Origin of the sequence: Pseudomonas lini (genome assembly GCF_030812475.1) — a bacterium.
GTDB lineage: Bacteria > Pseudomonadota > Gammaproteobacteria > Pseudomonadales > Pseudomonadaceae > Aquipseudomonas > Aquipseudomonas lini_A.
This window is the reverse complement of record NZ_JAUSSR010000013.1, coordinates 169788-227458: the sequence shown is the minus strand read 5'-3', so window position 1 is coordinate 227458 and position 57671 is coordinate 169788. Positions and strand designations below refer to the sequence as shown.

Genomic DNA, 57671 nt, shown 5'->3' with positions numbered 1-57671 from the left:
CAAGCCCACCTCAAGGAAGACCGATGCTCCGACTGCCCTGGCCGTACCTGACACTACTCACCGCCGGCTACGTCCTCGCACTCACCCATGGCCAACTCTCCCTGCAGGCAGCCCTCCCCCTCACCCTGCTCCTGCTCGCCGGCATCGCCGTCCAACCACAAACCCCCCCCTACGCCCGCTACCTCGGCCACACCCTTTTCATCATCCTGGCCTTCGCCCTGGCCCTCCACTACCTGCCAGGCTTCCACAACGCTCAAGTCATCCCCCCACAACGCTTCAGCGAAAACGCAATCCCCTTCTCGATGTACCTGAACCTCGACAAGCCCCTCATCGGCTTCTGGCTCATCCTCGCCTGCCCCTGGATCATCGCCCAACGCTCACTCACCCAAACCCTCAAAACCAGCGCCATAGCCCTGAGCCTGACCGCCCTGCTCACCCTCGCCAGCGCCTGCCTGCTCGGCATCATCGAATGGTCACCCAAATGGCCCGACGTCGCCCGACTCTGGCTCCTGAACAACTTGCTACTAGTCACCCTGGTCGAAGAAGCCCTGTTCCGCGGCTATATACAAGGCGGCCTCACCCAACGACTCAAACACCTGCCCTACGGCGACCACCTCGCCCTGATCCTCGCCGCGCTACTGTTCGGCCTGGCCCACTGGGGTGCCGGTTGGCAATGGGTTTTCCTGGCGACCCTGGCAGGAGTCGGCTACGGCCTGGCCTACCGCTTCGGCGGATTGGCCGCCGCAGTCGCCACGCACTTTGGCTTGAATCTGCTGCACTTTGGCCTGTTCACCTATCCAATGCTGGCCTAATGGCATTGCCGAGAAAGGTAAACGCTTGTATGAGAGAAAGTCACAGCCGAGCCTTGACCCTCCCCCCCTACGCCACTACAGTGCACGCTTTTGAAATGGCCCCGGCAGCAGTAATGCACCGGAGAAGGCCGTACTGTTGCGCTGGAAAGGAATTCCATCCCCCTCCTCCTGCTGCCTGTGCGGTCATCACACACGATATCGCAACCTGCGCAGCCCCCTATGTTCAATAAAATTCTTGTCGTTTGCATCGGCAATATCTGCCGCAGCCCCACCGTCGAAGCCCTGCTTAAAAGCAGACTGGCTCATCGCGGCATCGAGGTCAGTTCGGCCGGCCTCGGCGCGCTTGTAGACAAACCCATGGACAGCACCGCGCGGGAAGTCCTGCGCGAAAATGGCGTCGATCTACCAGACCACAAAGCCCGACAACTGACTCGCGAACATTTGCAACAAGCCGATGTGATCCTCGCCATGGAAAAACGCCATGTGGAAAGCATCGTCGAAATGGCTCCGGAGGTACGCGGTAAGACGTTCCTGCTGGGCAAGTGGCAGAACAATCAGGAAATTTCCGATCCCTACCGCCAGCAGAAAGTAGCCTTCGAACACGTTTTCCAGTTGATGACGCAAGGCGTCGACAGCTGGTCGAAAAAATTATAATCACCTCTTGTAAAAGTATCCCGCATGCCAAGCCAAAACAGCCTACCTATCCAGGAACACCGCGACGACGATAGCGATATCGATCTGCTCGCGCTACTCGGCACCTTGATCGATAGCAAGTGGATCATCATCAGCATCACCGCGCTGTTTTGCGCGATTGGTGTTGCAGTCGCCCTATTGTCAACGCCGATCTACCAGGCGAACGCACTCGTTCAGGTTGAAGAGAAGAAGGGCGGAATGGCTGCCTTAGGCGGCATGGGTGAAATGAGCGAAATGTTCGGCGGGACCTCCCCGGCGGTGACAGAAATCGAGCTGCTCAAATCTCGGGCAGTGCTGGGTAAGGCAGTTGAGAACCTCAAGCTCGATACCATAATCCAACCGAACTATTTTCCGCTGATTGGCCATTTTTTGAGCCGGCGTTTTCAGCCAACCAGCCCAAACCAACCGGCCTCCCCATTTTTTGGCTTGAACAGCTATACATGGGGCGGAGAAAAACTCGACATTTTTCAGCTGGCAGTACCGGAAGCTTACCTCGGTAAAACGTTAACACTACGCGCCGAAGGTAATGGAGCCTTTACCCTGCTCAATGACGACGAAGAAGTGCTCTTGAAAGGTCAAGTTGGCGAGAAGCTTGAGCAAAATGGCTTTAGGCTGCAAATCGCCACTCTGGATGCCAACGTCGGCGCGCTATTCAGTGTCACGAAACAGCGTCGCCTCAATGCTATTCTACAGTATCAGGACGATGTATCGGCCAGTGAGCGGGGCAAAGAGTCTGGTATTATCGCGCTGTCACTCGAAAACGAGAATCCAGCCCTAGCCAAGAAAGTGTTGGATGAAATTACACGTCTTTACGTATTACAGAACGTCCAACGCAACTCCGCCGAGGCCGCGCAAAGCCTTCAATTCCTGCGCACCCAGTTACCCGATGTGCGCAAGCAGCTAGAAAAAGCTGAAGGTCAGCTCAATGCGTATCAGACTAGCGCTCGCTCGGTGGACATCACACTCGAAACCAAAGCCGTTCTCGATCAGATCGTGGCCTTGGAAACCCTCATCTCCGAGTTGAAGCTCAAGCAAGCGGAAATGGAAAATCGCTTCACGCGTCAGCACCCGGCGTACCAAGCGTTGATAACCCAGATGAGCCAGCTCGACCAACAAAAACGCACGCTGGAAAAGAAGATCAAAAACCTGCCGGAAACTCAGCAGGAACTGCTTCGCCTTGCCCGCGACATGCAAGTCACCACTGAGATCTATACCCAACTGCTGAACAAAACCCAGGAGCTGGACATTGTCCGCGCGGGTACGGTGGGCAACGTCCGTATCATTGACTCGGCGGATGCGAACATCGATAAACCAGTCAAACCGAAAAAACCGCTGATCGTGCTAATCGCCACCCTGCTCGGAGGATTAATTGCAGTAGCGTACGTACTGGTCCGCAAAGCGTTGAACCGCGGCATTGAAGACCCAGAAGCCATCGAACAATTAGGTATCCCTGTTTACGCTTCGATCCCCCTCAGTAAGGGACAGTCCCTTCTTGAAAGCAACGTTAAGGGCAATGGCCGCAGCAGTACCGGCTCTCTGCTGCTGGCGGTGAACAACCCCGCAGATCTTGCTGTGGAATCGTTACGCAGCCTACGTACAAGCCTTCACTTCGCGACCATGGAGGCAAAAAACAACATCCTAATGATCTCCGGCCCGAGCCCGGCCGTGGGCAAATCCTTCGTCTCGTGCAACTTGGCGGCAATCATCGCTCAGACCGGGCAGAAGGTGCTGCTAGTCGATGCAGATATGCGCAAGGGCTATCTGAACAAACTTTTCCGCATTGGCGTCAGCAGTGGCTTGTCTGACCTGTTGGCCGGCAAAATCGACTTGAACACTGCGACTCACGCGACCGAAGTGGACAACCTGCACGTCATCACCCGCGGGCAGATTCCACCGAATCCGTCGGAATTGTTGATGCACAGCAACTTCACCCAGTTCCTGGAAAACGTCAGCAGCCAGTATGACCTAGTGATCATCGATACTCCGCCGATCCTAGCAGTTACCGATGCGGCCCTAGTCGGTCGCCAAGCGGGTACAAGCCTGATCGTTACCCGTTTTGGCGTTAACGCCGCCAAGGAAATCATGGTGACGAAACGCCGCTTCGAACAGAACGGCATCGTCGTTAAAGGCGCTATTTTCAACGCAGTAGAACGCAAAGCGTCTGCGTATGGATATGGTAACTACAGCTACTACCAGTACGAATACGCTTCAGACAAATAACACCAGAATTTCAGGGCAGCGCCACTGCCCTGATCGCCCCATGAGAGCCTCCGCATGTTCCCCCAGCACCCGCCACCCCGCTGGTACCTGATCCAGTGCAAACCACGACAAGACTCTCGCGCCGAGGAAAACCTGACGCGCCAAGCCTTCAAGTGCTACCGCCCTGCCCATTACGTCGAACGCATCCAGCGCGGCCGTCGCGTTAATTCGGTGGAGTCGTTGTTCCCTGGCTACTTGTTCATCCAGCTCGATCAACTTAATGATAATTGGCACCCCATCCGCTCAACCCGAGGAGTGAACCAATTAGTGACGTTCGGCAAACAGCCTATTGCTGTAGCAGACGAACTCATCGACCAACTTAAACAACGACTCAACGAAAAACCGCCAGAACCCGGAAAGCTTGAACGTGGAGACCGCGTGCGAATCAACAGCGGCAGCTACAAAGAACTCGAGGCCATCTTCCTCTCCCGCGACGGCGCCGAGCGCATCGTAATCCTCCTAAACCTATTGCACCGCGAACACACGCTCAGCATCCCGATCAGCGCCGTTGAAAAATTCTAATCCCACGTCCCGACCTCTAAAGCAAAAACAACCAATCCCCATCAACCATCCTCGTCACTATCCGCCTCGCCACCACACCCTCCCCATCTGTAGGAGCCGAGCATGGTCGCGATAGCGATCGACCTTACGCCACATCTCCCGCTCCCTCCAAAAAAATGATCTGCCTAAGCGCCTCGCCCCAGCCACTTCAGCTAACTATTAGTGTACGTGCCATAGCAAACTGCCACCACAGTTAATCACCTCAAGCAAAAAACCAGGTCTGTACCGCTAGAAACCTCGAACACCAATAAAAAACCCCAGACTCCCCAGTCATTCCTCTCACTAAATCCGTGACCCACTGCTCAAAACATACAGTCTTGGATGTAGGATCTTTCTATAAAGACTGTATTTGCCTTCACTTTTCCTACCAAATCAGTAAAATGCGTCGTCGGCTGAGAAAAAAACTCATTTCGGCAGGATGCCATTGCACAGACCTCGCGCTGTGCAGCAGTCAAGGAAAGACTTATCTCCTCTGCGCGCCACTAACCGAGCAAAGACTCGGCCCTGCCTGATTTACTTTCTCCTTAAAAATTGCCAACGCTTGTGCATACGGCTCAGGTCGCATCCACGGCGCACGTTCTCAGGAAACCAACGGTGAATCCTGGGGCGGTAGCGTGCCCAAAACCATGATATTGGCCAAGGCAAGGGCATCCTCCAGCTATGGATACGGTGAACACCTCGGCAACGACCGGTTTGTGCCTCAGGCCTAATCAGTAACTCCAGCTATACGGATTTAATGCCTCCCACTGCGGGCAAAGCCTGGAAGGCTATGTCCATTCCAACGCGAGGGACCTTATCTTGATTCGCAAGCGTAGCACCACGATGCCAGCTGGCCGCAGCCTCACTTTCTGGGCCCAATGGCTTGCGGCAACCTCCATTCTCATCCTGCTGCTTTGCGCATTGGCAGTGATGAAAACAGGGGAAGTCGATACCCAATACCGCATGCTGAGCGCGTTCATGCTGCTTGGCTCGGTACCGGCTTATTCCATGATGCAGGTCTACCACAAGTATCATGGTTACGTGGTCGGACTTGGCCGTCTGCTTGCCGGATGGCTAGTGTTGCTCTCAGGACTTATGGTCATAGCCTTCATCACCAAGACCAGCGAGATGTTCTCTCGCGAAGTGATCCTGACGTGGATCTTCGCTGGTTTCGCAGCGCAAGCCTGCCTGTATCTACCACTGCATAACCTCGCCAGACGCTACCAACATAAACTTCAGGCTGCTCGCACCTCGCTGATCGTCGGCACGGGCGAGCTGGCCCTCGATCTCGCGGATAAACTAACCCTAGAAAAAAAAGAACCATTGATAGGCCTTGTTGCGGCGGACGATCTGCCATTACCAAGCGACAGCATGTACCCCATCCTGGGCAGTCTTGCCCACTTACGCGATCTGATCGCTACCCATCGCATTCGCCGGCTTTACATAGCATTGCCACTGACCGAAGCCGAAAAGATCGAAGAACTCTATATCGATTTGCTGGACTCCAGTGTCGACGTGATTTGGATTCCCGACCTTCGGAGTCTAATCCTGCTCAACCACTCGGTATCGGAAATCGAAGGACTTCCTGCGATCCACCTCAATGAGAGTCCGTTAACCTCCTACCCTACCGCGGCTCTCTCTAAAGCCGTGCTGGATCGTACAGTCGCACTGATCGCCATCATTCTGCTCAGTCCAGTACTCCTTGGCACCGCCATCGCAGTAAAGCTGTCATCACCTGGTCCCGTTCTATTCAAGCAAAAACGCCACGGCTGGAACGGCAAAATCATTAAGGTGTGGAAATTTCGGTCCATGCGCATACACGATGACCAAGAAGTGAAACAGGCCAGTCGTGACGACCCCCGCATCACCCGCGTTGGTCAGTTCATACGCCGCACCTCTATCGACGAATTGCCACAGCTGTTCAATGCCCTGCAAGGTCGCATGTCGCTAGTGGGCCCACGTCCCCACGCCGTGGCCCACAACGATTACTACACTGGTAAAATCGATGCCTATATGGCTCGACATCGAATTAAACCTGGTATTACCGGCCTGGCACAGATCAGCGGTTACCGGGGTGAGACGGAAACCATCGACAAAATGGAAAAACGTGTAGAACTGGATCTCGCATATATCAATAACTGGTCACTCTGGCTGGATATCAAAATTCTAATCAAAACACCGTTTACGCTACTATCCAAAGATATTTACTAATTCCTTTCTAGGACTCTTTGGAAGCTCACAAACTTCGGCAACACGCTTTATCATGAACATTTTATACCAATTTGCTTAGTCCGCTTCTTGCGTACCATTGCACAGTGATCCAAAACCTGACGCAAACCGTTCGGTCCTCGCACTCACCCAATACACCTGTTTTAATTTCTAAATAAAACTGACTCAACCAAGGAACTAGTTGAATGTTCACCAACAAAACCATCCTCATCACTGGCGGCACCGGCTCTTTCGGCAACACTTTCGTACCGATGACTCTGGCCAAATACAATCCGAAGAAGATTATTATCTTCTCCCGTGACGAGATGAAGCAGTGGGATATGGCGAAGAAGTTCGAGGGCGACTCCCGCGTGCGCTTCTTCATCGGTGACGTACGCGACAAGGATCGTCTGTACCGAGCACTGGATGGTGTCGATTATGTCGTTCATGCTGCCGCGACCAAGATTGTTCCGACCGCTGAATACAACCCATTCGAATGTGTAAAAACCAACATTAATGGCGCCATGAACTTGATTGACGCGTGCATCGACAAAGGCGTCAAAGGTGTGGTTGCACTTTCTACCGACAAAGCGAGCAGCCCTATCAACCTGTATGGGGCGACGAAGCTGGCATCGGACAAACTGTTCGTTGCCGGCAACTCCTATGCTGGTGGCCATGACACTCGTTTTTCCGTAGTACGCTATGGCAACGTCATGGGCTCGCGTGGCTCGGTAATTCCGTTCTTCATGTCGATCAAGGACAAGGGCGTGTTGCCTATCACCGATGACCGCATGACCCGCTTCATGATCTCTCTCGAAGAAGGCGTGGAGCTGGTTTGGCATGCCTTTGAAGATATGGAAGGCGGCGAAATTTACGTTAAAAAAATCCCGTCGATGAAGGTTACAGACCTAGCTCGCGTGGTTGCACCTGAGGCACAACAGGAAGTGGTCGGCATTCGTCCAGGCGAGAAGCTCCATGAGCAAATGATCAGCGCAGAAGACGCCTATTACACATACGAATATCCAGAACACTTCAAAATTCTGCCGACCATCAACGGTTGGGCTACTTGCGCTAAACGCATCAAAGATGGCCAAAAAGTGCCTGAAGGTTTCGTCTACGCGAGCGACAACAACAGCGAATGGATGAGTGATGAAATGCTGGCAACTTGGATCGACCGTAACTACGAAAACATCGGGAGCATCTAATCCATGATCCCGTACGGTCGCCAGGACATCACTCAATCGGACATCGATGCCGTTCTGGAAGTATTACAGTCACCTCATCTCACTCAAGGTCCGATGGTGCCGCGCTTTGAGCAGGCAGTGCTCAGCCACGTTGGTGCACAGCATGCGCTTGCCGTTAACAGTGCTACCTCAGCGCTGCATATTGCTTGCCTGGCCCTGGGTCTCGGCGCAGGAGATTGGCTGTGGACGACTCCGGTCACATTCGTAGCGTCGGCTAACTGCGGGCTATATTGCGGCGCTCAGATCGACTTCGTTGATATCGACCCACGTACCTACAACCTTTGCCCAAAGTCGCTGGAGCGTAAACTCGAGCAGGCAGAACGCGAAGGCAAGCTACCCAAAATAGTGGTGCCTGTGCATCTGTGTGGCCAGCCTTGCGACATGCTGGCAATTCATGCTCTAGCTCAGCGATACGGCTTCAAGATCATCGAAGACGCTTCCCATGCCATTGGTGGTAAATACAAAGGCGAGCCAATCGGTAACTGCCGCTACAGCGACATCACTGTCTTCAGCTTCCACCCGGTAAAAATCATTACCACTGCTGAAGGTGGCATGGCGCTGACCAATGACGCTGCTTTGGCCCAGCGTATGGACCTGTTGCGCAGTCATGGCATTACCCGCGATCCCGCGCTGATGACCAAGGAATTGGAAGGCCCTTGGTACTACCAGCAAGTCGATCTTGGCTACAACTACCGCATGACTGACCTTCAAGGCGCACTGGGCGCAAGCCAGGTAACGCGCTTGGAGCAATACGTTGCACGTCGCCATGAATTAGCCCAGCGATATGACGATCTTTTGTCAGATCTGCCGATTACTACACCCTGGCAGCACCCGGACAGCTACTCCGGTTTGCATTTATATGTGGTCCGTCTGCAACTTGACAAAATCCGCAAAAGCCATCGCGAAGTATTTGAAGCGCTACGCGAGCAAGGAATTTTGGTCAACCTGCACTACATCCCGGTGCACACTCAACCATATTACGAGAAAATGGGCTTTAAGGCAGGTCAGTTCCCTGAAGCAGAGCGTTACTACAGGGAGGCTATCAGCATCCCTATGTATCCTACCATGACAGAATCGCTGCAAAATCAAGTGGTCGAAGCATTGCACAATGCTCTAGGAGAATTAGATGATTGTCTCTCCATCACATGAAACACTAAATAAACTCATCCGTCACCAGCTCCATAATTTATTTATTTTAACTGACCCTGAAGACGAGATTCTAACAAGGTCGTTAACCACAACTTTGGCCAAGACTGAAAGATGTTTCCGTCAGTCAACCAACAAATACTACAGAAAAGATGAAGAAATATTTTTTTCGATTTACCACTCTGGGCAGTACTGCATCTTCCTATACTTGTTATCCCGCCAAGTATTTCTAGACAATCCAAAGCACCGAGAGTTGGCTGATAAAATTTACTACCTGAATAAAACCCTTAATGGGTTAGATCTATACTACGAGATAAGCATGCCCGAAGCCTTCCATTTGGATCACCCAGTAGGTAGTGTGATGGGGCGGGCAACATACGGAAACAACTTTACTTTCGCCCAACTTTGCACTGTGGGTAACAATAAAGGTTTTTTCCCAGAAATTGGTGAAAATGTACAAATGTTCTCGGGAGCAAAAATCTTAGGACGCTGTAAGATCGGCGATAATGTAGTGGTTTCCGCAAACACCTATATAAAAGATACCGATATCCCCGCCAACTCCTTAGTATTTGGTAGCTCACCCAATCTAGTGATAAAGCCGAAGAACAGCCGACCATGAAGATTTGTGTAATACCCGCTCGTGGTGGCAGTAAGCGCATACCGCGCAAAAATATTAAGCAGTTCTGCGGCAAGCCAATGATCGCTTGGTCCATCGAAGCTGCGCTGCAAAGCGCCTGCTTTGATCGGATAATCGTGTCCACCGACGATGTTGAAATTTCAGAAGTGGCACGCCAGTACGGCGCCGTCGTACCTTTCATGCGCCCGAATGAGCTATCGGATGATCATACCGGCACTATCCCGGTAATTAGCCATGCTATCAAATGGTTGCAACGCGAAGGACATCAAATCGATCAGGTCTGCTGCTTGTATGCTACTGCACCCTTCGTCAGGCCTGAGGATATCCGTCGCGGTCTCGACACGCTCACCGAAACAGGTTGCTTCTATGCCTTTTCTGTTACTAGTTACGCTTTCCCTATCCAGCGAGCCATTCGTGTCGACGCGACAAGCCGAGTCGAAATGTTCAGTTCGGAACACTTCAATACTCGCTCGCAGGATCTTGAAGAGGCTTGGCATGATGCTGGCCAATTTTATTGGGGCCAGACCGATGCATGGGTGAGTAACAAGATGATTTTCAGTCCAGATTCTGCGGCTGTCAGGCTTGAACGCCATCGGGTGCAGGATATCGATACTCCTGAGGACTGGCTGCGTGCCGAATGGATGTTCAAGGCCATGCGAGCCCAGACAAACTAATGACTTCAGAAATGAAAGTGATTTTCCGAGCAGACGCCTCATTGCAAATTGGAACAGGCCATGTGATGCGCTGCCTTACTCTGGCGGATGCCTTAACGGCCAACGGTGCCGAATGCACTTTTATTTGCCGCGAACATGTAGGCAACTTGATCGAGCATATTAAGCATAAAGGCTATCGCGTTTATACCTTACCGTATGCATCATTTGAACAAACGAATTTGCCTATAGGGCATAAGGAGCCAACCAACCGGTCTTTGGCTCATGCCGCCTGGCTAGGTGCTACGCAAAAGCAAGACGCCGCAGAATGTACAAAAGTCGTCGAGGAAATGCAGCCCGACTGGTTGGTCGTTGACCACTACGGGTTAGATGCAGAATGGGAAACAGCTCTCCAATGCCACTACCGCAAGCTGATGGTGATTGACGATCTGGCCGATCGACCGCACATTAGCGATCTACTCCTGGATCAAACGTTCGGTCGCAGCCCACAGGCTTACCAGCAATGGGTACCCTCCGGCTGTACCGTTCTTTGTGGTTCGCAATACGCCTTATTGCGCCCCGAATTCTCCACCCTGCGTCCATATAGCCTAAAGCGGCGTGCAAACCACCAGCTAGAACACCTGCTTATCACAATGGGTGGAGTCGACAAAGATAATGCAACAGGACAAATACTACGGGCGCTGAAAGCGAGTGAACTGCCTACCGAATGCCGCATCACTGTGGTCATGGGCGCCAATGCGCCTTGGCTTAAAGAAGTTCGCCAAGAAGCTTTGCAGATGCCATGGCCAATTGAAGTTTTGGTGGATGTCAGAGATATGGCTCAACTGATGGCCGATAGCGATATAGCGATTGGTGCTGCAGGAAGTACATCCTGGGAACGATGCTGCCTAGGCCTGCCCACAATTATGGTCGTCCTGGCGGAAAACCAGAAGACTGCTGCAATTTTACTCGAACAAGCCCAAGCGGTATTGAGCTTGAGTATTGGCGTGGACCTCGCTTCAGAATTACAAAGAATAATTGAAAAAATTAATCTCGAAAAAAAGCTGTTGAAAGCATTAAGCGTTAAGGCTAATCGCATCACTGACGGTACGGGGTGTCAACTCGTGGTTAGCAAACTCGAAAGCTGATCGGCAATTAGGGAAAGAAAAATGCAATCATTTGGAAAACTTCGAAACATAGAGCCGGAAGAACTCGAATTAATGCGGTCTTGGCGCAACGCTCCAAATGTTCGTGCCAACATGTACACTCGTCACGAAATCAGCGCTGAAGAACACTTGGCATGGTGGTCACGCGTTCAGCAACGTACAGATCAGAAATACTTCATGTACGAAATGGCTGAAACTCCCCTTGGTATTATCGGCTTCATGGGGATAGACGGCGAGAGCAGAAACTCATCATGGGCATTCTACGCTTCTCCAGACGCCCCAAAAGGAACTGGGAGTAGGATGGAATTTTTAGCGTTAGAATACGCCTTTGAACAAATTAATCTAAATAAACTTCATTGCGAAGTTCTCGCGTTCAACTCACCCGTTATAAAGATGCACCAGAAATTTGGATTTCAGATTGAAGGCATTCTTCGCGAGCACCATAAACTTGATGATGCGTTCGTCGACATTTACAGACTTGGACTGCTCTCACGCGAATGGGCAGAACACCGCACCAACATGTTTGATAAAATCCAAAAATTTACTAAGGGGTAATGCATGAAACCGATTATTTCAATTGCAGGAAGAGAAATTGGTGCGAACCAAGCCCCTTACATTATCGCCGAACTCTCTGCCAATCATAACGGCAAGCTCGAAACCGCATTGAAGATTATCGAAGAAGCGAAAAAGGCTGGAGCTGACGCCATTAAGCTACAGACCTATACCGCTGACACTATCACTCTTGACTGCGATTCGGAGGAATTCCAAATTCATGGAGGTTTGTGGGATGGCAAGACCCTCTACCAGCTTTATAAAGAAGCACATATGCCATGGGATTGGCATGCACCGCTATTTCAACATGCGCGCAAACTCGGTATTACCATTTTTAGTTCGCCGTTTGATAATACAGCCGTGGACTTGCTAGAGAGCCTCAACGCTCCAGCATACAAAATCGCCTCTTTCGAAGCTGTTGATCTTCCGCTGATAAAATACGTTGCCAGCACCGGTAAACCGATGATCATTTCCACCGGCATGGCAGACGCTGAAGAAATTCAGGAGGCCATTGACGCTGCACGTGAAGGTGGCTGCAAGGAACTGGCCATTCTCCATTGTGTCAGCGGCTACCCTGCGCCCTCCGAAGACTATAACCTGCGTATTATCCCCGATATGATGGATCGATTTGGATTAATTACAGGCTTGTCCGACCATACCTTGGACAATACTACGGCCATCGCTAGCGTAGTTCTCGGCGCCTCCATTATTGAGAAACACTTCACCCTCGACCGCAGTGGTGGTGGCCCGGATGACAGCTTTTCGCTAGAGCCTGCAGAATTGGCAGCATTATGCCGGGACAGCAGAACAGCTTGGGCTGCATTGGGCAAAATAGATTATGGACGAAAATCAAGCGAACAAGCTAATGCTAAGTTCCGCCGCTCACTTTACTTTGTTAAGGATTTAAAAGCCGGTGAAACAATAACTACGGACGCAGTGCGCAGTGTAAGACCCGGGTTTGGCCTTGAGCCAAAGTACCTTGAAAGTATTATTGGCAAACGAACACGCACAGATATAAAACGTAACAAGCCAGTAAACATGAGCGACTGCCTGTAGTAAAACCACTTTATTAAATTTTACAATAACGATATTACTTCGATGGCCTACTTCCCCGAGCTTTAATTTTAATAGGTTTAATGCGATGAGTGTACTCGAAAAAATCATTTCTAGATTTTATCCTCCAAAAAATCTCGCTTTCCACCTACAGCGACAAGTAATGAGGCCATCTACGAGGAAAAAGCTAGCCAAACTGGCAACGAACATGCTTCCTGCACTACCCAAAGAAATCAGCACTGGCTATACCGATGAAGTTAATAATCTAGAACAGCATGGGTACGTTATGTTGAGTGATTTGGTTCAACAGAACCAAATTGAAGACATCCTCGGTCATCTTTCAGACAAAAATGTATATGATCGATGGAAACCTAAAGCAGGTCATTTTAATGCTGACGTCCCGCCCAATGACTGTCATACAGCACTTTATGACGATATAGATGTACTAAATTGCCCCCATGCACTTAGTTGGGCAAATGATCCTAGGGTGTTGTCAATAGTTGGTCAAGCTCTCGGGGCCAAACCAACCTTGTCGAGTTTGGCTATCTGGTGGTCCTATCCTGGCCATGACACTCCACAACAGGCCGAAAACTTCCATAGAGATGTAGATGATCTACATTTCATCAAGTTATTTATATACCTCACGGATGTTGATGAAAATTGCGGCCCTCACAACTTTGTACCAGGAAGCCAACGTCATGATGGATTTCGAAAGATTCGACGCTACGAAGATCACGAGGTAATATCAACATTCGGCTCCGAAGGCATTAAAATATTCACAGGAGCGAAGGGTACTTCGTTTCTTGAGAATACATTTGGGCTACATAAGGGTCAGCTACCTTCAAAGAATAGAAGACTTTTATTTCAAGCTCAGTATTCTTTGCACCCAATAGGTATATATACATACAACCCCCTCCCCCGCACACGAAATGACAATCTTAAACCAGACCAATACATCAACAGATTATTTATAAAATCATGAAAAGTAAAGCTCGTAACATCGCCGAGAAATTTTTCACCTTTCAAGTTATACGCAGAATCATTCGTTGCATATTGTGGTTGATGGATATGCTTGGTCGCGCATGGAGCTTCGCTCGAGTAAGGGCAATAATATCCGTGCCTGCGGGCAGCAGTTGTCATTGGAGGACGGTGTACAAATACCCAAGCAACATACACATATCAGGTCCAATTATGATAAACCCAGACTGTGTACTGGGAGCAAAGGCTTTAATTTGCATTGGTAGCGGAGTTAGACTATCACAAGGCGTTCATATCGAAACCGCATCTCTTGATCTCAACAGCGGCCTACCATATAAGCACATAGCAAAACCAATCTTTATTGAGGATGGTGTCTGGCTGGGCGCACATGTAATCGTGCTTGGCGGAGTCCGCATTGGAGCAAATGCAATTATTGGCGCCGGGGTTGTAGTAAGTAAGGATGTCCCCGCAGGGGCTATCATTGTAGGTGCTGGAACGCGAACCATTGAACGCAAGGCAACATATAGCCAATGAAAATTGCATTTATAGAAAATAGGTATAAAACGTATTTTTGGGACGCTGTGGCAACCGAAATGCTCCGATTAGGTCACGAAGTGATCTGGGTTGTACAAAATCCATTATTTGTACCTAACACTGGTCGTTCGTATGTAATTCCGTTTCCAAATTCTGCTCAGAAATCGACGATACAGTCGTCAGAACTGGAATTCGTACGTCGTGCTGATCGCAACATTAACTATTTTGGAGGAAACGACCGGCATTACAAATATTATCAGCAAGAGATCGATAAATGGCTAGACTCAGAGCTACCAGACCTGATAATAGGTGAAAGTACTTTGTTCCATGAGTTAATGGTCATTGCTTGGTGTCAACGCCATTCACGCCCATTTCTGCATCCATCAATGCCTGGTTATCCGGGTGGCCGTTACAGCATGTACACCGGGAATACCAAAGTCCCCGTAGGTAAAAATCCAAATATTCCAACAGATGAGGATTGTCTTAAGCTTGCCGAAGCTATACGTAAGCGCGAGCGTATTCCAGACTACATGCAGCCATTAGCATTGAAGGATCCCTCTCGGACACTTTCTAGGCCAGGCACCTTTGGAAATAAACTTGCTATTATGCGTGGTTACTTACGCGGCGAGCGCTTTAATACTCCTTCGCCGTGGCGTAAATGGATACTCGACAATCAAGTCCGCTCGCGGATTAATGAGTGGAAGCAATTAGCCAATAAAAGACCTACTACTTTGTTAAAAAGTCGCGTCTTGCTGTATCCTCTGCAAATGCAACCAGAAGCCAATATAGATGTGTGGGGCCAAACCTATCAAAATCAAGCAAAATTAGTCACAGAACTAGCCGATTCCTTGCCTGAAGGATGGCACCTTCGCGTCAAAGCAAATCCAAAAGCAAAATATGAATTAAGCAAAGAATTACTAAAAGTCCTTTCTAATCATCCAAAAGTATATCCAGTCCCATTAGAAATGAGCATGGCTGATGTGATGAGTGAGACAGATTTAGTCTGTACCGTTACCGGAACGGTAGCGGTGGAATGCTTTCTTTCTGGAAAGCCTTTGGTTCAATTAGGTCCAGGTATTGTGAACGATGGTCCTGGCTGTACACAGATGTGTTCTCCTGGTCAAATAGCCGGAGTTGCAAAAATAGTAGAACAGGGAAACTTTCCGATAGCCAGCGACATGCAGCGTGTAACACTTGTACGTCTGTTATACGCAACGACGTTCCCAGGCAAAATTTCAGACCCTATGAATCTTCCAGCAGTTTTAGATGGGGACAATGTTACCAAAGTAGCTGCGACTTTAGTTGAGGTAGGTCACTCATGCGTTTGAAGCGACGTTTGGCAAGCATATTATCCCTATTACTTCCACCTTGCACAGCTAAAAACTGGCTACTGCGCTGCTTAGGTTGGCAAATTGGTCAGCGGTGTAGGATTGGATTTTCTTGGGTGAATGCCAATCGAATTCGTTTGGATGATCGAGCGCGAGTTGGCCATGGAAATCTTATTATCATTGATGCATTAATTATGTGCGAGGATAGCTATATAGGCCACTTAAACCAATTAACTGGACCCTTCTGGACAATACTTCGTAACAATGCAGGCATCGGAAATCAGAACAAAAGCACTAGAGCACGTCGAGGAGTGACCTGGGGACGCTCGATGCTTAAAGTTGGTACATGGTCAAAAATAACATCTAAACATATTATTGACTGCACCCGCAGTGTAGTGATAGATGATTACACGACCATCGCAGGTCAAGGCAGCCAGATCTGGACACATGGCTATTTACATTCCCCTCATGGTTTGGATCGATTTCGTATTGATGGTAAAGTTCGTATTGGAAGCAATGTATATATAGGATCTTCTTGCGTGATAAACGCAGGAATACACGTAGGAAATGCCATAACCATTGGCTCCATGTCGTGTGTCTCTGCATCATTGAAGACCCCGGGGCTTTACGTCAATCAACCCCTACGTTTGGTATCTCTAGATTATCAGAAGGCCTTGAATCGCCATCCCAAAGTAAAGGTGCGCGGTTTAGTGGAACACGTTGTTAATAAGCGCATAGGCTCCGGACAGTGACAGCGTTGCTAAGTCGCATCTCGCGCCACGGACTTTTATTTATACTTGCCAAGTCTGCAGTGCTGATTGCCCCGCTGTTGGCTGCAGCCCGACTAGGTGATGTCCAATACGGCACAGTTGAGTGGTGGCTCTCACTATCCACAGCGCTAGGCCCAATGATCGGTTTTGGGGCTCATGCAGTTCTTGCCTATGGAAGTTTAGGTGGCCCTGCTAAAAGACATACACGAACAGCAGCGGTATTTGTTTTACAAACGAGCTGGGGGTTAGTCCTTCTTTCAGTACTACTTCCGCTTTTCGGTGTAAGTTGGGATAATTCATTCATAGGCCCGGTTTGCCTTCAGTGTGCGTTAGTATCATTGCAATTAGCGTTGTCCGCACGACTGAAAGGACTAGGCTATGGTGCTTGGGCATCACTAGTCGAAAGCTCACTTTATATAACCTTGCTGGGCAGTTTGCTATTAGCAAACCTAGGTTGTGGATTTGTAACAAGTTACATGGGTTTAATGCTCTTCTTTTTCTTAGTGCTTAGTGCGGGCTTGGTGAAACTTATACCGCTTCCGGCAATCTCGCGGTGGCCAAGGCGTAATTATAGAGCATATTTAAGGGCTGGATTAAAGTTTGTAACAGGAGGCGTTTTAGTAGGGTTGTTTATGGCGGCACCTCGCGGATTGTTAGGGTTTATTGCCGAACCTAGTTCGGTCGCAGAATTTGCTATCATATTTCGCTGGCTCTCCATTGCAATTGTTGCTCACCAATTTATTAATACGGTATTCTTTCGACAGCTATTTGGTGAACTTAATTGGAGTAAACGTGATCGTCAATTGGCACTTACTATAGCATTAGTATCCTTAATTTCATCTTGTATTGCGTTTGCGCTTACTATGGGAGTTGGCGAAGACACTGGTATCCCCCTACCAAACCCAGAGCAATATCATTTAGTTTGGTTAATGGCGGCAGCAATGGTTTTGTGGTCCACGACAGCGTCTTTAGAAGGATGCTTATATCGTGAAGGTGAAACATTGACCCAAGCAAGAGCCGCCATGGTTGGGTTGGTCTCATTTGGACTGTTCGCTGCAACGTTGCTAGCTATAAGTGTTGAAACTACGCTTGCCCTTACATGTGCCTGGCTTTTAGGATTTGTGACAACCATTTGCTACCAAGTGTACTTCCTAGAACTTTCTGGTATAAAGCTATCGATTTTTCGCATTACGGCGGCGGTCGCCGTAATTGGCCTATCTATAATAACCACCCTATGAAACCAAATAAATGCAATCAATTTCGGCAAACTTAAAATTTTACAACCCACTTCAAGCCGTGCTTTTATCAGCACTATCTTATCTTATTTTATTTGTAATGGCGCCGATCGATTTTGTCTTTCCTGGTAATTTCGAGGTATTAGTTATTTCTGTCGTGTTCCTTTTAGCGCTTTGTGGCGGAATGATTTTTGGTGCCCGTCGCTGGCAATCGCTAAACCGAACAATTCAATTTGATACTTTTCGATTATCCCGATTCTTAAAAATAATGACAGTGTTGAGCCTAGCAGGCTTATCACTACGAATTTTTGAACGGACATTTCTCCGAGCTGGAGGCGCTATTACGAGCGATTTCACTTTAAATCGTGAGCTTTTTGCGCAAGGTGGAAATGGCGGAGTCGCATTTGCCAGCTCAATCCTAGCCCCTTTATCAATGTTCTTACCATTCTTTGTCTTACTTCTCAGAAAAAATGGTGAACGTAAACGCGTTCATTATTTCATGCTTTTCATCTCAATTTGTTATCCTCTATTCGATTTGCTTCTTATGGGATCACGCAGTACGCTCGTGATATACGTGGGATTGCTCATAGCATCACTTGCTACGCTCGGCATGTTGAAAGTCAGCATACGTGGCTTATTCCTATCTACTCTCGGACTGATCGGACTAGTTTGGCTTGCCGGTTATATTTTTTGGATACGCACATCGCAGATGGGGCTTGACCCAATAAGCTCTATGCATCTATCCGCATATGCTAGATTTGCCCCGGCGAGTAACGGCGTTATAACTGAACTCTACACATCTGGTGTAGCTGGAGTCGGTGGATTTCTCTTTGCATTTACTCATTTCTGCCAATATCTTTTGCATGGACTTTATGAGTTTTTTTATATCGCCGCGAATGTAACAGAAATCCAAACTTTTGGCGTTCAGACGTTTTATATTCCTGCAAAAATAGCCATGTCGATATTTGGCGCTGGTAGCACCGAGGACTTGATCAGTTCAGGAGTCCTCCGACCAGGAGTATATACAACGTTGTTCGGCCCTATTTTATATGACTTCGGCTTATACGGCGGAGTAATTGCCTGCATCGTCATCGGTTATTTGTCAGGTAGCGTGGTTAGAAGTGTACGCAATGGAAACGTATCGCTTCTCCCACTTTATCTATTGATAACTGGCTTTCTTCCCCTTGCCTTCGTTGTCAACTTATTTACTTCAGGAACAGGGCAATTCTTATTAATTGACATCCTAATTATAATGTTAATTTTGAATCTAAAGCGATACTCGCTGAAAACAAATTTAGTTAAGCTGACGTAGTTCAAGCTATACATAATATTCGTTACATACCAACGGTGAGTTAGAATGACGGACTGACAAAGCGACACAGATAGACGCAGCGTGTCTCTCAGCCATATTTCTCATAACTATACAGCCCAAAATTAGTCTGCCCAGCAGCTTGACAACCAAATTATCTAATATTTCATTGGCAAAAAAGGCAAAAAATGAAAGTCGCAATCATTCATGACTGGTTAGTTACCTTCGCAGGCGCAGAGCGAGTGCTCGCCGAGATTATTAATATCTGGCCTGAAGCTGATTTGTTTTCTGTTATCGACTTTCTAACGCCAAAAGACCGACTAAAAATCAACGGTAAATTTGCAACAACAACTTTAATTCAAAAGCTACCGAAAGCCAAAAAAAGATATCAAAGCTATTTACCTTTAATGCCATTTGCCATAGAACAATTGGATGTTTCCAACTACGACGTAATAATTAGCAGCAGCCATGCTATTGCAAAAGGAGTACTAACAGGCCCAGACCAACTCCATATATGCTATTGTCATTCGCCGATACGTTACGCTTGGGACATGCAAAATCAATATTTAAAAGAGGCAAGTCTCGACAAAGGAATAAAAAACTGGATCGCTCGCAAGCTTCTGTTCAATATTCGAAACTGGGATCATCGCACTTCCAATAGCGTAGACTATTTCGTATCCAACAGTGACTACATTGGCCGCCGAATAAAAAAAGTATATCGACGAGAATCCGATACCATTTACCCGAACGTTTCAGTGAGCGATTTTTCGCTAACTAAAGAAAAGGAAGACTTTTACCTGACGGCCTCTCGGATGGTACCTTACAAAAAAATGGATCTGATAGTTCGAGCTTTTGCAGAAATGCCAGATTTGAAATTGATCGTGATTGGGGAAGGCCCTCAATTTGAGAAAGTCAAACTAGCAGCAACCAGTAACGTAACAATACTGGGCTACCAAGAATTTGATGTTCTGCGTGATCACATGCAAAGAGCGAAGGCTTTTGTTTTTGCTGCCGAAGAAGATTTTGGTATCATTCCTGTCGAAGCACAAGCATGTGGCACGCCTGTAATTGCGTTTGGAAAAGGTGGCGCTCTAGAGACCGTAATAGATGGCAAAACTGGTATTTTCTTTGGCGAGCAAAACGAGCAATCTATAAAGGAAGCTGTCAGGAGGTTTGAAAGCGATTTCGAATTTAACCCTGTAGCTATTCGTCAACATGCTGAGCGCTTTTCAACTGAGCGTTTCAGGGCCGAGTTCAAAGCATTTGTGGATAATAAATGCGCGGATTTTTTTGAGTTCAGGAAGAGCAAATAAGTGAACCGTCAAATCACACCAATTATTATTGCCGGCGGCAATGGATCCCGTCTCTGGCCGTTATCGCGCCAACTCAATCCTAAACAATTTCTACAGTTGGCAGATCCTGATTTTTCCATGCTTCAGGCAACTGTCAAACGTCTAGAAGGATTGGAAACAGCGGAGCCAAGGCTTATCTGTAACGAACAGCACCGCTTCCTTGCCGCTGAGCAAATGCGATTGCTGGGAATGGAAAATGCCAACATATTACTTGAGCCAGTAGGACGCAATACGGCACCCGCCATTGCTTTGGCAGCTTTGCAGGCTTGTCAAGAAAGCGAAGATTCTATTCTACTAATCTTAGCGGCGGACCACATAATTCAGGACATTGGTGCATTCCAAGCAAGTATCCAAATAGCATTACCTCTAGCGGAAGCAGGCAAATTAGTTGCTTTCGGAATCGTCCCTACCCATCCAGAAACCGGCTACGGCTACATTGAAAAAGGCGACAATGTTGGATCGGGTGGATATACGGTCACCCGCTACGTTGAAAAGCCTGACGGGCTAACTGCGCAAGGATATCTATCGAGTGGCAATTACTTCTGGAACAGCGGAATGTTTATGTTTCGTGCAAGTCGTTACCTTGAAGAATTGGAGCGTTTCCGGCCAGACATTTTCGCGGCTTGTAGCAAAGCATTAGCTGGCGCTTCTCAAGACATGCACTTCACGCGTGTCGACCACACAGCCTTCGTAGCATGCCCCACGGACTCCATTGATTATGCGGTGATGGAAAAGACTGAGGATGCGGTTATGGTTCCACTGGATGCAGGGTGGAGCGATATTGGTTCCTGGTCCGCGCTGTGGGATGTGAGTCAAAAAGATGGTCAAGGCAATGTTTTTAAAGGCGATGTAATTGATAATAATTCACATAATAACTATATACACGCGGACAGCCGATTAGTTGCTGCTGTCGGAGTGGAAGACCTAATAATAATAGAAACCAAGGATGCCATACTGGTCGCGCATAAAAAGCATGTGCAAGATGTGAAAAAAATAGTTGAGCAGCTGACTAATGACACTCGTAGCGAGCATATTAATCACCGCGAAGTATACCGTCCTTGGGGAGTATATGACTCGATCGACAACGGTCATCGATATCAAGTTAAACGTATTACCGTAAAACCAGGTGCTAAGTTATCAGTACAGATGCACCATCATCGCGCGGAACACTGGATCGTGGTCAGCGGTACTGCCAAAGTGACTAATGGGGACGATACGTACCTTGTCACTGAAAATCAGTCAACCTACATACCTATTGGGAAGGTTCACTCGTTAGAAAACCCAGGCGTTATTCCATTAGAGCTGATCGAAGTCCAATCGGGATCGTATTTGGGGGAGGATGACATCGTGCGTTTTTCTGACAAGTATGGTAGGACGTAACGGCTTCGTCACATTAGCGATCCTGTGATGGAGGCTCTCCAAATCACATGAGAAAGTCGATATTGAAATATTCAAGCAGACCTAGCTTGCAAAACAGACACCTAATGCAATACCCTTAAACCAACCCTCAGGGAATACCTTTTCAAGGAGCAAAAACATGAAAAAGCTACTGGCCTTTGCCCTCGCAACCTCCGTCAGCCTGCCTTTGATGGCTGCTGAAACCGCCCCTGCGAAAGCAACATCTACCACCGCAGCAGCCCCGGGCGCCACCTCAGATTTGTCTCTTTCAACCCCAATCGCCGGCGGAGTCACTGTAGGCACTGGCTTAGCCATTGGTGCAGGTCTTGTCGCCATCGGCGTTGCCGCGTCCAACAGCGGTGGAGGTGGCGGTAATGACGGCACTCCGGGCGCTACCGGCACCACCGGCACCACCGGCACCACCGGCACTTCACAGTAAAAGCCTCCCGCTTAAAGTTCGATACGCTAACCTCCCAGTCCTGCTGGGAGGTTTTGTTTTGCCTATTCCCTTCGAGCAATTTCGACAATGAATCGCGCGCTTCCCTTGGCCATGCTGGTTGGCCTGACCCTGCAAGGCTGCATATTCTCCCCTGGTCAGCACATGGACACAGGCAATTTGGTACGTGAAGGTTCACCCGAAAGCAGCCGAATCGAGCTGGTGCCAATTACACCCAAGCTGGTGGCCATTGAAGCCGCCGCTGACCATTCAAATGTGATTGCCCCTGAACTAACGAGCTACCAGCCCGCAGAGTATCGGATTGGTCCAGGAGACTTGGTTTACATCACAGTGTGGGACCACCCGGAGCTGACCGCACCATCCGGCCCACAGCAGCAAATCGAAGCCAACGGTAGACTGGTTCGTCCCGATGGTACGCTTTTCTACCCATATGTAGGAACTATCGAGGCCGCTGGCAAAACCATCGAAGATCTTCGTTCCATTATTGCTTCACGCTTGGCCAAAGTTGTCGCTGAACCCCAAGTGGATGTGAGCATCCTACGCTTCGTCAGCCAAAAGGTGATTCTCTCTGGCGCATTTGGCAGGACCGGCCAGTTGCCTATTACCAATACGCCTCTAAGTTTGTTGGATGCGGTGGGTCAGGGCGCGGTATTAGCCGGATCCGCCGATATCTCCGGACTAGTACTTAAGCGAGCTGGTCGCGAATACATCATAGACCTAGATACACTTAATCGTAAAAATTCGAACCTACACAATCTCTACATGAAGGACGGCGACCAGCTGCACCTGCCTTACAACGATCAGAAAAAAGTCTATTTGCTGGGTGAAGTCGTCTCGACTCGTGCCCTTGTTTTCAAGGGCAGCAACATGAATCTAACCGATGCCCTGGGCAGTGTTGGCGGCTTACGCCAAGAAACGTCCAGTGGCAAAGAGGTTTATGTGATCCGTGGTGTAGAGAATCTGGCGGATGAACCAGTTAAGGTGTTCCAAATTGACCTAAAGTCGCCTTCGGCCTTCGCCCTTGCTCAACACTTCAAATTGCAACCGCAGGATGTTGTCTATGTCGGCCCGGCAGACGTGACCCGCTGGAACCGCTTCATCAGCCAGGTATTCCCGACCGCCAACTTGTTGAGTACAGGTGTCGGCATTCAGGATGACTTGGACAACAATTAAGAACTGGAATTCTTGTGAAATTTCTGCGACTGGCCACCCTATCGGTGGCCTCCTTGCTGGTGAGCGCCTGCAATCCATTGATGACCGCGTCCCTGGATACGCTCAAGGCCGCTTTCGAAGGACCTGAGCCACTGGTACTCACCCGCCAACAGGTGGATGCGACGCCGTACTACCAGATCACCATTGCCGCCCCTACGGGTGAAGCCGTGATGGCGTTGGTACGTCAGCAGGACGGTGTAAGTTTCTGGATGGCTTCGACCCGTCAGATCTTGATGCTGGAGGATGGCCTGGCCATCCGCAGTGTCGGTTTCAACGACAATCTCGACGGTACTCGCTTCGACGGTGAGTCCCCCTTCAAGACCGGTCTGCACCGCATCGCCAATGGCCTGCAAACCCGTCGTCAGGTGGACTTTACCGCCGGTTATCGCATGGGTGTGATCCTCACCAGCCGCTTCGAGAAGAAAGGCCTGGAAACCGTACATATCCTCGACCGCGACGTGGAGCTATTGCGCGTGGACGAGGAGATCGCAATGGACGGCCTGGACTTTACCGCGCGGAACCAGTACTGGGTCGACCCTGCCGACGGCTTCATCATGGCCAGCGTGCAGCACCTGACCCCCGAATTGCCCCTACGCATTGTTCAAGTGCGCCCGAATAAGCCGGTAGTGCAATGATTCTTCGTTCTTCCTGGCTGCTTTGCTGCAGCCTGTTCATCACGTTTGCCGTAAATGCTGACTCGCTGGTCACTGTGCAGGGCGATGCCACCAAACCTGGTCGTTACTCGTTCCAAGAAGGCAATCGCTTGCATGACGTCTTGCTGCCAGCTCAGGTCAACCCGAAGGCTTATCTGCTGGGTGCTGCGTGGTTGCATACCCCGCTGCGCAACGCACAGGAACGTCTCAAGTTGGGCGTGCTCTTCGATCTTGCAACCGTGCGAAGCAACGCGCTACAGGATGATCAAACCGAGTTGGCCGCGCTCGCCGCACGTCTCAGCGACAAAGTGCAAGCCATGCCGGTGACTGGCCGTAGGGTGGCTCAGCTTGATCCGGTGCGGGTTGAACTGAACCGTGGTGACAATCCCTACCTGAGCGCTGGTGATGTTCTGCTCTACCCTATCCGTCCTCGCACGGTAAAGGTTGTGGGTGCCGTGCTTGGTGAATGTGAGCTGGCGCACCAGCCTTTACAGCCGGCCATCAGTTATCTGAAAAGCTGTCCGCGTGACCCTGGCGCCGACGCTGATCTGCTCTTTGTCATCCAGCCGGATGGACGCGTTTTCCAGGAAGGCATCGCGCTCTGGAACGAAACTAAATTCGTACCACCGGCGCCGGGAGCACGCATTTATGTGCCGTTACGCAGCAGCGCTCAGGGCGACCCAACGCCTGATCTGAATACTGAACTTGCCGCTTTCATCGCCACCCAGCCATTGCTGGAGGTGAAGCCATGAAATATCACTTCATCCCTTGTCTATTGCTCGGTTGCTGCACATGGGCGGTTGCGGAGCCACGCTACACCCAAAGCGATTTTGGTGGTGTAGGTCTGTTGCAAACTCCCAGCGCGCGAATGGCACCGGCTGGAGAGCTGTCTTTGACTGCCAGTCGCACCGATCCTTACAGCCGTTACAGCGTGTCCTTTCAGCCCTTCAACTGGTTGGAAGGGTCCTTCCGCTATACCTCGATCAGCAACCGCGACTATGGTGCAGAAGCTCTGAGTGGAAGTCAGAGCTATAAGGATAAGGCGATTGATGCAAAGGTCCGCCTGTTTGAGGAAAGCCATTGGATACCGCAGGTTGCACTTGGTGCCCGAGACATCGGCGGTACTGGCTTGTTCTCCAGCGAATATTTCGTGGGCAGCAAACGCCTTGGCAATTTCGACTTGAGCTTGGGTTTGGCCTGGGGCTATATCGGTAATCGTGGAGATATCGACAATCCCTTGGGCTGGCTTGATGACAAATTCGATGAACGACCAGTTTCAACCAACAGCCAAGCGGGTGACTTTAACGGAAACACGTACTTTCGCGGCTCCCCTTCCTTCTTCGGCGGCGTGACCTATCAAACCCCCTGGGATCCGTTGTCACTGAAATTCGAATACGAAGGCAACGACTACCAGCATGAGCCCCAGAACAACAACCAAGTTCAGGACTCCCCGATCAACCTCGGACTAGTTTTTAAAGCCAATGACTCGGTCGACCTTCACGCAGCCTGGGAGCGCGGCAACACCGCTATGTTCGGTATTACGTTGCACACCAACTTCGCCACTCGCAAAGCTCCAACCAAAAGCTTTGATCCGAAGCCCGAGCCGGTGCCGGATGTCAAACCAACAACCGCTCCTACCGACGTTCAATGGGCTGGGGTCGCCAAGCGTTTGCAGAACAACGCTGGCTATACCGTTTCGCGTATCACCCAGCGCGATTCCGAGCTGATCGTCTACGGTGAACAGGGCCGCTATTTCCACACCCCGAAAGCGGTCGGCCGGGCTTCGCGCATACTCGACAATAGCGTCAACGACAAAATCGACTGGTTCACCTTGGTGGACACGCGCTACAGCCTGCCAGTCCAGGAAGTCAGCCTGCCTCGCGACACGTTCCGTGAAGTGGTCCAAGAAGACCGTCCGGTGGAAGATCTGCGCCGGGTCACCGAGCAGAACGTCCCTGTGCCGCACCAGGAAAAGACCCTGTTTGCGCAGAAGCCGAATCCATTCACCTATGGCCTGGGCCTTGGCTACAAACAGAACGTCGGCGGCCCCGACGGGTTCCTGTTGTACCAGTTCAGTGCGGACCTTACCGCTGAGTATCGTTTCCGGCCTGACTTGTGGTGGAGCGGCACCCTGAGTGCAAACCTAGCCAACAACTTCGACAAGTTCAAGTACGACGCACCAAGCGGCCTGCCTCGCGTGCGTACGGACCTGCGTCAGTACATGACGACGTCGGACGTCACGATGCCTACCTTCCAAGTCAACAAAGTCAAACAGCTGGACCAAGACTTCTATGGCATGCTCTACGGCGGATATCTGGAGTCGATGTACGCTGGCGTCGGCGGTGAAGCGCTGTATCGTCCGATGGGCGAGCGCTGGGCAGTGGGTGTGGACATGAACTGGGTCAAGCAGCGCGATTACAATCAAGGCTTCGGAATGCGTGATTACAGTACGATCACCGGGAATGCCACGCTCTATTACCGCAGTTCGTTCCAGGACATCCTTGGCGCGCTCAGTGTCGGGCGTTACTTGGCCAAGGATTTGGGTGTCACTCTGGACCTATCCCGCGAGTTCAGCAACGGCGTGCGGTTCGGTGGTTGGGTGACGCTCACCGACGCGACCAAGGAAGAATATGGCGAGGGTAGTTTCGGCAAGGGCATTTACTTCTCAATTCCGTTCGATGAATTGATGTCCAGCTCCACCACTCGGCGGGCGTCGCTGGCCTGGACACCGCTGACCCGAGACGGTGGTGCTGCCTTGGCTCGCAGTTATTCGCTGTACTCTTTGACGGAGCGCCGTAACATAGACCTCTTCCATAACAACTTCTACAAGGTCACCGAATGAGGCAGCGGATTCTGCGTGTCCTGCCAAAAATGGCGTTTATCGTGATCCTGTTGGTGTTGTGTTTCGCCGGCATGCGTAGCGAGCCGGTGCCTCAGGTGTTCGAAAATCAGGACAAGCTGCATCACTGGGCCGGTTTTTTTTGTCTAACGATGAGCGCTTTTTTGGCGTTCCCCCAGACTCGGCTGATCTGGCTGCTGGTTTTGCCGCTGGTGGGTTCGATGTTGATCGAGCTGGAGCAGAGCTTGATGCCATTACGCACTGCGTCCCTGGGCGACATGGTGGCTAATGCGCTGGGGGTTTTGTGTGGGATGGTGGTTATTTTTACCTGGCGGGGATATCAGGCGATGAAACTAGAAGCACGCTCCCCTATGGATATCGTAGAACGTTAAACAACTTCTTGGTTGCGAACTGGGAAAGGCTGGCCGTGTTTTCGAACGATCGTGGCTAGGCTCACCGCACGGACGACGTGGTCAGTGAGTCGTAGGATGTTTGGCATCTTTCCTCGGGTCTGGCATGGTGGTCGTGCAATGTGCTTGCACCGCCGATCGCTTCCCGCGTAGTGAACCCAGTTCGGCCTTTTTTAGCGATAACGCTAAATAACCGACGGTGCCTGCCGATAGTCAAGACAATGCCCCAACGCCGGGGATTTGAATAAGTAGTGGTGGGTTAAAGGTTATGAAAGAGATCTATCTTCTGATCGAGCATGGTATGGATCAAGGCGAGGTTTATGTACTCGGCTGGTTCGACGATAAAAAGTTGGCTGGCGAAGTGGCCGAGGAAAAGGAGTGGGAGGCCTACCGCGCAAGCTTGAAAGCGGAGCACCATTGGTCAACTCAAAAACCTTTGGCTCCAGACCAAACGAAATATCGTAGGTTTTGGATCAAAGAGATTTCCAAATTTGATCGAGCTACAATTCCTAGGTCATCCGCAGTCCATTGACGATCTGACCAGGCTCATCAGGCTCATCAGGCTGACGGAACTACGCCAGCACCCCGCATGCTAGTGGCCGATATAAGCCTAGATTTCGTCCGCATCAGGTGTGATTTGCCAGATCACTGGCTGCTGGTCAGATCACACGATACAGCTTCCTTGAGGGGGAACTGGTCGTAGTGACATCTGCCTCATAACTGACCGTGGAAATATTTTTACATGAAGGCCGTCAGTTAGTTTGCATCGGGACGTTGAAAAAAATCTTCTGCCTGATTCGACCACGCCGAAAATAGGGAGGCACCACCAATCAAGGACTTAAATTATCAAGAAATGCCTGTTCCCAGCAGCCGGTTATGGCACTCGCTTCCTCCCAGCAACCAAAGCCATGCCCAAGGAAATGCTGTCGGTGGTAAACAAGCCACTGATCCAGTACGGCGTCGAAGAAGCACTGGACGCCGGTTTGACCGAAATCTCCATCGTCACCGGTCGCGGTAAGAGCGCCCTGGAAGACCACTTCGACATCAGCTACGAGCTGGAAAACCAGATCAAGGGCACCGACAAGGAAAAGTACCTGGTCGGCATCCGCAAGCTGCTCGACAACTGCTCGTTCTCCTACACGCGCCAGACCGAAATGAAAGGCCTGGGCCACGCGATCCTGACCGGCCGCCCACTGATCGGCGACGAAGCTTTCGCCGTGGTCCTGGCGGATGACTTGTGCATCAACCTCGACGGTGACGGCGTACTGACCCAGATGGTCAAACTGTACGAGCAGTTCCGCTGCTCGATCGTCGCCATCCAGGAAGTCGATCCGCAGGAAACCCACAAGTACGGCGTGATTGCCGGCGAAATGATCCGCGACGACATCTACCGCGTCCACAGCATGGTCGAGAAGCCAAAGCCTGAAGATGCACCGTCGAACCTTGCGATCATTGGTCGCTACATCCTGACCCCGGATATTTTCGACCTGATCGCAGATACCGAACCAGGCAAGGGCGGCGAAATCCAGATCACCGACGCCCTGATGAAGCAGGCGCAAAACGGCTGTGTCATGGCCTACAAGTTCAAGGGCAAGCGTTTCGACTGCGGTGGCGCCGAGGGCTACATCGACGCGACCAACTTCTGCTTCGAGAACTTCTACAAGACGGGCAAGGCTTACTGATAGCCTGACTGGGTTGTATTGAAAAGCCACCTTTGCAGGTGGCTTTTTTATGGGCGCTCAAGATTGAAGCCGCCGCGAAACCTTTGCATCGGGTGCAAGAACCTAAACCCAAAGCCCATGTCTCATGAGGGTGGAATTCAATCGCCTGGAGGCATCATGTTTATAAAAAAGAAAAATCTGATGGTCGTTGCTGTTTGCGCCCTGATGCTTGCGGGGACAACCATGCTTCCGGGTGAATTATCGCTCGTCTCCTCTGCCGAGGCTGCAGGCGGTGGCAATGGCGGCGGTGGTGGTGGTAATGGCGGCGGTGGTGGCAATGGCGGCGGTAATGGCGGTGGCAACGGCGGTGGAAATGGGGGCGGTCACGGTGGCGGTACTGGCGGTGGCGCCGGTCATTCCGCTGGCTCGGTTGGCAATGGCAAGGGCCTAAGCAGCGATCACGCCGGGAAAGCGGTTCGGGATAGAGGCGACAGCGGCCAGCATTACGGCAGTACGCGCAATGATGCCAATGGCCATGGTTCGGTGACATCCGACGTGGCGCATGACAGAGATACTCGGGGGTTGTCCAAGGCGACTGCGATCTCTCGCACCACGCCAGGCGATAGCAATACCAAAGGCCTGCGTAATGCGGGCGACTCAAGCAGCAAGAACGACCGCTGATAATTGGCTCGACTCGCCGGTGCCAATGCCGGTCAGTTGAGCCATTTGAGTGATCGATACCCTGATTGGGTGGAGGCAACGGGCTCGCGCCCGTTAGCCCTCCCCTACTACGGACGTGCGGTTTGGCGCATCTGGTGGTTGAAAACCTTCGGTTCGGGGCCGCCAATCTCTACCTGACATCATGGGCCTTGAAGGGTTTCGGGTAAGCGCTTCGTTGGCACATTCAAACAATCCCCACGAACCCACTGACCGCATTTCTCCGCTGCCGACATTCAGGGCACCCCACGCAAACCTTGCAGCCTGTTCATCATCAACCCCGAGCCTCCACGTAACGTTCAGCCGGCTCCATTATTAGCCAGATAATTAACCGCCTTGCCCAGCACGCTTTGTGGCGTCACCTGCGACTGCGTTTTATCCAGCCAGCTTTTCAACTGCCCCAGGATCGGCAGGCTCATTTCCTGACGAATGATAAATCGCGGCTCATCGCTGACGTCCTTGAGTTCACGCTCGATGCCATACAGCTCATTGATCATCAGTTTGATTCCGATCGGCGCGACTCAATGGGCGTAAACCGTACGCTTATTTGAAAGATGTACTCACGCGCAGCCGACGCAGCGCGCAAGTGAGATCGGCCATCTACTGTCGCATCAGCGCAAACACCGCTCACTCACGCAAGCTGCGCTGGACAGACGCTGTCAACGGACTGGCGACCCTTGACCCATAGCCCAAACTGTTTCATTACCTCGACAACAGGCTCTAATCGGCGTCCGTCAGCGGTGAGTTCGTATTCGACCGTGACGGGCACGGTGGGAAATACTGTACGTTTTACGAGCCCTGCTTCCTCAAGAGCGCGTAAATCGAGGGTTAGCATTCGTTGCGAAATTGCGGGAATGTCTCGCCTCAGCGCATTGAAGCGCTTCGGCCCATCGAGCAGGTAGGATGCAAGAAGCAGGCGCCAGCGGCCACCGAGCAATCGCATCGCTTCTTCTACCGAGCAGCCGGATATGTTGTCTTTCACGGTCAAAATCTCTGATGAGTGTAGGTATATTTTTTGTACCTATACTACAAAATAGTGCCTTCTTCCTATTTTATACCTGACATCTAGAATGAGCTGAAGCGGTCTCTCCGTTGGAATTGACTGCGCTCACCCATGATCTGGAGTCTGTAAATTGAAGCTGTACTACATCCCCGCGTCTTGCTCCCTTTCGCCCCACATCGTCCTGAATGAACTTGGTCTCAAGGCCACGCTGATTAAAGTCGATCACAAGAAGCACCTCACCGAATCGGGTGACGATTACTTCAAGGTCAACAGCTTCGGCTATGTACCCGCACTCGAGCTGGACGACGGCACTCTCCTGCGGGAGGGCCCAGCCATCGTGCAGTATTTGGGCGACCTGAAGCCGGAGCTTGGACTTGTTCCCACTCATGGCACCCTTGGTCGATATCGACTTCAAGAATGGCTGAGCTTCCTGACGTCTGAGGTTCACAAGGGGTACATTCCGCTGTTGTATCCAACGCTCGCGGGTCAATACTTGGACACTGCCAAGCCCAAGCTGGAGAAGCGCTTCGCCTGGATTAACGAACAATTGGCTACCCGCCCATACCTCATGGGTGATTCCTTCACTGTGGCTGACGCTTATCTGTTCGCATTAACCGGTTGGGGCCAGGCCGCCTGGCTGACGAGCTATTACAAGACGGACATCCACTTCGATCATTTGCATAACCTTCGTGCCTGGTATGACCGGGTTAAAGTTCGTCCTGCGGTTCAGAAAGCGTTGCGCGAAGAAGGTCTTGTGTGAAGGGTGGTGCTTGCCAATTTTAAATGTCCTGGCATCTGAATGAGTTTGATCTGAATGACGCCTCTCGGTTGAGCCGAGGCGTGGCCTGAAGCTTTTCTTCGCCGTAGTTTGCCTATTAAACGTGGCACCTGAGCTGGTGGTGAATCAGGCGCTGGATCGGCTTGATCCTCCCTGCTAAAACGCGGGACATGCAGGAGCGAGAGTTTCAGATTTTTTGTGTGCGGGCCGGTAACGGCCTGCCGTTAGGCAGGCCTTCATCTCACCAGGTTGCCATGCAGTACCCGATCCCGGGCTGGACCTTCAATCCGCCGCGACACGCTCCACATCGATGGGGGCGGGACTCGACTCAGGCGCTTCGCCAACCTGCAGGTCATCCAGCAGTGCCTTCCACAGCGACACGCACATCCCTATCATCACCACCAGGAACGGCGCGGCGACGATGATGGCCGCGGTCTGCAGTCCTGCCAGGCCGCCCATCACCAGCAGCACCGAAGCCGCGGCTCCGGCCAGCGTACCCCACAGCACCACCAGCCAGCGCGGCGGCTCCAGATTGCCGCGGGCGCACAGCATGCCCATGACGATGGAGCCGGCATCGGCCCCTGAAATGAAGAACACGCCGACCAGCATCATGGCCGCAAACGAAGTCAGCGTCGCGGCGGGATACTGAGCCAGCAGGGCGAAGAGCGCCACCGCCGGTCCCTGGTCTTTCACTACAGCGGCGATGCCGCCGACGCCGGCCAACTCCGAGTACAGGGCTGCGCCTCCCATGATCGAGAACCACAACATCGTCACGCCGCTGGGGATGAAGATGACGCAGATGACGAACTCGCGAATGGTGCGGCCGCGGGAAATTCGTGCGATGAAGGTGCCCACGAACGGCGCCCAGGAGATCCACCAGGCCCAGTAGAAGATGGTCCAGCCGGCGAGCCACTTGCCATCACTGAAGGCGGCGGTGCGAAACGACATCGGCACCAGCTCGCGGAGGTATTCGCCTACCGACGCGACCAGTGTGTTCATGATGAACACGCTGGGGCCCACTGCCGCCAGGAACAGCAACAGCAGCACTGCAACCACCATGTTGACGTTGCTCAGGAACTGCACCCCCTTGCCCACGCCGGAGACCGCGGAGAGGATGAAGAGCACCGTCATCCCCGCGATGATCGTCAACGCAATGCCGTTCGATTCTCCGGTGTGCCACAGGTAGTTCAGGCCGCTGTTGATCTGCTGCGCGCCCAGGCCGAGTGAAGTGGCGGTGCCGAACAGAGTAGCCAGGACCGCCAGCACGTCGATCGACTTGCCCAGCGGCCCGCGCACGCCTTTTTCCCCAATCAGCGGCGTAAAGGCGCTGGATATCAGGTTTGGCAGGCCCTTGCGGAACGAGAAGTAGGCAATGACCAGACCGACAATGGCGTAGATCGCCCAAGGGTGAAACGCCCAGTGGAAGTAGGCGTACTCCATGGCCAGCTTGGCGGCTTCCCTGGAATTCGGCTGCGCCAGTCCGTGCGGTGGCGTCGCAAAGTGGGTGATCGGCTCGGCCACACCCCAGAACATCAGCCCGATGCCCATGCCGACACTGAACATCATCGCGATCCAGGATAAAGTGCTGAACTCGGGTCGCTCCCCGTCCTTGCCCAGCCTGATTCGGCCGAAGCGACTGAAGGCCAGGAACAGCGCGAAGCCCAGGAAGAACACGGTGGAGACGACAAAGCTCCAACCGAACTCGTCGATGATGGTGTTCAGCAGCGCCTGCAGCGTCGTCGCCATGGCCTTGGGCGAGAGCGCCCCCCAGGCGACGAACGAAGCTGAAATCAAGGCAGCCGCCCAGAAAACCACCTTGTCGATGGGTGATTCATGTATTTTTTGCATACTCCCTCCAGATGTGGGACCCGCCGCGCGGCGGGCGATGGCTGTTGCCCCTCGATGGTGGCTCGCCAGGTAATCTGCAGGTAGCTCGTGGACGATGCGCGGTAGCCCAAATGCGACAGAGGTATCAGCGGTACCGAGCGTTTGGAATGAAGAACAATCAGGCCTTGGTCACACTGGCGTGAAAGCTGGCCCGTATCGCTTTTGCCTTGAAAGCGCCGGGTTGGGCACACTTTCGAATGACCTGGGCCTTGAAGGATCTGGAATAGGAACGGCGTGTTGGCTGCATGACATACCCGCTTAAAAGGCTAGAACTGGTGCCCACTTAAATTGAGTGCACACCCTGTCCAAGCATTGCGGGGGTTGGGTAGATGACTTGACCGGACGCATGCGACTGGTCTGCACTTGAGGCATGCAGGCAAGTCAGCAAAAGGTTGAGCCGCATAGTTACGGAACCTCAATCCTTCGGAGAATCGCGACAGCTAAACCAGGAGTAATCTAGGCTTCACCGAACAGTCTCCAACTGACGTTTTCCACTTGAACCGTGATTCGGTCGGCGAACAAGAAACGGGTTTGGTACCTCGTGACCTCCTGGGTTGGCATCATCTCGCCCTGTTTGAAACGGCGGATAAGGGTTCCCTCGGAGCGTGCTCGACTCTGGTAGAACGGTTCGGCTTTCCAGTAGCCGGCCTGTGGGCAAGCTTGGCCGCTCTCGCAGGTTGGCCAGGGGTATGTGGCCTGGATGAAGGCGGGTGAGTCTGGCGTTGGCCGACCGGTAGCAGGGTCGAGGCTCTTGGCCTTGGCCAACTGATGGATCAGTGCCTCGGTGGGCTTTTGCGGCGGGACGTTGGAAAGGCGTGCTTCGAGCCATTGGAGTTTGCCGTCCCAGGCGGGTAGTTTGGCTGGGGGCAAAGGGACGATTTCGTTGATTTCGGGGACCGTAGGATTGGCGTAGGAATAGTTTGCGAGCACCCTCCAGATTTTCTCGTAACGCGCGGCGCGCTCGAGGTCTTCCTGTTGGCCGAGGTAATACGACTGATTGGAAGGTGCAGGGTTAAGAAACCCTTTCGACAGGCGCGAGGCCGAGGTGCTTTCGCCTGCAGCAACGCCCATCTGTAATACTTCGATGGCTTCGTTGTATTTCTCTTCATCTCTCAAATAAATCGACAACATTGCCGCAGCTCTGCCATGCCCCTGTTCTGCAGCGCATTTGCGCATCTGCCGAGCAACGGCAGGAGCAATCTTTTTGGGCGCCAACTTGTCAGCCACATAGTATTGCGCCTCGGCGCTGCCTTGATCCGCAGCCTTGCGGTAGTAACGCAGTGCCATTTCCGTATCTTGCTTCAGTCCGGCTGATCCGTTCTTCAGAAAGGTTCCCGCGAAGAAATAACCCGTGGCAACACCTGCCTCAATCAGTTGCTCACTCATGCGCAATTGCTCCTCGCCACGGACATTGAAGTGCCCACGCATGGCCCCGTTCTGCAGGTTGATGTTGGCCTTGTAGTTTCCGTTTTCGCTGGCAATACGGTACAGCCGCTCGATCTCGGCATCGACGGTTTTGTCTTGTTTGAGCTGATTGTTTTTTTGTAGCCAGCGAGCATATTGAAACAGCGTATTGGCATCGGTTGGCGACTCTGGAATCGTCTCGTGCATGCAGCTGAATGCCAAGTTGGCTTTAATCTCAGTGAGCGGATTCAAGGATTTGTCCTTCATAGTGTTATCAACATCGCCGTCAAGATCGCAAGCGGCTAGAAGTAGGCATGAGAGCAAAAGGACGCGACGCATCAGTCCATGTCCTTCAGGTCCGTTTTGTCGTAATAAAACTCGACAAGGGATGCACTGGGTGCGTCTTCGTCTTCTTGGAGTTTTTTGTTGTCATTGATGATTACCTGCCAGGCATCAAACGCCTCAGCCGGATCATCCTGCGTCCCCCTCTTGTCCGTATGCAGATCCCACAACCGCCTGCGCAATGCCCGCGTCACACTCGCCCACTCATGAGCAATATTCAGTTCGCTGTCGACCTGCATGCTGCGAGTGTTGATATTGGCCGAGCCATGGGTGGTGAACACGTCATTCACGATCATCAACTTGGAGTGGATGTATACCGGCATCCATTTTTTACCTGCGGGCGAGTCGGGGGCGACAAGCGAGCACACATGGACCTTAAGCCCGGGGATTTCCAAGTCCGCACCAACGGCATCCTTCTCGATCGCCTTGATCTGCTCCTCAAGCGCGTCCTGCCGCCACTCATTGGCCCTGGCGGTGTCCCGTTGAGCTTCCCTGGCTTTGTCGTTGATATCGGTCGCCCCTAACGCATCGGTGAGACTGGTCAGCGCGAGCAGGGCCTGTTTTTCGACGAGCTCACCCAGGGTGGGCGCCAGTGCCGCTGATTGGGCTTTTGCTTTCTCAATACGTTGCAGCTTCGTCAGGTTTGGAATGGTGTCGCCGCGTCCGAGGCTTTCGAGCATGCGTTGCGTGTTCAAGGCGCCTGGACCAATGCCGGACTCGTCAGCATTGGTGATCACGAACAGATGCAAATGGCCGTGTTCGCCGGGGTCCTTTCCGGCCTCGGTATGGCGGGCGGCGACGGATTTGATCAGTTCGGCCAAGGGTGGCCAGCGAAAATACTGATTCTCGATGTAGATAAACTGGGTCGCGTTGTTAACGGCTTGCAGGTAGAGCCGCTCGATATCGCGTTTGCCTTCCTGGGGCTGGGTCCGCACGAGCTGCGCCAACTGGCGGATTTCGCCGGCGGTGCATTGAAGTTTGGGTCCCACCTGCATGGCCTGACGGGAGGCGAGCAAGTCCTCGCCGGTCTCTTTGCGCCAGGCGGTGGCGAAGTTGTGATGCAGGTGTTCCAGAATCGGCCCGCTGACCTGGCTGGAAATGTCCTGTCGGGGTGTATCGCCACGCGGGCCGGCGTTGGGTTCAGGTTTGTCGCCCTTGTCACGTTTAAGCGCCGTGTGCCCGTTGGTGTCCCAGTATTCGTCGAGCATGTTATGGCCCATGACGAAACCGATGGCGCGATCTGTCAGTTCGTAGTCCACCAGGACAGTCTTTTGATGGTGGGTCGCCGTCGCTGTCAGCGTGGCAAGCGTAAGTGGGCTGAGCTGCGGGTCGAGACTTTTGTATGTCGCTTGATGGGCCACTTCAGCCCTTTCAAACAGGTTGAAGCCGCGACTGACGAATACGGGCACGTTGCGAGCTACTCGGATGGCAGGGGCCAGGTGGTCGGCGAACGCGCATCGGGCGAACCATTCTCGATCCTTGGCGTACTGGTCATCCGTGGAGGGTTGCATTGCCCGGTCTTTGATGCGGAATGGACCTTTACCGGGCAGATTGGCCTCGTCGCCCACACCGGCGGTATTGAATGGCATTTCCCAGCCCAATATACGAACCTCGACACCTGCCTTGGCTTTGTCCATGAGCAGCGCGCCGATGTTCGGCGCCTTGGGATCGTCGCGGATAAAGTACATCGACGGCTGAAATCCCCAGCAGATGATGTCGATGGATTTCGTGGCCGCCGCGATGGCCAGGTGCACGGCCTTGAAGGTTTCTTCGCCATTGATCAAGGGACGATAGGTGGCCTTCACTGGATGGTATTCGGTGTTCTGCACAAACCAGGGCGAGATGCAGGTCACTTCGTTGGTGTGTTGCAGTGCGACGGGTGAGACGATGTCGGGGTAATTCATTGGGATTTCCCTTCCTTATAATTGACTCCATGCGCTTTTCACTTATTTGATAGATAAAGTTTGCGATAGAATCCAGGTTGCCAGTTCCAAATCACCTTGCTCGCTACCACGAATGTTCAGCATCACAATCGCCGCCTCCAGAAACGCGCCTCTATGTGCACCCTCACTGGCGACAAAGGCAGCAGCGTCATCCCGCGCTTGGATTAAAATTTTATAATCTCGATGTGCGGACAAGCCCGACGAAAAATCGGAAGTCCACTCAGGTGCAAATAAAGGAGAGGAAGTGAAAAGGGCTGTACCCATGGTGGAAATGAATTCATCGTTAAAACTACCCGGACTGCCCAATACAATTGAATTCCCGGACCCCAACACTAGCAACAATGAGATCGTAAGTTTTTTACCAGCGCCAACAACCCTCCATATAAAGTCATTAAATTTCAACTCACGACTACAATACCCTCGCAGCCTAGGCAGCAATGAAAATTTTCGAAATGCGTTCAATATTTAACACCTAATCAGTTTGAAATGAATATTGAGTTTTATAAGCATGATTAATGCAACGCTTGGACAGGCTCTGCGGATTATCCGAAGATGAGCTCGTATCGTCATCCGAGCAGCCGCCATGTCACCCCTAAGTGAGTTTCCATGGGTTTATCCGACAGCGGCCAGAGCTGCTTGCGATAAAACCCGAGCCGCGCCTCGGGCATGATCTCGCCTTGTTTGAAGTAGCGAGGGACGTTGCGATCCAGCAGTACGTAACGCCCCTCGCCGGACCATAAAATTTTCCAGTAGCCGCTCTCCGGGCAGGGGGAGTTGCTGGGACAGGTTGGTTCCAGGAACTGAGTTTCGCTGAACGAAGGTGAACCCGGCATGGGCTTGCCGGTGGCGGGATCGAGCACCATGGCCTTGGCCAGTTGGTTGATCAGGGCTGCGCTGGGTTTTTCTGGTGGGACGTTGGCCAGGCGGGCTTCGAGCCATTGGAGTTTGCCGTCCCAGGCGGGTAGTTTGGCTGGTGGTAAGGGGAGGATTTCGTTGATTTCGGGGACAGTGGGATTGGCGTATGAATATCTTGCGAGAACTCTCCAGATTTTTTCGTAGCGTTCTGCGCGTTCGAGGTCCTCCTGTTGCCCGAGGTAATACAACTGATCGTCGGATTCGGGACCACGGAAGCCCTGCCTCAAAAAGGAAGCTGAAGACTCATCTCCAGCTGCTACTCCTAGCTGGAATGCTTCGAGCGCTTCTTGATAATACCCGTCTGTCGACAAATCGATACCTAGTGCACCGGCAGCCTCTTCATTGCCCTGTTCGGCAGCACAGCGCCGCATCTGTCTGGCGACTGCCGGGGCAATACGAATAGGGGCAAGTTTATTGCCTACGTAGGCTTGGGCCTGAGCGCTACCCTCATCGGCAGCCTTGCGGAAGTACCGCAGCGCCATTTCCGGATCCTGCTGCAATCCGGCTGATCCTTGTTGCAGGAAGATCCCGACGAAGTAGTATCCCGTCGCCACACCTTTGCCAATCAATCGCTCACTCAAGCGTAAATGCTCTGAGCCACGGAGCGTAAAATACCCGCGCATGGCGCCATTCTGCAGATTGATATTGGCTTTGTGATGACCGTTTTCGGCTGCAATGCGGTACAGCCGTTCGATCTCGACATCGACGCTCTTGTCCTGCTTGAGTTGATTATTTTTCTGCAGCCAACGTGCGTACTGGAACAATACCTCGGCCTCGGCTGAGGGCTCGGGGATCTGCTCGTGCACACAGGTGAAAGCCAACTTGGTTTTGATCTCGGAGAGTGGATTCACGTACGGCTCCTTGTTCGCGTAGGTAAAGGTACTGCGGTTGTCACAAGCGGCCAGTAACAGGCACGAGAGCAAAAGGACGCCCCGCATCAGTCTTGGTCCTTCAAAGTCGTTTTGTCGTAAAAAAACTCGACAAGGGAGGCAGAGGGAGTGATCTCTTTTGATTGAAAATCTTTGTTCTGTTTGATGATGTTCTGCCAGGCGTTGAACGCCACCTCTGCATCATCCTGAGCTCCCTTATTATTTGTATGCATCCCCCACAACCGCCGCCGCAACGCCTGCGTCACACTCGCCCACTCGTGTGCAATATTCAGCTCGCTGTCGACCTGCATGCTGCGGGTGTTGATGTTGGCCGAGCCATGCGTGGTGAACACGTCATTGACGATCATTAACTTCGAATGGATGTACACCGGCATCCATTTCTCTCCTGGCGGCGAATCGGGGGCGACCAGTGAACATATGTGGACTTTCAGGTTCGGAATATTCAGATCCGCCATGATGGTGCTTTCGTTAACCTCCCGGATTTGCCGATCAAGCTCGTCCTGCCACTGCGCAAGTTCCCTCTGCCCGGCGCGATCCCGCACCTCGGGACGAGGCCGCGGTGGTGCCTCTTGTTTCAACTGTTCAATACGCCGCAGCTTCGTCACCCCCGCAATGGTGTCGGCGCGCCCGAGGCTTTCGAGCATGCGCTGGGTGTTGACGGTGCCCGGGCCCACACCGTCGGCGGTCGCATTGGTGATCACGAACAGGTGCAACGAACCATGGATACCCGGATCGCGCCCGGCCTGGGTCTGGCCGGCGGCGACCGCCTTGATGAACTCGGCCAGATGCGGCCAGCGAAAGTACTGATTCTCGATGTAGATGAACTGGGTTGCGTTGTTGACGGCTTGCAGGTACAGCCGCTCGATATCGCGTTTACCTTCCTGAGGCTGGGTCCGCACGAGCTGCGCCAGCTGGAGGATTTCACCCGCCGTGCATTGGAGTTTCGGTCCTACCTGCATGGCCTGGCGGGAGGCGATCAAGTCCTCGCCGGTTTCTTTGCGCCAGGCGGTGGCGAAGTTGTGGTGCAGGTGTTCCAGAATCGGCCCGCTGACCTGGCTTGAGATGTCCTGGCGGGGTGTATCGCCGCGCGGGCCACAGTCGGGTCTGGGCTTGCGGTCCTTGGCCCGATTCAATGCCGTATGGGAATCGGTGTCCCAGTACTCGTCGAGCATGTTATGGCCCATGACAAAACCGACGGCGCGATCCGCCAGTTCGTAATCGACGAGTACGCTTTTCTGGTGATGGGTTGCGGCCCACCTCAGGGCGAGACGCGTGCCTAAACTGATCTGCGGATCGAGGCTGTGGTATTTCACCTGATAGGCTATTTCCGCCCGTTCCTCCAGATCGAAACCGCGACTGACAAACACCGGCAGCGCACGTGCGCCCTGCTCGATCGCTTGATCATCTGCCACGGCGCAATCGGCAAACCATTGGCGGTCATAGGCATATTGGTCATCCGTGGAGGGCTGCAGCGCCCGGTTGCGGATTCGGAGCGGGCCTTTACCGGGCAAGTTGGCTTCACCCGCCACCCCAGCGGAGTTGAATAGCATCTCCCACCCCAGCATGCGTACGCGCACGCCTTGTTTGGCCTTGGCTTTGAGCAGATCGCCGATACTCGGCGCCTTGCCATCGCGGATGAAATACATCGATGGCTGAAACCCCCAGCAGATGATGTCGATGGATTTCGTGGCCTGGGCGATGGCCAGGTGCACGGCCTCGAAGGTTTCTTCGCCATTGATCAAGGGACGATAGGTGGCCTTCACTGGATGGTATTCAGTGTTCTGCACAAACCAGGGCGAGATGCAGGTCACCTCGTTGGTGTGCTGCAGCGCCGCTGGCGATACGATGTCGGGGTGATTCATTGGGGTTTCCCTTCCTGGTCAGTGATGCCTTCCAGCACCGCCGCGTACAGCGCGCGGTGGTCCGTATGCGAGGTGGGCTGGCTCACCTCGGGGTCGGTTTGCGAGGGGTGGTTTTGCAGGCCTTTGTTGGCCATATGCGCTTGCTCGGCATTGCGGTAGTCGGTGGGGACCGGGATCTGGAACCGCAGGCCGTTGGCCAGATCCAGGCGGTAACCGCGGGTCACGACTTGATGGTCGATCGACAGCTGACCGGTCTTGTCCAGCACGCCTCGCCGGAGCACGGCGCCGTCGGCGTACAGCGTGTAGGGCATCCCCGCCCAGCCTTGGTCGGGAGCGTTGGGGGCTTGCGGGACGCTCAGGCGCAAAATCTGTTTGGCCAGACTTTGTGGATACTCGGGATGCGTCGCCTTCATGCTGGCGGGGCCGCTGTAGGCGAAATGCGCCGACTTCACTTTGTAATCACCTGCCGTTCCCGATTCGATGCTGGAGGGGTCGAGGGTGATGTAGCTGCCACCGGCGTTGAGGGTGATTTTCTTCTTGGCGGTGATGTGGATGTCGTCTTCGGTGCTGGTGATTGCCAGGCCGTGACGAGCGATTAGTTCGAGCGTGTCGTTTTGCGCTTGCACGCTGACTGGCCCGTGGTTGGCGATCAGCTTGATGCCCAGCTTGCGCACGAACAGGCTCAGCCCCTGCCCCACGCCGATGAACAGGCGCTTGACCACGCTGAGGTCGGCTTCGCCCCCGGCGTTGAGCATCAGGTTGTTTTGCGCGGCCAGTTGCAGGTGCTTGCCGCTGGTGAGGGCGATGCCCTGGGGTGCGCTGAGGAGTACGACGGCGGCTTTGAGCTCTTCGAGTTGTTGGCGCACGAATGCCATTTGTGCCTGCACATCCGCGGGATCTGCGTTGGCGGCCTGGGCATCGACAGAGAGGTGTTGCAACTGCTCGCCCGCCTGTTGCAGATGACCGATGGCGGCGCTCATGTCCAGGACCGGCCCCTGCGCTTTCGGCTGCTCATCAGTACTGATCAACAACCCCTTCCCCGCCCGAATCGCCCCCCAGCCATCGGTGCGCAACTCAAAGCCTTCCCCGCGCTTCTGCTGTTCGGCATCGACCAAATGCCCCAGATTCAGCTGGCTCTTGCCACTGTGCTCGGTACTCAGCTTGACGTGCTCTTTGCCCCGGGTGTCCTCCATCCGCAGCTTGTTGTTGGCCGGCGTACGCAGCACGTTGCGCTTGTAATTGCGTGCACGCAGGGTCACGTGGTCCGGGTGTTGGCTGTCGTGCAAGGCATGGGCGATGTACGGCCGATCCGGATCGCCCTGTTCGAAGGCCACTGCCACTTCGGTGCCGGCGATCAGCGGCAGGTGCAGGCCGTGGGTGTCGCCGGCATACGGCCGGGCCAGGCGCAGCCACATGCTTTCCTGGCCCGGTTGCCAGGTGTCGCGGTCGAACAGGAAGTGCACGCGGTAGCGCCCTTCGACGTCGATTTCGGCGTAGGGGTCGTGTTTTTGCGGGTTGCTGACCCGGGCCGGGACGGTGCCGGCGATCTGCGGCTTGGGCTGCAATGGCGGGCGAAAGCACACGCTTTCCGAGTAGGGAATGGCCTGGAACCGGGCTTCGAAGCTGGCATCGCGGGCGGCGCGGGTGCTGAGGTGGGTGATCACCGTGCCGGGGGCGAAGGCCTGGGGCGCGCCGCCGGAGATCATCAGCTTCTGACCGGGGGCCAGGGTGGCGCTGCTGCTGGTGCCGCTGAGGCGGGTCTGGTCGTTGAGGTAGCGTTCGTGTTGCAGGCGGGCGTAGAAGTAGCCGGTTTCCGGCGGCAGGTCTTCGTAGAACTGGTAGCGGTCGCCGAGGGCGGTGTAGGGTTCGGCGTAGTGGTAGGCCTCGCCGTAGGTGGTGGTCGCGCCGCGGGTGTGGTCGATCTCGCCGTCCAGGTGGGCGTAGGCGTCGCGGTGCTGGTAGGTGCGGATGTTGACCTGGCGTTCCACCACCTGGTGTTGGGTTTGCAAGGCCCAGACGCCGTCCTGCTCGCTGCTGCTCAGGCCGGCGGGTGAGTGGTACGGCAGCTCGAGGCCGGACTGGTAATGCAGCTGGTCGTCATGGAATTCGACGACATCGATGAGCAGGCGTTCATCGCTGGTGAAGCGGTACCAGATGCCGACCTCGGCCAGCAGCCGGGCGATAAAGGCCAGGTCGCTTTCGCCGTACTGCATGACTTGCAGGCGTTTCGGGTACTTGCGGGTGAGCTTGAAGAAAAAATCCTCGCCCCTGAAATCGTGGCGGCTGCGCAGGATGTGTTCGACGATTTGCGGCACCGACTGGTGTTGGTAAAGGCGAAACTGCTGGCCGCGGGCGAGCAGTGCCAGGCGCGGTTGCAGGGTGATTTCGTAGCGCGCTTCGTCGACAGAGCCGGACAGGCGTTTGAAGCCGGTGACCACGCCGTGCAGGGTGCGCAGCGGTTTGATCGGCAGGTCCCGGGTCAGGAACGTGAACGGGCGCGGTGGGGCGTGCAGGCTGAAGCGGGCCTCGCGGTTGAGCAGTTGGTCGGCGGCGAGGTCCTGTTCGGTGCAGGTGAATTCGATGACGTAGTGGAACGGCTGGCTGAGTTGTTCTTCGCCGTGGAAGGCCAGGACGTCGAGGGTGGCGTCGAAGTTGTGGACGCTGAGCTTGTGGCGGCTGTGGTCGAAGAAGGTGCGTATGGGGTTGGGCATGGTCAGGCCTTCCTGGTCTGAATGTTGACGAGAGGAAGGGCTTTGCTTCCACCCTGGTCCTGGGGTTTGGAAGCTTTGGTGAAGTTGACTTAGTTGGAAATAAGACGGTTCTGATGAGTGCGTAGGAAGTGTCGGTTTTCAACGGGAGCGAATTTTCCTACTCGCTGCACCGACCTTTCCTTACTTCTTTTCTCACTGATTCTACGTACGGTGTCCCGCGCCTTGTTTTGCGTGTGAAAGTGAGTTCGAAATCGTCGCCGTTGAGCCTGACGAATGTTGTGACCGCTTCGTGATCAGTCGGGTTCAAGCCTCGCTTTTGCGGGCTTGCGTCGATTTTTGGGAGCGGGATTTGTTCGAGGAGTGGATCTGACGGCCAATGGAATTTCGTGACGTAATCGTCGGAGATTTCCTTCAAGTTTTAGCGGTTTGCATGAACTGGTGCGACCTGTGCTGCATGGGTAGTCTTTCGCTGCCACTGCCAATGCTGTGGCAGGGCGTAGGAACCCTTGAAGATTCACCGCTCATCAACGCTGTAGCTTGAACTAACTCTCCAAGACCCCTAAAAAATGACATCAAGCACTTCCGACTTACCCTACATAAAACCAACCCCTCACCCCGAAAATCGCTTCAAGGCGCTCACCAATAACTGCAGCGACATGCCTACCCTCTTCGTCGATACCCAGGCGCCACTGGATGTGCTGGTCGACGCGGCCAACTATCGAATTCAGGCCGTGACCCAGGTGCTGGAAAACCTCTCCATGCGTGGTTCGATTGAGAGCGGTACTGGCGACCAACCAAATTAATCCACAAACGAGTATAGCGTTGATTGTGTATAGCTAGCACAATCAACGCCTCAAAAAAATGAAGAAACTAAAGATCGCCATCACCTGGATATATCCGGCACTAATTCTGATCACTGCCGCCATAGGAATTCTGGTCATCAAAGAAAACTATGACTCTGGAATCTATGGTATCGCTCAAGATTCAATCGCACTGCCCATTGGCGAAATTCTTGCGACATGTCTTATTTTATTAATTTTACACGTCACACAACCAGACATTTATAAAACAAATATTAACAGCCGCCCCATTGCATCAATCCTAAAGGGCTGGTCAATTATCTCTGCTGCACTTTCTACTATCATTCTTTTAGGCAACGCTTTCTATTGGTATACCCCAAACCATATTACGATTGGAATCGCATATACTATCACTGCACTTGGACTTGCTTATTGCCGAATCTACCCACCCCAGCGAACCTAGTTCTTTGCTGCCCGGGCACCAGCGCTTTGCTCGTAGTCGTGATCGCATTTCGCTCCACCTTGAATGGGGTCGATCCTGGTCGGGTTCGTCGTCTGCTCTCTTACACAGCATCGCGACAATTCGGCGGCGAAGTCGGCCTTCCAATTGGCAGCCTAATATTGCAATCCAGTAGCCTTTACAGGTGTCCACTCCATGCAAAAGACGCAGAACGCAACACCTTTGCAGGTAGCTGAATATATCGCGGAGGCTAAGCGTCTGGGTGGCCCGACATCCGTTAATCAGCGACGCTTCATGAAAGCCGCGGTGCTAAAAGGCAAGGACATGGAGCCTGTAGGCGTCATGGCTGGCGTCTGCGTTTGAAGCATAATTCTGGAGAGAGCCGACCTACCATCAGATCGGAGTACATCTGCGGGAGTCGTATCGGCTGTGGCGCCGCCTTCGCTGGCAAGCCAGCTCCTACATTAGATCGGAGTACATCTGCGGGAATCATGTTGGCTGTGGCGCCGCCTTCGCTGGCAAGCCAGCTCCTACAATTGGATCGGGGTATGTCTGCGGGGGACAGGTTGGCTGTGAAGCCGCCTTCGCTGGCAAGCCAGCTCCTACAATTAGATCGGGGTATGTCTGCGGGAGTCGGGTCGGCCATCAGCTCGTCATGAAGAACATGAGCGATCGGTGCGGCCATCTCCTCTTAAAATAAAACTCAACAAATCCGCGCCCCCGCCGACACCCTGTCAAAGCCTCACGGACTGAATATAGCCATGCGCAACAACCAGCCTGTTACCCAACGCGAACGGACCTTCCCGGCTCAGCAACGGTTGATTTCCACCACCGATGCCAAGGGCGTGATTACCTACTGCAATGACGCCTTCGTCGAGATCAGCGGGTTTTCCCGTGAGGAGCTGATCCGTGCGCCGCACAATCAGGTGCGTCACCCCGACGTGCCTTCTGCGGTGTTCGCGCACATGTGGGGCACGCTGAAGCAGGGCTTGCCATGGATGGGCATTGTCAAGAATCGCTGCAAGAGCGGTGATCATTACTGGGTGAACGCCTATGTGACGCCGGTGTTTGAAGGCCAGCAAGTCGTCGGTTACGAGTCGGTGCGGGTCAAGCCCACCGCCGAACAGATTCGCCGTGCCGAAGCGCTTTACCAGCGCCTGAATCAGGGCAAGTCGGCCGTGCCTTCCACGGATAAATGGCTGCCGGTGATGCAGGATTGGTTGCCGTTCATTCTGGTCAGTCAGTTGAGTTTCATGATTGGTGCGTCGCTGAATTCGCAATGGGGCTTTGCTCTCGCCGCCGGGCTGTCGGTGCCGTTAGGGTTGATGGGGTTGCGCTGGCAGCAGCGTGGGCTCAAGCGGTTATTGCGTCTGGCCGAGCAGACCACGTCTGATCCGTTGATTGCGCAGATGTACACCGACAGTCGCGGTGATCAGGCGCGATTGGAAATGTCGATTCTGAGTCAGGAAGCGCGTTTGAAAACCTGCCTGACCCGTCTGCAGGACACGGCCGAGCACCTGACCGAGCAGGCGAAACAGTCCGATACGCTGGCACACAACAGCTCCACCGGGTTGGAGCGTCAGCGCGTGGAAACCGAGCAAGTGGCGACGGCCGTTAACCAGATGGCGGCGACGACTCAGGAAGTGGCCAGCCACGTGCAGCGTACGGCGGATGCGACTCAGGAGGCTAATCGTCTGACCGGTCGCGGGCGGGATATTGCCGGGGAAACCCGCGAAGCCATTCAGCGCCTGTCGGTGGTGGTCGGGGAAACCGGTTTGACCGTGACCCAGCTGGCCAAGGACAGTAACGAAATTGGTGGCGTGGTGGATGTGATCAAAGGCATCGCCGACCAGACCAACCTGCTGGCGTTGAACGCGGCCATTGAAGCGGCGCGTGCCGGGGAGATGGGTCGTGGGTTTGCGGTGGTGGCCGATGAAGTGCGGCAATTGGCGCAACGTACCAGTGAGTCGACCGGACAGATTCATGCTTTGATCGCCAAGCTGCAGCAGACCGCGAGCACGGCGGTGCAAACCATGGAGGCCGGGCATCGTCAGGCCGAGGAAGGTGTGGCGCGGGTGCTGGAAGCGGATCAGGCGCTGGTGGGGATCAGTGAGGCGGTGGCAAACATTACCGACATGACCACGCAGATTGCGGCAGCGACGGAAGAGCAAAGTGCGGTGGCTGAGGAGATCAGTCGCAACATCAGCAATATTTCGCTTCTGGCGGATCAGACGTCGGTGCAGGCGCAGCACTCGGCGTTGTTGAGTGAAGAGCTGACGAAGACGGCAAATACGCAGTATTCGTTGGTGGAGCGGTTTAATCGGTGATTGCTGTCTTTAGGTAAAAAACCGGGCGCTGATGCGCCCGGGTTTGTTTTTGATCTGCGTAGGTATTTACACACCTTTCAGGCGCTGCCAAATGCTGTGGTGAGCGGGTTGCCCTTGTAGGAGCTGGCTTGTCGGATCGCCGCACCGCAGCGAAGGCGTCAGGTCAGTCGACATCAATGTTGGATGTGCTGGCCTCTTCGCTGGCAAGCCAGCTCCTACAGGGGGGGGGTAGACCCAATCACCATAGGCAAGCTCTCACGCCGCAGGTCGGTGGAACCTGGGGTGTGATGTCTCGAAAGGCTTGCGCCCCTTGACGTAAACGTCAACCTGCCATTAGCTTAGCGCCATGACCTTTTTCGAGCGCTTCCATGAGCAGCCAGACCTATAGCATTTCCGATCTCGCCCGCGAGCTCGACATCACCACCCGGGCCATTCGCTTTTATGAAGAGCAAGGGCTGCTCAGCCCTGAGCGGCGTGGGCAGGAACGCATCTATTCGCCACGGGACAAGGTCAGTCTGAAGCTGATTTTGCGGGGCAAGCGTATTGGTTTTTCACTGGCGGAATGCCGTGAGTTGATTGAGCTTTACGACCCTACTGGCGGCAATCAGAAGCAGTTGCAGACGATGCTGAACAAAATCGCCGAGCGTCGGGAGCAGCTTGAGCAGCAGATGCTGGATATCGAGCAGATGAAGCTGGAGTTGGATACGGCGCAGGAGCGGTGCAGTCAGGCGTTGGAGTTGACGATCAAGAGTCAGCAGGTGGTTTAGCAGGTTTCAATACAAATCCTCTGTAGGAGCGAGCTTGCTCGCGATGGACGTCGAGGCACCGCGTTTATCCAGGCGGCACCGGTCATCGTTAACGTCCATCGCGGGCAAGCCCGCTCCCACAGGGGCTCCCAGTGTTTTTCTGAGTATTCAGCACAGGTCGATCCCCCATGTCCCTACCCTCTCACGTACGCCTGGTCGAAGTCGGCCCTCGCGACGGACTGCAAAATGAAGCCCAGCCCATCAGTGTCGCGGACAAGGTGCGGTTGGTCGATGCGCTGACTGCCGCCGGGCTGAGTTACATCGAGGTCGGCAGTTTTGTTTCGCCCAAGTGGGTGCCGCAGATGGCCGGTTCCGCCGAGGTGTTTGCGCAGATTCAGCGTAAGCCTGGGGTGACCTATGCGGCGCTCGCGCCCAATCTTCGCGGGTTTGAGGATGCGGTGGCGGCCGGGGTCAAGGAGGTTGCGGTGTTTGCCGCGGCGTCCGAGGCGTTTTCCCAGCGCAACATCAATTGCTCGATCAGTGAGAGCCTGGCGCGGTTCGTGCCGATTATGGAGGCGGCGAAGCAGCATGGGGTGAGTGTGCGGGGGTATGTGTCCTGTGTGCTGGGCTGCCCTTATGAGGGTGACGTCGCGCCGGAGCAAGTGGCGCTGGTCGCGCGCGAGCTGTATGCCATGGGCTGCTATGAAGTGTCCCTGGGGGACACCATCGGCACCGGGACGGCCGGTGCTACCCGCAAGTTGATCGAGGTGGTCTCGGCGGAAGTGCCACGGGACAAACTCGCCGGGCATTACCACGACACCTATGGCCAGGCCATGGCCAATATCTACGCCAGTTTGCTGGAAGGGGTGTCGGTGTTCGACAGTTCGATTGCCGGCCTTGGTGGCTGCCCTTACGCCAAGGGCGCCAGCGGTAACGTGGCCACTGAGGATGTGATCTACCTGCTCAATGGCTTGGGTATCGATAGTGGTATCGACCTTGAAGCGTTGATTGTGGCGGGTCAGCAGATCAGCACGGTGCTGGGACGCGCCAGTGGGTCGCGGGTGGCCAGGGCGCGTAGCGCGCAGTGAGTGGGCGGATGTGTCGGGGTGTTACCGCCAGGACTCAAAAGTGGGGGGCAAGCGAGTAACACGGAAACAAATGTGGGGAATCTAGCGGCGGGAAAAACCTTTGAAAAACTCAAATCATTGATTTTAAAGGGTTTTTAAAAGTTGGCACGGCTCCTGCTATCTCTATGGCATAACAAGAACAAAAAAAAACGTTCCAACCCTAATAAAAATAAGACGTAACGACTCTGACATAACAAAAACAACACGGCAGAGACGCAGCTAACAGATTTTTTTGGAGAGGATGTGCTTTTCAGGGTGCTTTTCGGAGTGACCCGCAACCGGGCAGAGAAGAATAAAACTACCTTCAGGTAGCTCCCGAACTGGTTGGATCGCTTGGCGAGAAAGCAGATCAGCGCTCAAAAAAATACGTTTGCTCTTGATCCCGGATGGGGGTCGATAAAAACAGCGGTAAAGGGTCACGGTTGCTAAAAACAAAAACAGACCGCCCCTCAATAATAAAAAAAGAGCACGTAACGACAAAATTAAAGGGGAGCTTCGGCTCCCCTTTGTGCTTTTTGCTGTTTGTGATTTTACCCCTCTCCCTCCCCCTCCTACAGTCACTGAATTCTGGGATAGCCTGAAGAAGCCGGCTGCTGGCGAGAGCGGGTTGTCTGCCGGGTTATTTGTTGGATGTGCCGGCCTCTTCGCTGGCAAGCCAGCTCCTACAGGGAGCTGCGGCGGTTACAGGGGCTGCGGTGGTCACGAGAGTTGAGGCATCCTCGGTCAACTGTAGGAGCCGGCTTGCCGGCGAAGGCGGTGGGTCAGTCGACGTTGTTGTTGGCTGATACACCGCTTTCGCCGGCAAGCCGGCTCCTACAGGGGGAGATTGTGGTCAGGTTTTGTTGAGGCTCAGTTCTTCGATGCTGATTTCGCGCATGCGGAATTTCTGGATTTTGCCTGTGACGGTCATTGGGAACTCGTCGACGAACTTGAAGTAGCGCGGCGTCTTGAAGTGGGCGATGCGTTCTTTGCACCAGGCTTGCAGTTCTTGTTCGGTGGCGCTGTGGCCGGGGTGGAATTTGATCCAGGCGACGATTTCTTCGCCGTAGCGCGAGCATGGGATGCCGATCACTTGCACGTCGGCCACGGCCGGGTGGGTGAAGAAGAATTCTTCCAGTTCCCGCGGGTAAATGTTTTCACCGCCGCGGATGATCATGTCTTTGTTGCGGCCGGCGATGTTCACGTAACCCTCGTCGTTCATGCTCGCCAGGTCGCCGGTGTGCATCCAGCCGGCCTGGTCGATGGCTTCGGCGGTGCCTTGCGGGTTGTTCCAGTAGCCGAGCATCACGCTGTAGCCGCGGGTGCAGAGTTCGCCGATGGTGCCGCGGGGTACCAGGTTGCCGGCCTCGTCGATGATTTTGCTCTCCAGTTGCGGCTGGGTGCGGCCGACGGTGGTGACGCGCAATTCCAGGTCGTCCGAGGGGCCGGTCTGCAGCGACACCGGGCTGGTTTCCGTCATGCCGTAGGCGATCTGGACTTCACTCATGTGCATGTCGGTGATGACCCGGCGCATCACTTCGATCGGGCAGGTGGCCCCGGCCATGATCCCGGTGCGCAGGCTCGACAGGTCGAATTCGGCGCGCTGGGGCTGGTCGAGCATGGCGATGAACATGGTCGGAACGCCGTAGAGCGCGGTGGCTTTTTCTTCGGCGACGGTGGTCAGGGTCAGCAGCGGATCGAACGCGTCGTTGGGGTAGATCATGGCGCTGCCGTGGGTCATGCAGCCCAGGTTGCCCATGACCATGCCGAAGCAGTGATACAGCGGCACCGGGATCACCAGCCGATCTTCGTGGGTCAGGCCGAGGCTTTCGCCGACCATGTAGCCGTTGTTAAGGATGTTGTAGTGGCTGAGGGTCGCGCCCTTGGGGAAGCCGGTGGTGCCGGAGGTGTACTGGATGTTCACCGCCTGGTCGAAATGCAGGCTGTCCTGGCGTTCGTGCAGTTGCTCGGCTGACACATTGCTGGCGAGTTCGGTCAGTTGCGACCACGGCAGGAAGCCCGAGGGCGGCTGGGCGTCGAGGCTGATCACCCCGCGCAGGTCCGGCAGGCGTTCGCTGTGCAATTGGCCGAGGGGTTGTTCTGCCAGTTCCGGTACCAGGCCTTGCAGCATGCCGTGGTAGTTGGAGCTTTTGAAGGCGCCGGCGCAGACCAGCCATTGGCAGCCGGATTGCTTGAGTACGTATTCCAGTTCGGAGCTGCGGTAGGCCGGGTTGATGTTGACCAGGATCACGCCGATTTTCGCACTGGCGAATTGGCTGATGCACCATTGGGCGCAGTTGGGAGCCCAGATGCCGAGGCGGTCGCCGGTCTGCAGGCCCAAGGCCAATAGCGCCCGAGCGTGCAGGTCCACGGCGTCGGCCAGTTGCTGCCAGGTGTAGCGCAGTTGTTGGTGGCGCACGACCAGCGCCTCCCCGGTCGGGTAGTGCGCGACGGTGTTGTCGAACGCCTGGCCGATGGTCATCGCCAGCAAGGCTTTGTCCTGGGAACCGCGGGTGTAGCTGCGCTGCGGGCTTGCGGTGGGTTGATCCATGACGACCCCTATTGTCTTTATTAATGGGTTGGCTACGGTCCCCTGTAGGAGCGAGCTTGCTCGCGAAAAACGTAAAGGCACCGCGTGTATCCAGGCAGCACGCGTTATCGTTGACGTCCTTCGCTGGCAAGCCAGCTCCTACAGGGGTTCAGCTGCGGACGGCCTCTGTAGGAGCGAGCTTGCTCGCGAAAAACGTAAAGGCGCCGCGTGTATCCAGGCAGCACGCGTTATCGTTGACGTCCTTCGCTGGCAAGCCAGCTCCTACAGGGATTCAGCTGCGGACGGCCTCTGTAGGAGCGAGCTTGCTCGCGATGGACGTCAGGGCGCCGCGTGTATCCAGGCAGCACGCGTTATCGTTAGCGTCCTTCGCTGGCAAGCCAGCTCCTACAAGGGGGTCCGTGTTACATCTTGAACTGGCTCTAATGTCGCTCAAGTTGACGTTAACGTAAAGGGTGATTGACAGCCATTCGTCTCGGGTTTACGTTAACGTAAAGGTGAGAGCCAAATTGCGGTCCTCCCCTACCCTACAAAAAAGCCAAAAGGTGACCCATGAGCTATCCCTCCCTGAATTTTGCCCTCGGTGAAACCGTCGACATGCTGCGCGATCAGGTTCAGGCCTTCGTTGCCAAAGAGGTTGCCCCGCGCGCCGCTCAGATCGATATCGACAACCTGTTCCCGGCGGACCTGTGGCGCAAGTTCGGCGACATGGGCCTGCTAGGGGTCACCGTGCCGGAAGAGTACGGCGGCGCCGGCCTGGGTTACCTGGCCCACGTGGTGATCATGGAAGAGATCAGCCGCGGCTCGGCGTCGGTGGCGCTGTCCTACGGTGCGCATTCCAACCTGTGCGTGAATCAGATCAACCGCAACGGCAATCACGAGCAGAAGACCAAGTATCTGCCGAAGCTGATCAGCGGCGAGCACATCGGCGCCCTGGCCATGAGCGAGCCGAATGCCGGTTCCGACGTGGTGTCGATGAAACTGCGCGCCGACAAGCGCGGCGATCACTACGTGCTCAACGGCAGCAAGACCTGGATCACCAACGGTCCGGACGCCAACACTTACGTGATCTATGCCAAGACCGACCTGGAAAAGGGCCCGCACGGCATCACCGCGTTCATCGTCGAGCGCGACTCCAAGGGCTTCAGCCGCAGCAACAAATTCGACAAGCTCGGCATGCGCGGCTCCAACACCTGCGAGTTGTTTTTCGATGACGTGGAAGTGCCGCAAGAGAACATCCTTGGCGTGCTCAACGGCGGCGTGAAAGTGTTGATGAGCGGCCTCGACTATGAGCGCGTGGTCCTGTCCGGCGGCCCGACCGGGATCATGCAGGCCTGCATGGACCTGATCGTGCCGTACATCCACGACCGCAAGCAGTTCGGACAGAGCATCGGCGAATTCCAGCTGATCCAGGGCAAGGTCGCCGACATGTACACCCAGCTCAACGCCAGCCGCGCTTACCTGTATGCGGTGGCCCAGGCTTGCGAGCGCGGCGAGACCACGCGCAAGGACGCCGCCGGGGTGATCCTGTACAGCGCCGAACGCGCCACGCAAATGGCCCTGGATGCGATCCAGATTCTCGGCGGCAACGGCTACATCAACGAATTCCCCGCCGGTCGTTTGCTGCGCGACGCCAAGCTGTACGAAATCGGTGCGGGCACCAGTGAGATCCGGCGCATGCTGATCGGTCGCGAACTGTTTAACGAAACGAAATAAATTTCGTTAGCTGCAAGCGGCAAGCTTCAAGCTGCAAGAGAACTGCGCTCTTGCTTCTACTTGTAGCTTGTAGCTTGCAACTTGAAGCTGCTACGGAGTAGCCCGATGATTTTGCATACCCAGCTCAACCCCCGCTCGGCGGAGTTCGCCGCCAACAGCGCGGCGATGCTCAAACAGGTCGACGCCCTGCACACCCTGCTCGCCCAAGTGCAGCAAGGTGGCGGCCTGAAGGCGCAAGAACGCCACACCTCGCGAGGCAAATTGCTGCCCCGTGAACGGATCAATCGCCTGCTCGATCCGGGCTCGCCGTTTCTCGAGATCAGCCAATTGGCGGCCTACGCGGTGTATGGCGAAGACGTGCCGGCCGCGGGCGTGATTGCCGGGATCGGCCGGGTCGAAGGCGTCGAGTGCATGATCGTCGCCAACGATGCCACGGTCAAAGGCGGCTCGTATTACCCGCTGACCGTGAAGAAACACCTGCGCGCCCAGACCATCGCCCAGCAGAACCGCCTGCCGTGCATCTACCTGGTGGACTCCGGTGGCGCCAACCTGCCACGCCAGGATGAAGTGTTCCCGGACCGTGAGCACTTCGGCCGGATCTTCTTCAACCAGGCCAACATGAGCGCCATGGGCATTCCGCAGATTGCGGTGGTGATGGGTTCCTGCACGGCCGGTGGTGCCTATGTACCGGCGATGGCCGACGAAGCGATCATGGTGCGCCAGCAGGCGACGATTTTCCTCGCAGGCCCGCCGCTGGTGAAAGCCGCGACCGGCGAAGTGGTCAGCGCCGAGGACCTCGGCGGGGCCGATGTGCACTGCAAGATTTCCGGGGTGGCCGACCATTACGCCGAGAGCGATGAACACGCCCTGGCCATCGCCCGGCGCAGCATCGCCAACCTCAACTGGCGCAAGCTCGGTGAAGTGCAGCAGCGCACGCCGATCGCCCCGCTCTACGCCAGCGACGAGTTGTATGGCGTGGTGTCGGCGGACGCCAAGCAGCCGTTCGATGTGCGTGAAGTGATTGCGCGGCTGGTGGACGGATCGGTGTTCGATGAATTCAAGGCGCTGTTCGGTACAACCCTGGTGTGTGGCTTTGCCCACTTGCATGGTTACCCGATCGCGATCCTCGCCAACAACGGCATCCTGTTCGCCGAAGCCGCGCAGAAAGGCGCGCACTTTATCGAGCTGGCGTGTCAGCGCGCGATTCCGTTGCTGTTCCTGCAGAACATCACCGGGTTCATGGTCGGGCAGAAATACGAAGCCGGCGGCATTGCCAAGCACGGCGCGAAACTGGTGACCGCGGTGGCCTGTGCCAAGGTGCCGAAGTTTACGGTGATCATCGGCGGCAGCTTCGGTGCCGGTAACTACGGCATGTGCGGGCGGGCTTATGATCCGCGCTTTTTGTGGATGTGGCCGAATGCGCGGATCGGCGTGATGGGTGCCGAACAGGCCGCCGGCGTGCTGGTGCAGGTCAAGCGTGAGCAGGCCGAGCGCAGTGGCCAGGGTTTCAGTGCCGAGCAGGAAGCCGAGATCAAGCAGCCGATTCTCGACCAGTATGAGGAACAGGGGCATCCCTATTACTCCAGCGCACGGCTGTGGGACGACGGCGTCATCGACCCGGCGCAGACCCGCGATGTGTTGGCCCTGGCCCTGTCGGCGTCGCTGAACGCGCCAATCGAACCGAGCCGCTTCGGCGTGTTCCGGATGTGATCCGGATCTGATTCTGATGTGAACCTGATGTAGGAGCGAGCTTGCTCGCGATGGACGTTAACGATAACGCGTGCTTTCTGAATGAACGCGTTGCCCTTGAGACCTTCGCGAGCAAGCTCGCTCCTACAGAGATCCTGTAGGAGCCGGCTTGCCGGCGAAGGCGTCTTCATGGGCGATGCAAGGCTTAAGACCGCTTTCGCTGGCAAGCCAGCTCCTACAAAGTGCCGTGGAGACGGACGAATATGAGCGACTTCAATACGCTGGAACTGCTGACCGACCCGCGGGGTTTTGCGACCCTGTGGCTCAGCCGTGAAGAAAAGAACAACGCCTTCAACGCCGAGATGATCCGCGAACTGATCCTCGCCCTGGACAAGGTGTCGGGCGATGCCAGCCTGCGTTTTTTGCTGGTGCGCGGTCGCGGCAAGCATTTCAGTGCCGGCGCCGACCTGGCCTGGATGCAGCAATCGGCCGAACTCGATTACCACACCAACCTCGACGACGCCCGGGAACTGGCGGAGTTGATGTACAACCTGGCCAAGCTGAAAATCCCGACGCTGGCGGTGGTGCAAGGCGCAGCCTTTGGCGGCGCGTTGGGTCTGATCAGTTGCTGCGACATGGCGATCGGCGCCGATGACGCGCAGTTCTGCCTGTCGGAAGTGCGCATCGGCCTGGCCCCGGCGGTGATCAGCCCGTTCGTGGTGCAAGCCATCGGCGAACGGGCGGCACGCCGCTATGCGCTGACCGCCGAGCGCTTCGGTGGGCAACGGGCGCAGGACATCGGCTTGTTGTCGGAGAGCTATCCAGGCAACGAGCTGGAACAAAAAGTCGAGCAGTGGATCGACAATCTGTTGCTCAACAGCCCGGCGGCCATGCGCGTCAGCAAGGACTTGCTGCGTGAAGTCGGCAACGGCGCGCTGACCCCGGCGCTGCGCCGCTATACCGAAAATGCCATCGCACGTATCCGCGTCAGCCCTGAAGGCCAGGAAGGCCTGCGGGCCTTTCTGCAAAAGCGTGCGCCAAACTGGAAAGCCGCCACCACCAAGGAGTCGCGTTGATGAGCGCACCTGTCCTCACCACCCTGCTGGTGGCCAACCGCGGCGAAATCGCTTGCCGGGTCATGCGTACCGCCAAGGCCCTGGGCCTGACCACCGTGGCCGTGCACAGCGCCACTGACCGCGACGCGCGTCATAGCCGTGAAGCGGATATCCGCGTCGACCTCGGCGGCAGCAAAGCCGCCGACAGCTACCTGCAGATCGACAAGCTGATCGCCGCGGCCAAGGCCAGTGGCGCCCAGGCGATCCATCCGGGGTATGGCTTCCTGTCCGAGAACGCCGGGTTCGCCCGCGCCATCGAAGCCGCCGGCTTGATCTTTCTCGGCCCTCCCGCCTCGGCCATCGACGCCATGGGCAGCAAGTCCGCGGCCAAAGCCTTGATGGAAACCGCTGGCGTGCCGCTGGTGCCGGGTTATCACGGCGAAGCCCAGGACCTGGAGACCTTCCGCGACGCCTGCGAACGCATCGGTTACCCGGTGTTGCTCAAGGCCACGGCGGGCGGTGGCGGCAAAGGCATGAAAGTGGTCGAAGACGTCAGCCAGCTCGCCGAAGCGCTGGCATCGGCCCAGCGTGAAGCCCAATCGTCATTCGGCGATTCACGGATGCTGGTGGAGAAATACCTGCTCAAACCACGCCATGTGGAAATCCAGGTGTTCGCCGATCAACATGGCCACTGCCTGTACCTCAATGAACGTGACTGCTCGATTCAACGTCGGCACCAGAAAGTCGTCGAGGAAGCACCCGCCCCCGGCCTGAGCCCGGAACTGCGGCGCGCCATGGGCGAAGCCGCGGTGCGTTCGGCGCAGGCCATCGGCTATGTCGGCGCCGGCACCGTGGAGTTTTTGCTGGATGCCCGCGGCGAGTTCTTCTTCATGGAGATGAACACGCGCCTGCAAGTCGAACACCCGGTCACCGAAGCCATCACCGGCCTCGACCTGGTGGCCTGGCAGATTCGCGTGGCCCGCGGCGAAGCGCTGCCGATGACCCAGGAACAGGTGCCGCTGCTCGGCCATGCGATTGAAGTGCGGCTGTACGCCGAAGACCCGGGCCACGATTTCCTGCCGGCCACCGGGCGCCTGGAATTGTACCGCGAGTCCGCGCCCGGTCCGGGCCGTCGGGTGGACAGTGGCGTGGAAGAAGGCGACGAAATATCGCCGTTCTATGATCCGATGCTGGGCAAGCTGATTGCCTGGGGCGAGGACCGTGAACAGGCGCGGTTGCGGTTATTGAGCATGCTCGATGAGTTTGCGATCGGCGGGCTCAAGACCAACATCAACTTCCTGCGGCGGATCATCGGCCATCCGGCATTTGCCGCGGCGGAACTGGACACCGGGTTCATTCCGCGTTATCAGGAGCAACTGCTGCCGGCCCCGGCCGAGCTTGGCGACGAGTTCTGGCAAGCCGCCGCCCAGGCCGTCGCGCAAAGTCAGCCGGGTGCGCCGCGTGCCGATGACCCCGGTTCGCCTTGGGCGATCAACAGCGGCTTGCGTTTCGGCTTGCCCTGCGAGACCACCCTGCACCTGAGCTGCGAAGGCCAGGACCGCGCCCTGACTCTGGGCCGCGCCGATACCCACACCGCGCAGCTCAAGGGCGAACAGCTGCTGACCGAGCACAACGGCTTGCGTCGCCAGCATCGGGCGATCCGTCGTGGTGACAGC

At 54.5% G+C, this 57671-nt stretch carries 48 protein-coding genes and 3 pseudogenes (1 of these 51 only partly in view); 41 read left to right on the top strand and 10 right to left on the bottom strand.

Going from position 1 to position 57671, the window contains the following annotated elements; genetic code table 11:
• Positions 1-23 precede the first annotated feature (23 nt).
• The 29 genes from J2W17_RS24055 to J2W17_RS23920 all read left to right on the top strand — a co-directional run bounded on the left by J2W17_RS24055 (position 24) and on the right by J2W17_RS23920 (position 29777).
• Entirely contained in the window at positions 24-812 is a 789-nt protein-coding gene (locus tag J2W17_RS24055) for a CPBP family intramembrane glutamic endopeptidase (RefSeq protein ID WP_307340422.1), read from the top strand.
• A gap of 219 nt (positions 813-1031) precedes the next feature.
• Positions 1032-1466 carry a low molecular weight protein-tyrosine-phosphatase gene (locus J2W17_RS24050; RefSeq protein WP_307340420.1) on the top strand — a complete coding sequence of 145 codons (435 nt, stop codon included), beginning with the start codon at positions 1032-1034 and terminating at the stop codon, positions 1464-1466.
• Between the two features lie 24 nt (positions 1467-1490).
• Entirely contained in the window at positions 1491-3725 is a 2235-nt protein-coding gene (locus tag J2W17_RS24045; RefSeq protein WP_307340416.1) for a polysaccharide biosynthesis tyrosine autokinase, read from the top strand.
• 54 nt (positions 3726-3779) lie between these two features.
• Positions 3780-4286 carry a transcription/translation regulatory transformer protein RfaH gene (rfaH, locus tag J2W17_RS24040; protein WP_307340413.1) on the top strand — a complete coding sequence of 169 codons (507 nt, stop codon included), beginning with the start codon at positions 3780-3782 and terminating at the stop codon, positions 4284-4286.
• Positions 4287-5123: 837 nt separating this feature from the next.
• Entirely contained in the window at positions 5124-6515 is a 1392-nt protein-coding gene (locus J2W17_RS24035; protein ID WP_373460026.1) for an undecaprenyl-phosphate glucose phosphotransferase, read from the top strand.
• 203 nt (positions 6516-6718) lie between these two features.
• Entirely contained in the window at positions 6719-7717 is a 999-nt protein-coding gene (pseB, locus tag J2W17_RS24030) for a UDP-N-acetylglucosamine 4,6-dehydratase (inverting) (RefSeq protein WP_307340410.1), read from the top strand.
• 3 nt (positions 7718-7720) lie between these two features.
• Positions 7721-8905, top strand: coding sequence for a UDP-4-amino-4,6-dideoxy-N-acetyl-beta-L-altrosamine transaminase (gene pseC / locus J2W17_RS24025; RefSeq protein ID WP_307340407.1), 1185 nt, complete (start codon positions 7721-7723; stop codon positions 8903-8905).
• The gene (locus J2W17_RS24020) at positions 8883-9521 is read left to right on the top strand and encodes a hypothetical protein (protein ID WP_307340404.1); all 639 of its coding nucleotides are present in this window, start codon (positions 8883-8885) and stop codon (positions 9519-9521) included. Before pseC ends, J2W17_RS24020 begins: the two co-directional genes overlap by 23 nt.
• The gene (gene pseF, locus J2W17_RS24015) at positions 9518-10213 is read left to right on the top strand and encodes a pseudaminic acid cytidylyltransferase (protein WP_307340401.1); all 696 of its coding nucleotides are present in this window, start codon (positions 9518-9520) and stop codon (positions 10211-10213) included. Before J2W17_RS24020 ends, pseF begins: the two co-directional genes overlap by 4 nt.
• An 11-nt stretch (positions 10214-10224) precedes the next feature.
• Entirely contained in the window at positions 10225-11337 is a 1113-nt protein-coding gene (gene pseG, locus J2W17_RS24010) for a UDP-2,4-diacetamido-2,4,6-trideoxy-beta-L-altropyranose hydrolase (RefSeq protein WP_307340397.1), read from the top strand.
• Positions 11338-11358: 21 nt separating this feature from the next.
• Positions 11359-11910 carry a UDP-4-amino-4,6-dideoxy-N-acetyl-beta-L-altrosamine N-acetyltransferase gene (pseH, locus tag J2W17_RS24005; RefSeq protein WP_307340394.1) on the top strand — a complete coding sequence of 184 codons (552 nt, stop codon included), beginning with the start codon at positions 11359-11361 and terminating at the stop codon, positions 11908-11910.
• Between the two features lie 3 nt (positions 11911-11913).
• Positions 11914-12963, top strand: a complete 1050-nt coding sequence (pseI, locus tag J2W17_RS24000) for a pseudaminic acid synthase (protein WP_307340391.1) — start codon at positions 11914-11916, stop codon at positions 12961-12963.
• An 85-nt stretch (positions 12964-13048) separates the two neighbouring features.
• Positions 13049-13942, top strand: coding sequence for a phytanoyl-CoA dioxygenase family protein (locus J2W17_RS23995; RefSeq protein WP_307340388.1), 894 nt, complete (start codon positions 13049-13051; stop codon positions 13940-13942).
• Positions 13939-14472, top strand: a complete 534-nt coding sequence (locus J2W17_RS31175) for an acyltransferase (protein WP_373460025.1) — start codon at positions 13939-13941, stop codon at positions 14470-14472. The genes J2W17_RS23995 and J2W17_RS31175 overlap by 4 nt, the downstream gene beginning before the upstream one ends.
• Positions 14469-15800: a hypothetical protein gene (locus tag J2W17_RS23990; RefSeq protein ID WP_307340385.1), complete on the top strand. Its 1332-nt coding sequence runs from the start codon at positions 14469-14471 to the stop codon at positions 15798-15800. The genes J2W17_RS31175 and J2W17_RS23990 overlap by 4 nt, the downstream gene beginning before the upstream one ends.
• Positions 15801-15916: 116 nt before the next feature.
• Positions 15917-16552 carry an acyltransferase gene (locus J2W17_RS23985; protein WP_307340382.1) on the top strand — a complete coding sequence of 212 codons (636 nt, stop codon included), beginning with the start codon at positions 15917-15919 and terminating at the stop codon, positions 16550-16552.
• Between the two features lie 155 nt (positions 16553-16707).
• A complete protein-coding gene (locus J2W17_RS23980; protein ID WP_307340379.1) occupies positions 16708-17808 on the top strand; it encodes a hypothetical protein in 1101 nt (366 codons plus the stop codon).
• Positions 17809-17818: 10 nt separating this feature from the next.
• A complete protein-coding gene (locus J2W17_RS23975) occupies positions 17819-19117 on the top strand; it encodes a hypothetical protein (RefSeq protein WP_307340376.1) in 1299 nt (432 codons plus the stop codon).
• Positions 19118-19302: 185 nt separating this feature from the next.
• Positions 19303-20427, top strand: coding sequence for a glycosyltransferase family 4 protein (locus J2W17_RS23970; protein ID WP_307340373.1), 1125 nt, complete (start codon positions 19303-19305; stop codon positions 20425-20427).
• Entirely contained in the window at positions 20428-21846 is a 1419-nt protein-coding gene (locus tag J2W17_RS23965) for a mannose-1-phosphate guanylyltransferase/mannose-6-phosphate isomerase (RefSeq protein ID WP_307340369.1), read from the top strand.
• A gap of 157 nt (positions 21847-22003) precedes the next feature.
• Positions 22004-22303 carry a hypothetical protein gene (locus J2W17_RS23960; protein WP_307340365.1) on the top strand — a complete coding sequence of 100 codons (300 nt, stop codon included), beginning with the start codon at positions 22004-22006 and terminating at the stop codon, positions 22301-22303.
• Positions 22304-22390: 87 nt separating this feature from the next.
• Positions 22391-23494, top strand: a complete 1104-nt coding sequence (locus J2W17_RS23955; protein WP_307340362.1) for a polysaccharide biosynthesis/export family protein — start codon at positions 22391-22393, stop codon at positions 23492-23494.
• A 14-nt stretch (positions 23495-23508) separates the two neighbouring features.
• A complete protein-coding gene (locus tag J2W17_RS23950) occupies positions 23509-24168 on the top strand; it encodes a YjbF family lipoprotein (RefSeq protein WP_307340359.1) in 660 nt (219 codons plus the stop codon).
• The gene (locus tag J2W17_RS23945) at positions 24165-24938 is read left to right on the top strand and encodes a capsule biosynthesis GfcC family protein (RefSeq protein ID WP_307340356.1); all 774 of its coding nucleotides are present in this window, start codon (positions 24165-24167) and stop codon (positions 24936-24938) included. The genes J2W17_RS23950 and J2W17_RS23945 overlap by 4 nt, the downstream gene beginning before the upstream one ends.
• On the top strand, positions 24935-27028 hold the full coding sequence (locus J2W17_RS23940) for a YjbH domain-containing protein (RefSeq protein ID WP_307340353.1): 2094 nt from the start codon (positions 24935-24937) through the stop codon (positions 27026-27028). The genes J2W17_RS23945 and J2W17_RS23940 overlap by 4 nt, the downstream gene beginning before the upstream one ends.
• The gene (locus J2W17_RS23935; protein ID WP_307340350.1) at positions 27025-27417 is read left to right on the top strand and encodes a VanZ family protein; all 393 of its coding nucleotides are present in this window, start codon (positions 27025-27027) and stop codon (positions 27415-27417) included. Before J2W17_RS23940 ends, J2W17_RS23935 begins: the two co-directional genes overlap by 4 nt.
• A 286-nt stretch (positions 27418-27703) precedes the next feature.
• A complete protein-coding gene (locus J2W17_RS23930) occupies positions 27704-27967 on the top strand; it encodes a hypothetical protein (RefSeq protein WP_307340348.1) in 264 nt (87 codons plus the stop codon).
• A gap of 310 nt (positions 27968-28277) precedes the next feature.
• Positions 28278-29117 (top strand): UTP--glucose-1-phosphate uridylyltransferase GalU, encoded by an 840-nt coding sequence (galU, locus tag J2W17_RS23925; protein ID WP_307340464.1) that lies wholly within the window; start codon positions 28278-28280, stop codon positions 29115-29117.
• A 156-nt stretch (positions 29118-29273) separates the two neighbouring features.
• Entirely contained in the window at positions 29274-29777 is a 504-nt protein-coding gene (locus J2W17_RS23920) for a hypothetical protein (RefSeq protein ID WP_307340345.1), read from the top strand.
• 319 nt (positions 29778-30096) lie between these two features.
• Here the strand turns inward: J2W17_RS23920 and J2W17_RS23915 are convergent.
• Positions 30097-30310 (bottom strand): annotated as a pseudogene (locus tag J2W17_RS23915) (IS66 family transposase); the annotation flags it as partial.
• Here J2W17_RS23915 and J2W17_RS31170 point away from each other — a divergent pair.
• Positions 30306-30494, top strand: a pseudogene (locus J2W17_RS31170) (transposase domain-containing protein); the annotation flags it as partial. The pseudogenes J2W17_RS23915 and J2W17_RS31170 sit on opposite strands and share 5 nt — an antisense overlap.
• On the opposite strand, the gene J2W17_RS23910 reads toward J2W17_RS31170, so the two are convergent.
• Positions 30445-30795: a winged helix-turn-helix transcriptional regulator gene (locus J2W17_RS23910; protein WP_307340342.1), complete on the bottom strand. Its 351-nt coding sequence runs from the start codon at positions 30793-30795 to the stop codon at positions 30445-30447. The pseudogene J2W17_RS31170 and the gene J2W17_RS23910 sit on opposite strands and share 50 nt — an antisense overlap.
• Before the next feature lie 151 nt (positions 30796-30946).
• Here J2W17_RS23910 and gstA point away from each other — a divergent pair, with 151 nt between their 5' ends.
• Positions 30947-31576, top strand: coding sequence for a glutathione transferase GstA (gene gstA, locus J2W17_RS23905; protein ID WP_307340339.1), 630 nt, complete (start codon positions 30947-30949; stop codon positions 31574-31576).
• 300 nt (positions 31577-31876) lie between these two features.
• On the opposite strand, the gene J2W17_RS23900 is transcribed toward gstA, so the two are convergent.
• The 7 genes from J2W17_RS23900 to J2W17_RS23870 all read right to left on the bottom strand — a co-directional run bounded on the left by J2W17_RS23900 (position 31877) and on the right by J2W17_RS23870 (position 43548).
• A complete protein-coding gene (locus tag J2W17_RS23900; RefSeq protein WP_307340336.1) occupies positions 31877-33442 on the bottom strand; it encodes a BCCT family transporter in 1566 nt (521 codons plus the stop codon).
• 495 nt (positions 33443-33937) lie between these two features.
• A complete protein-coding gene (locus tag J2W17_RS23895; protein WP_373460023.1) occupies positions 33938-35224 on the bottom strand; it encodes an SEL1-like repeat protein in 1287 nt (428 codons plus the stop codon).
• Positions 35224-37131 carry a phosphatidylserine/phosphatidylglycerophosphate/cardiolipin synthase family protein gene (locus tag J2W17_RS23890; protein WP_307340329.1) on the bottom strand — a complete coding sequence of 636 codons (1908 nt, stop codon included), beginning with the start codon at positions 37129-37131 and terminating at the stop codon, positions 35224-35226. Before J2W17_RS23890 ends, J2W17_RS23895 begins: the two co-directional genes overlap by 1 nt.
• A gap of 42 nt (positions 37132-37173) precedes the next feature.
• Entirely contained in the window at positions 37174-37572 is a 399-nt protein-coding gene (locus J2W17_RS23885) for a DUF2388 domain-containing protein (RefSeq protein WP_307340326.1), read from the bottom strand.
• Between the two features lie 164 nt (positions 37573-37736).
• Positions 37737-39023 (bottom strand): SEL1-like repeat protein, encoded by a 1287-nt coding sequence (locus J2W17_RS23880; protein WP_307340323.1) that lies wholly within the window; start codon positions 39021-39023, stop codon positions 37737-37739.
• Positions 39023-40837, bottom strand: a complete 1815-nt coding sequence (locus J2W17_RS23875; protein ID WP_307340320.1) for a phospholipase D-like domain-containing protein — start codon at positions 40835-40837, stop codon at positions 39023-39025. Before J2W17_RS23875 ends, J2W17_RS23880 begins: the two co-directional genes overlap by 1 nt.
• Positions 40834-43548, bottom strand: a complete 2715-nt coding sequence (locus J2W17_RS23870) for a type VI secretion system Vgr family protein (RefSeq protein ID WP_307340317.1) — start codon at positions 43546-43548, stop codon at positions 40834-40836. Before J2W17_RS23870 ends, J2W17_RS23875 begins: the two co-directional genes overlap by 4 nt.
• Before the next feature lie 566 nt (positions 43549-44114).
• Between J2W17_RS23870 and J2W17_RS23865 the strand changes: the two are divergent.
• The 6 genes and pseudogenes from J2W17_RS23865 to J2W17_RS23840 all read left to right on the top strand — a co-directional run.
• Positions 44115-44324, top strand: a pseudogene (locus J2W17_RS23865) (hypothetical protein); the annotation flags it as partial.
• Positions 44325-44409: 85 nt separating this feature from the next.
• Positions 44410-44811: a hypothetical protein gene (locus tag J2W17_RS23860; protein ID WP_307340314.1), complete on the top strand. Its 402-nt coding sequence runs from the start codon at positions 44410-44412 to the stop codon at positions 44809-44811.
• 192 nt (positions 44812-45003) lie between these two features.
• Positions 45004-45171, top strand: coding sequence for a hypothetical protein (locus J2W17_RS23855; protein ID WP_307340312.1), 168 nt, complete (start codon positions 45004-45006; stop codon positions 45169-45171).
• Between the two features lie 398 nt (positions 45172-45569).
• Positions 45570-47135, top strand: coding sequence for a methyl-accepting chemotaxis protein (locus J2W17_RS23850; RefSeq protein WP_307340309.1), 1566 nt, complete (start codon positions 45570-45572; stop codon positions 47133-47135).
• A gap of 368 nt (positions 47136-47503) precedes the next feature.
• Positions 47504-47902 carry a MerR family transcriptional regulator gene (locus J2W17_RS23845; RefSeq protein WP_150816947.1) on the top strand — a complete coding sequence of 133 codons (399 nt, stop codon included), beginning with the start codon at positions 47504-47506 and terminating at the stop codon, positions 47900-47902.
• 167 nt (positions 47903-48069) lie between these two features.
• The gene (locus J2W17_RS23840; RefSeq protein WP_307340304.1) at positions 48070-48969 is read left to right on the top strand and encodes a hydroxymethylglutaryl-CoA lyase; all 900 of its coding nucleotides are present in this window, start codon (positions 48070-48072) and stop codon (positions 48967-48969) included.
• Positions 48970-49840: 871 nt separating this feature from the next.
• Here the strand turns inward: J2W17_RS23840 and J2W17_RS23835 are convergent.
• On the bottom strand, positions 49841-51538 hold the full coding sequence (locus J2W17_RS23835; RefSeq protein WP_307340301.1) for an AMP-binding protein: 1698 nt from the start codon (positions 51536-51538) through the stop codon (positions 49841-49843).
• Positions 51539-52087: 549 nt separating this feature from the next.
• Here J2W17_RS23835 and J2W17_RS23830 point away from each other — a divergent pair.
• The 4 genes from J2W17_RS23830 to J2W17_RS23815 form a co-directional block, all read left to right on the top strand.
• A complete protein-coding gene (locus J2W17_RS23830) occupies positions 52088-53251 on the top strand; it encodes an isovaleryl-CoA dehydrogenase (RefSeq protein WP_307340298.1) in 1164 nt (387 codons plus the stop codon).
• Between the two features lie 105 nt (positions 53252-53356).
• Positions 53357-54961 carry a carboxyl transferase domain-containing protein gene (locus J2W17_RS23825; protein ID WP_307340295.1) on the top strand — a complete coding sequence of 535 codons (1605 nt, stop codon included), beginning with the start codon at positions 53357-53359 and terminating at the stop codon, positions 54959-54961.
• A gap of 242 nt (positions 54962-55203) precedes the next feature.
• Complete coding sequence (locus tag J2W17_RS23820; protein ID WP_307340292.1) at positions 55204-56016, top strand: gamma-carboxygeranoyl-CoA hydratase; 813 nt, start codon at positions 55204-55206, stop codon at positions 56014-56016.
• Positions 56016-57671, top strand: partial view of an acetyl/propionyl/methylcrotonyl-CoA carboxylase subunit alpha gene (locus J2W17_RS23815; protein WP_307340289.1) — the 5' portion only. 300 nt of this gene lie beyond the right edge of the window; 1656 of the gene's 1956 nt are visible here — the first part of the coding sequence; the start codon lies at positions 56016-56018; its stop codon lies off the right edge, out of view. Before J2W17_RS23820 ends, J2W17_RS23815 begins: the two co-directional genes overlap by 1 nt.

Excerpts from the sequence above, each read along its gene's own strand:
- J2W17_RS24055 (WP_307340422.1), top strand. The coding sequence starts at position 24 with ATGCTCCGACTGCCCTGGCCGTACCTGACACTACTCACCGCCGGCTAC.
- J2W17_RS24050 (WP_307340420.1), top strand. The coding sequence starts at position 1,032 with ATGTTCAATAAAATTCTTGTCGTTTGCATCGGCAATATCTGCCGCAGC.
- J2W17_RS24045 (WP_307340416.1), top strand. The coding sequence starts at position 1,491 with ATGCCAAGCCAAAACAGCCTACCTATCCAGGAACACCGCGACGACGAT.
- rfaH (WP_307340413.1), top strand. The coding sequence starts at position 3,780 with ATGTTCCCCCAGCACCCGCCACCCCGCTGGTACCTGATCCAGTGCAAA.
- pseB (WP_307340410.1), top strand. The coding sequence starts at position 6,719 with ATGTTCACCAACAAAACCATCCTCATCACTGGCGGCACCGGCTCTTTC.
- pseC (WP_307340407.1), top strand. The coding sequence starts at position 7,721 with ATGATCCCGTACGGTCGCCAGGACATCACTCAATCGGACATCGATGCC.
- J2W17_RS24020 (WP_307340404.1), top strand. The coding sequence starts at position 8,883 with ATGATTGTCTCTCCATCACATGAAACACTAAATAAACTCATCCGTCAC.
- pseF (WP_307340401.1), top strand. The coding sequence starts at position 9,518 with ATGAAGATTTGTGTAATACCCGCTCGTGGTGGCAGTAAGCGCATACCG.
- pseG (WP_307340397.1), top strand. The coding sequence starts at position 10,225 with ATGAAAGTGATTTTCCGAGCAGACGCCTCATTGCAAATTGGAACAGGC.
- pseH (WP_307340394.1), top strand. The coding sequence starts at position 11,359 with ATGCAATCATTTGGAAAACTTCGAAACATAGAGCCGGAAGAACTCGAA.
- pseI (WP_307340391.1), top strand. The coding sequence starts at position 11,914 with ATGAAACCGATTATTTCAATTGCAGGAAGAGAAATTGGTGCGAACCAA.
- J2W17_RS23995 (WP_307340388.1), top strand. The coding sequence starts at position 13,049 with ATGAGTGTACTCGAAAAAATCATTTCTAGATTTTATCCTCCAAAAAAT.
- J2W17_RS31175 (WP_373460025.1), top strand. The coding sequence starts at position 13,939 with ATGAAAAGTAAAGCTCGTAACATCGCCGAGAAATTTTTCACCTTTCAA.
- J2W17_RS23990 (WP_307340385.1), top strand. The coding sequence starts at position 14,469 with ATGAAAATTGCATTTATAGAAAATAGGTATAAAACGTATTTTTGGGAC.
- J2W17_RS23980 (WP_307340379.1), top strand. The coding sequence starts at position 16,708 with ATGATCGGTTTTGGGGCTCATGCAGTTCTTGCCTATGGAAGTTTAGGT.
- J2W17_RS23975 (WP_307340376.1), top strand. The coding sequence starts at position 17,819 with ATGCAATCAATTTCGGCAAACTTAAAATTTTACAACCCACTTCAAGCC.
- J2W17_RS23970 (WP_307340373.1), top strand. The coding sequence starts at position 19,303 with ATGAAAGTCGCAATCATTCATGACTGGTTAGTTACCTTCGCAGGCGCA.
- J2W17_RS23960 (WP_307340365.1), top strand. The coding sequence starts at position 22,004 with ATGAAAAAGCTACTGGCCTTTGCCCTCGCAACCTCCGTCAGCCTGCCT.
- J2W17_RS23955 (WP_307340362.1), top strand. The coding sequence starts at position 22,391 with ATGAATCGCGCGCTTCCCTTGGCCATGCTGGTTGGCCTGACCCTGCAA.
- J2W17_RS23945 (WP_307340356.1), top strand. The coding sequence starts at position 24,165 with ATGATTCTTCGTTCTTCCTGGCTGCTTTGCTGCAGCCTGTTCATCACG.
- J2W17_RS23940 (WP_307340353.1), top strand. The coding sequence starts at position 24,935 with ATGAAATATCACTTCATCCCTTGTCTATTGCTCGGTTGCTGCACATGG.
- J2W17_RS23935 (WP_307340350.1), top strand. The coding sequence starts at position 27,025 with ATGAGGCAGCGGATTCTGCGTGTCCTGCCAAAAATGGCGTTTATCGTG.
- J2W17_RS23930 (WP_307340348.1), top strand. The coding sequence starts at position 27,704 with ATGAAAGAGATCTATCTTCTGATCGAGCATGGTATGGATCAAGGCGAG.
- J2W17_RS23920 (WP_307340345.1), top strand. The coding sequence starts at position 29,274 with ATGTTTATAAAAAAGAAAAATCTGATGGTCGTTGCTGTTTGCGCCCTG.
- J2W17_RS23900 (WP_307340336.1), bottom strand. The coding sequence starts at position 33,442 with ATGCAAAAAATACATGAATCACCCATCGACAAGGTGGTTTTCTGGGCG.
- J2W17_RS23895 (WP_373460023.1), bottom strand. The coding sequence starts at position 35,224 with ATGCGTCGCGTCCTTTTGCTCTCATGCCTACTTCTAGCCGCTTGCGAT.
- J2W17_RS23890 (WP_307340329.1), bottom strand. The coding sequence starts at position 37,131 with ATGAATTACCCCGACATCGTCTCACCCGTCGCACTGCAACACACCAAC.
- J2W17_RS23880 (WP_307340323.1), bottom strand. The coding sequence starts at position 39,023 with ATGCGGGGCGTCCTTTTGCTCTCGTGCCTGTTACTGGCCGCTTGTGAC.
- J2W17_RS23875 (WP_307340320.1), bottom strand. The coding sequence starts at position 40,837 with ATGAATCACCCCGACATCGTATCGCCAGCGGCGCTGCAGCACACCAAC.
- J2W17_RS23870 (WP_307340317.1), bottom strand. The coding sequence starts at position 43,548 with ATGCCCAACCCCATACGCACCTTCTTCGACCACAGCCGCCACAAGCTC.
- J2W17_RS23860 (WP_307340314.1), top strand. The coding sequence starts at position 44,410 with ATGAAGAAACTAAAGATCGCCATCACCTGGATATATCCGGCACTAATT.
- J2W17_RS23855 (WP_307340312.1), top strand. The coding sequence starts at position 45,004 with ATGCAAAAGACGCAGAACGCAACACCTTTGCAGGTAGCTGAATATATC.
- J2W17_RS23850 (WP_307340309.1), top strand. The coding sequence starts at position 45,570 with ATGCGCAACAACCAGCCTGTTACCCAACGCGAACGGACCTTCCCGGCT.
- J2W17_RS23845 (WP_150816947.1), top strand. The coding sequence starts at position 47,504 with ATGAGCAGCCAGACCTATAGCATTTCCGATCTCGCCCGCGAGCTCGAC.
- J2W17_RS23840 (WP_307340304.1), top strand. The coding sequence starts at position 48,070 with ATGTCCCTACCCTCTCACGTACGCCTGGTCGAAGTCGGCCCTCGCGAC.
- J2W17_RS23835 (WP_307340301.1), bottom strand. The coding sequence starts at position 51,538 with ATGGATCAACCCACCGCAAGCCCGCAGCGCAGCTACACCCGCGGTTCC.
- J2W17_RS23830 (WP_307340298.1), top strand. The coding sequence starts at position 52,088 with ATGAGCTATCCCTCCCTGAATTTTGCCCTCGGTGAAACCGTCGACATG.
- J2W17_RS23825 (WP_307340295.1), top strand. The coding sequence starts at position 53,357 with ATGATTTTGCATACCCAGCTCAACCCCCGCTCGGCGGAGTTCGCCGCC.
- J2W17_RS23820 (WP_307340292.1), top strand. The coding sequence starts at position 55,204 with ATGAGCGACTTCAATACGCTGGAACTGCTGACCGACCCGCGGGGTTTT.